This window comes from Rhodococcoides fascians A44A (assembly GCF_000760735.1).
GTDB classification, from domain to species: domain Bacteria; phylum Actinomycetota; class Actinomycetes; order Mycobacteriales; family Mycobacteriaceae; genus Rhodococcoides; species Rhodococcoides fascians_E.
This window is the reverse complement of sequence record NZ_JMEX01000008.1, coordinates 1,781,443-1,822,031: the sequence shown is the minus strand read 5'-3', so window position 1 is coordinate 1,822,031 and position 40,589 is coordinate 1,781,443. Positions and strand designations below refer to the sequence as shown.

37 protein-coding genes and 1 pseudogene are annotated in these 40,589 nt (G+C 65.3%); 20 read left to right on the top strand and 18 right to left on the bottom strand.

The annotated features are described in order from the left end of the window. Nucleotides 1-110: 110 nt before the first annotated feature. From BH95_RS20885 to rpsF, 5 genes are all read right to left on the bottom strand, one after another. Nucleotides 111-2,369, bottom strand: a complete 2,259-nt coding sequence (locus BH95_RS20885) for a SulP family inorganic anion transporter (RefSeq protein WP_033189499.1) — start codon at nucleotides 2,367-2,369, stop codon at nucleotides 111-113. 242 nt (nucleotides 2,370-2,611) lie between these two features. Continuing rightward, nucleotides 2,612-3,067, bottom strand: a complete 456-nt coding sequence (rplI, locus tag BH95_RS20880) for a 50S ribosomal protein L9 (RefSeq protein WP_019665162.1) — start codon at nucleotides 3,065-3,067, stop codon at nucleotides 2,612-2,614. 16 nt (nucleotides 3,068-3,083) lie between these two features. Next, a complete protein-coding gene (rpsR, locus tag BH95_RS20875) occupies nucleotides 3,084-3,326 on the bottom strand; it encodes a 30S ribosomal protein S18 (protein WP_019665161.1) in 243 nt (80 codons plus the stop codon). A gap of 43 nt (nucleotides 3,327-3,369) precedes the next feature. Next, entirely contained in the window at nucleotides 3,370-3,909 is a 540-nt protein-coding gene (locus BH95_RS20870) for a single-stranded DNA-binding protein (protein WP_019665160.1), read from the bottom strand. A 58-nt stretch (nucleotides 3,910-3,967) separates the two neighbouring features. Continuing rightward, nucleotides 3,968-4,255: a 30S ribosomal protein S6 gene (gene rpsF, locus BH95_RS20865; protein ID WP_026347802.1), complete on the bottom strand. Its 288-nt coding sequence runs from the start codon at nucleotides 4,253-4,255 to the stop codon at nucleotides 3,968-3,970. Nucleotides 4,256-4,484: 229 nt separating this feature from the next. Between rpsF and BH95_RS20860 the strand changes: the two genes are divergently transcribed. From BH95_RS20860 to BH95_RS20850, 3 genes are all read left to right on the top strand, one after another. Continuing rightward, nucleotides 4,485-5,840: a glycosyltransferase family 87 protein gene (locus tag BH95_RS20860; RefSeq protein WP_019665158.1), complete on the top strand. Its 1,356-nt coding sequence runs from the start codon at nucleotides 4,485-4,487 to the stop codon at nucleotides 5,838-5,840. Nucleotides 5,841-6,047: 207 nt separating this feature from the next. Continuing rightward, nucleotides 6,048-6,731 (top strand): response regulator transcription factor, encoded by a 684-nt coding sequence (locus BH95_RS20855; RefSeq protein ID WP_179278590.1) that lies wholly within the window; start codon nucleotides 6,048-6,050, stop codon nucleotides 6,729-6,731. Between the two features lie 170 nt (nucleotides 6,732-6,901). After that, complete coding sequence (locus tag BH95_RS20850; RefSeq protein WP_019665156.1) at nucleotides 6,902-7,300, top strand: response regulator transcription factor; 399 nt, start codon at nucleotides 6,902-6,904, stop codon at nucleotides 7,298-7,300. Nucleotides 7,301-7,326: 26 nt separating this feature from the next. Here the strand turns inward: BH95_RS20850 and BH95_RS20845 are convergent, their stop codons facing one another. Further along, the gene (locus tag BH95_RS20845) at nucleotides 7,327-11,100 is read right to left on the bottom strand and encodes an nSTAND1 domain-containing NTPase (protein WP_037183894.1); all 3,774 of its coding nucleotides are present in this window, start codon (nucleotides 11,098-11,100) and stop codon (nucleotides 7,327-7,329) included. A gap of 266 nt (nucleotides 11,101-11,366) precedes the next feature. Between BH95_RS20845 and BH95_RS20840 the strand changes: the two genes are divergently transcribed. Then, nucleotides 11,367-11,600, top strand: a complete 234-nt coding sequence (locus BH95_RS20840) for a LuxR C-terminal-related transcriptional regulator (RefSeq protein WP_020110433.1) — start codon at nucleotides 11,367-11,369, stop codon at nucleotides 11,598-11,600. A 3-nt stretch (nucleotides 11,601-11,603) separates the two neighbouring features. Here BH95_RS20840 and BH95_RS20835 read toward each other — a convergent pair whose 3' ends face one another. Both BH95_RS20835 and BH95_RS20830 read right to left on the bottom strand, forming a co-directional pair. Beyond that, a complete protein-coding gene (locus BH95_RS20835; protein WP_037183893.1) occupies nucleotides 11,604-12,701 on the bottom strand; it encodes a DUF475 domain-containing protein in 1,098 nt (365 codons plus the stop codon). Nucleotides 12,702-12,826: 125 nt separating this feature from the next. Next, a complete protein-coding gene (locus BH95_RS20830) occupies nucleotides 12,827-13,402 on the bottom strand; it encodes a TerD family protein (RefSeq protein WP_019665152.1) in 576 nt (191 codons plus the stop codon). A 248-nt stretch (nucleotides 13,403-13,650) separates the two neighbouring features. On the opposite strand from BH95_RS20830, the gene BH95_RS20825 reads away from it, so the two are divergent. The 9 genes from BH95_RS20825 to BH95_RS20785 all read left to right on the top strand — a co-directional run bounded on the left by BH95_RS20825 (nucleotide 13,651) and on the right by BH95_RS20785 (nucleotide 23,595). Beyond that, the gene (locus BH95_RS20825; protein ID WP_019665151.1) at nucleotides 13,651-14,754 is read left to right on the top strand and encodes a hypothetical protein; all 1,104 of its coding nucleotides are present in this window, start codon (nucleotides 13,651-13,653) and stop codon (nucleotides 14,752-14,754) included. A 30-nt stretch (nucleotides 14,755-14,784) separates the two neighbouring features. Further along, nucleotides 14,785-15,942, top strand: a complete 1,158-nt coding sequence (locus BH95_RS20820; RefSeq protein ID WP_037183892.1) for an HpcH/HpaI aldolase/citrate lyase family protein — start codon at nucleotides 14,785-14,787, stop codon at nucleotides 15,940-15,942. After that, the gene (locus BH95_RS20815) at nucleotides 15,939-18,266 is read left to right on the top strand and encodes a phosphoribosyltransferase (protein WP_052060124.1); all 2,328 of its coding nucleotides are present in this window, start codon (nucleotides 15,939-15,941) and stop codon (nucleotides 18,264-18,266) included. The genes BH95_RS20820 and BH95_RS20815 overlap by 4 nt, the downstream gene beginning before the upstream one ends. Next, nucleotides 18,263-19,075, top strand: coding sequence for a hypothetical protein (locus tag BH95_RS20810; protein WP_037160700.1), 813 nt, complete (start codon nucleotides 18,263-18,265; stop codon nucleotides 19,073-19,075). The genes BH95_RS20815 and BH95_RS20810 overlap by 4 nt, the downstream gene beginning before the upstream one ends. 107 nt (nucleotides 19,076-19,182) lie before the next feature. After that, nucleotides 19,183-20,637, top strand: a complete 1,455-nt coding sequence (locus BH95_RS20805) for a hypothetical protein (RefSeq protein ID WP_037160698.1) — start codon at nucleotides 19,183-19,185, stop codon at nucleotides 20,635-20,637. Beyond that, nucleotides 20,634-21,395, top strand: coding sequence for an ESX secretion-associated protein EspG (locus BH95_RS20800; protein ID WP_037160696.1), 762 nt, complete (start codon nucleotides 20,634-20,636; stop codon nucleotides 21,393-21,395). Before BH95_RS20805 ends, BH95_RS20800 begins: the two co-directional genes overlap by 4 nt. Before the next feature lie 114 nt (nucleotides 21,396-21,509). Next, a complete protein-coding gene (locus BH95_RS20795; RefSeq protein ID WP_020110440.1) occupies nucleotides 21,510-22,067 on the top strand; it encodes a hypothetical protein in 558 nt (185 codons plus the stop codon). Next, nucleotides 22,067-22,291: a helix-turn-helix domain-containing protein gene (locus tag BH95_RS20790; protein WP_019665144.1), complete on the top strand. Its 225-nt coding sequence runs from the start codon at nucleotides 22,067-22,069 to the stop codon at nucleotides 22,289-22,291. The genes BH95_RS20795 and BH95_RS20790 overlap by 1 nt, the downstream gene beginning before the upstream one ends. Nucleotides 22,292-22,359: 68 nt before the next feature. After that, complete coding sequence (locus BH95_RS20785; protein WP_170947517.1) at nucleotides 22,360-23,595, top strand: TerD family protein; 1,236 nt, start codon at nucleotides 22,360-22,362, stop codon at nucleotides 23,593-23,595. A 132-nt stretch (nucleotides 23,596-23,727) separates the two neighbouring features. Here the strand turns inward: BH95_RS20785 and BH95_RS20780 are convergent, their stop codons facing one another. The 3 genes from BH95_RS20780 to BH95_RS20770 form a co-directional block, all read right to left on the bottom strand. Further along, complete coding sequence (locus BH95_RS20780; protein ID WP_179277969.1) at nucleotides 23,728-25,326, bottom strand: glycosyltransferase family 87 protein; 1,599 nt, start codon at nucleotides 25,324-25,326, stop codon at nucleotides 23,728-23,730. 10 nt (nucleotides 25,327-25,336) lie between these two features. Next, the gene (locus BH95_RS20775; protein WP_371828336.1) at nucleotides 25,337-27,841 is read right to left on the bottom strand and encodes a transglycosylase domain-containing protein; all 2,505 of its coding nucleotides are present in this window, start codon (nucleotides 27,839-27,841) and stop codon (nucleotides 25,337-25,339) included. 191 nt (nucleotides 27,842-28,032) lie between these two features. Next, on the bottom strand, nucleotides 28,033-28,464 hold the full coding sequence (locus BH95_RS20770) for a DUF5318 domain-containing protein (protein WP_026347800.1): 432 nt from the start codon (nucleotides 28,462-28,464) through the stop codon (nucleotides 28,033-28,035). An 88-nt stretch (nucleotides 28,465-28,552) separates the two neighbouring features. Between BH95_RS20770 and BH95_RS20765 the strand changes: the two genes are divergently transcribed. From BH95_RS20765 to BH95_RS20750, 4 genes are all read left to right on the top strand, one after another. Continuing rightward, complete coding sequence (locus BH95_RS20765) at nucleotides 28,553-29,368, top strand: DUF1707 SHOCT-like domain-containing protein (RefSeq protein ID WP_080738070.1); 816 nt, start codon at nucleotides 28,553-28,555, stop codon at nucleotides 29,366-29,368. A gap of 7 nt (nucleotides 29,369-29,375) precedes the next feature. Beyond that, nucleotides 29,376-30,230 carry a DUF1707 domain-containing protein gene (locus BH95_RS20760; RefSeq protein ID WP_037183890.1) on the top strand — a complete coding sequence of 285 codons (855 nt, stop codon included), beginning with the start codon at nucleotides 29,376-29,378 and terminating at the stop codon, nucleotides 30,228-30,230. 157 nt (nucleotides 30,231-30,387) lie between these two features. Beyond that, a complete protein-coding gene (locus tag BH95_RS20755) occupies nucleotides 30,388-30,969 on the top strand; it encodes a PadR family transcriptional regulator (RefSeq protein ID WP_019665137.1) in 582 nt (193 codons plus the stop codon). Then, complete coding sequence (locus tag BH95_RS20750; RefSeq protein WP_019665136.1) at nucleotides 30,962-32,059, top strand: inositol-3-phosphate synthase; 1,098 nt, start codon at nucleotides 30,962-30,964, stop codon at nucleotides 32,057-32,059. Before BH95_RS20755 ends, BH95_RS20750 begins: the two co-directional genes overlap by 8 nt. A 189-nt stretch (nucleotides 32,060-32,248) precedes the next feature. Here BH95_RS20750 and BH95_RS20745 read toward each other — a convergent pair whose 3' ends face one another. Genes BH95_RS20745 through BH95_RS20735 form a run of 3 tightly spaced genes read right to left on the bottom strand, consistent with a single transcriptional unit; the run spans nucleotide 32,249 to nucleotide 35,074 of the window. Further along, entirely contained in the window at nucleotides 32,249-33,304 is a 1,056-nt protein-coding gene (locus tag BH95_RS20745) for a PDR/VanB family oxidoreductase (RefSeq protein WP_037183887.1), read from the bottom strand. Beyond that, nucleotides 33,301-34,179, bottom strand: a complete 879-nt coding sequence (locus tag BH95_RS20740) for a metal-dependent hydrolase (RefSeq protein WP_019665134.1) — start codon at nucleotides 34,177-34,179, stop codon at nucleotides 33,301-33,303. The genes BH95_RS20745 and BH95_RS20740 overlap by 4 nt, the downstream gene beginning before the upstream one ends. Next, entirely contained in the window at nucleotides 34,157-35,074 is a 918-nt protein-coding gene (locus BH95_RS20735; RefSeq protein ID WP_052060203.1) for an alpha/beta fold hydrolase, read from the bottom strand. Before BH95_RS20735 ends, BH95_RS20740 begins: the two co-directional genes overlap by 23 nt. A 152-nt stretch (nucleotides 35,075-35,226) precedes the next feature. On the opposite strand from BH95_RS20735, the gene BH95_RS20730 reads away from it, so the two are divergent. Then, nucleotides 35,227-35,913 carry a TetR/AcrR family transcriptional regulator gene (locus BH95_RS20730; RefSeq protein WP_019665132.1) on the top strand — a complete coding sequence of 229 codons (687 nt, stop codon included), beginning with the start codon at nucleotides 35,227-35,229 and terminating at the stop codon, nucleotides 35,911-35,913. A 73-nt stretch (nucleotides 35,914-35,986) separates the two neighbouring features. Here the strand turns inward: BH95_RS20730 and BH95_RS29115 are convergent, their stop codons facing one another. From BH95_RS29115 to BH95_RS20715, 4 genes are read right to left on the bottom strand one after another with little or no spacing between them, the layout of a single operon-like run. Beyond that, nucleotides 35,987-36,163: a hypothetical protein gene (locus tag BH95_RS29115; RefSeq protein ID WP_019665131.1), complete on the bottom strand. Its 177-nt coding sequence runs from the start codon at nucleotides 36,161-36,163 to the stop codon at nucleotides 35,987-35,989. Continuing rightward, entirely contained in the window at nucleotides 36,160-36,981 is an 822-nt protein-coding gene (locus BH95_RS20725; protein ID WP_019665130.1) for a carbohydrate ABC transporter permease, read from the bottom strand. Before BH95_RS20725 ends, BH95_RS29115 begins: the two co-directional genes overlap by 4 nt. Continuing rightward, nucleotides 36,978-38,060 (bottom strand): carbohydrate ABC transporter permease, encoded by a 1,083-nt coding sequence (locus BH95_RS20720; protein WP_208601192.1) that lies wholly within the window; start codon nucleotides 38,058-38,060, stop codon nucleotides 36,978-36,980. The genes BH95_RS20725 and BH95_RS20720 overlap by 4 nt, the downstream gene beginning before the upstream one ends. A gap of 30 nt (nucleotides 38,061-38,090) precedes the next feature. After that, complete coding sequence (locus tag BH95_RS20715) at nucleotides 38,091-39,362, bottom strand: ABC transporter substrate-binding protein (RefSeq protein WP_019665128.1); 1,272 nt, start codon at nucleotides 39,360-39,362, stop codon at nucleotides 38,091-38,093. A 196-nt stretch (nucleotides 39,363-39,558) separates the two neighbouring features. Between BH95_RS20715 and BH95_RS20710 the strand changes: the two genes are divergently transcribed. Both BH95_RS20710 and BH95_RS29650 read left to right on the top strand, forming a co-directional pair. Further along, complete coding sequence (locus BH95_RS20710) at nucleotides 39,559-40,377, top strand: DUF2786 domain-containing protein (protein ID WP_020110451.1); 819 nt, start codon at nucleotides 39,559-39,561, stop codon at nucleotides 40,375-40,377. A gap of 12 nt (nucleotides 40,378-40,389) precedes the next feature. Next, nucleotides 40,390-40,589 (top strand): annotated as a pseudogene (locus tag BH95_RS29650) (sensor histidine kinase); the annotation flags it as partial.

Here is a 40,589-nt window from a genome sequence, read left to right as displayed (position 1 = left end):
GCATCCGGACCCAATGTGGCGTTCGGTCACTCTGAGTGACCGGACGGTACATTCGGTCCGAAATGGGGGCGTAGGGCGTGAGACGCGCTGGAGGCCGAGGGCCGGGCGGGTCAGGCGGGCTGGATTTCGGCTGTGTCGAGGACGGTGATGTCCTTGGTGCTGATTTGGAGGACGCGGGCGGTGGGGATGTCGAAGAAGAGCCCTGTGACCCTCAGTTTCCCCTCTGCGGAGGCGCGGCCGACGACGCGGTGTCGGGTGAGGGTCTGTAGCTGTACTGCGACGTTGACCATGGCGAGCTGGTCGCCTTCGGAGAAGCCGAGTTCTGCGGCTGCGCGTCCGACGGGGTGCCCGCTGCGGTAGGCCTCGAGGCTTGCGAGGCCGTGTTCGAGCCATTCGACGACGCGTTCGTCGCCTGCTTTGTCCGGTCCGGCGAGGACAGCTTTCATCGCACCGCAGCCGGAGTGGCCGCAGACGACGACGGAGCTTGTGCCGAGGACGTCGACGCCGTAGGCGAGCGAGGCTTCCACCGAGGTGTCCTGACCCTGTGCGGGGATCATGTTGCCCATGTTCCGCACGGTGAAGAGGTCACCCGGTCCGCTGCTGGTGATGGTGTTGGGCATGACCCGCGAGTCGACGCAGCACAGGAAGAACGTGTCCGGGTCCTGAAATTCGGTGAGGCCCTGCAGGTGCGGCTTGATGGCCTCGGCGTGGGTCCGGTGGTACTCGGCGACGCCGGACAGGACCGGTCGCAGTGCGGGCGGGTTGTCGTCGACCGCACTGTCTTCCTTCAGCTGCCATGCCGACCACGGGGCCAGCGAGCCACGGACGCTTGCGAGTCCGCGCTTCGGCGGTGCTTCGGCTGCGGCTGCGAGCGAGGCGGATCCGTTCTCCTCGATCTGCACCGTGCCGCCACCGAGCTCGTGCTGACGTACCCATTCGTGCAGATGTTCGTGCACTGCGTGGTCCAGGAAGTCGACGGCAAGTTCCATGTTGACCTTGGAACCGCTTGGTACGGAGGACAACACGTGGGTCAGGCGAGGAAGCGACAGGAAGCTCAGCGAACCTTGCATGTGTACGCGCCAGGAACCGTCGACTGTCTCGTCGGCGTGCACGTGCGCCCACACGACGCGACGGAGAACCAGGAAGATGGCGAGCGCCAATCCGATCAGCACGCCCTCCAGCAGGTTCAGTGCAACCACGCCGAGAACGGTGACCGCGTACACCGCGATGTCACCCGTCTTGCGGGCAATCCTGATGTCTGCCAGCTTGATCAGCTGCACGCCGATCATGACCAGTAGACCGGCGAGTGCGGCGAACGGAACCAGCTCGACGACCGAGATGAAGAGAACGGAGAAGACCAGGATCCACAGACCGTGCAGGATCGCCGACGCACGCGACTTGGCACCGGCCTTGACGTTGGTGGAACTGCGCACGATCACACCGGTGACGGGGAGGCCACCTGCGGCACCGGAGACCATGTTGGCCGCACCCTGTCCGAGCAGTTCACGGTCGAAGTTGGTGCGCGGTCCGGTGTGCATCTTGTCCACCGCGACGGCGGACAGCAAGCTCTCCACGCTGGCGATCAACGCGATGGTCAGAACACCGGTGGCGACGCCTGCCCACTGGCCTTCGGGAAGCGCGGGGAGGCTCAGCGCCTCGATCAGGTTGCCTGGCAGATCGATTCGTTCGACGTTCAGATCGAGAACAACGGACAAGGCGGTTGCCGCGACGACGGCCACGAGTGCACCGGGCACCTTCGACACTGCACCCGGCAGCCTCGGCCACAGCAACATCAACGCGATGACGACGCCACCGACGAGGATCGACGGCCACTGGCCGTCGGCAACCGACGTGGGGATGGCCAGCAGATTCTCGACCGCGGAGCTCTCGGATTCACCACCGAGCAGAACGTGAATCTGTTGCAGCGCAATGGTTACACCGATTCCGGCAAGCATGGCATGCACAACCACCGGCGAGATGGCGAGCGCGTGCCGGGCAATTCGGCTCAGACCCAACAGGATCTGCACCGCACCTGCACCAACGGTGATGAGGCACGTTACGGCCCAACCGAATTGATTGACGAGCTCGGCCACCACCACGGTCAGACCTGCGGCCGGTCCACTGACCTGCAACGGCGATCCACCCAGTGCGCCGGCGAGAATGCCGCCGATCACGGCTGCGATCAGCCCGGCCATCACGGGCGCACCCGATGCAACTGCGATACCGATCGAAAGTGGCACCGCCACAAGGAATACGACCAGCGATGCCGGTACGTCGAACTTCAGAATGCTCCCGATCCGAGATGGAGACTCGGATCCTTTCGTTGATGACTCACTGTCCGATGAGTCTTTGTCGACTGTCGTGGTCACGGCAGGTCCTCCGGGCGTCTAGGCGTCTGGTCGGTCGTTTGCGTGTCGCGTACGCACATCTGTGTGCTTCTGTCGCCCCTCGTTAAAGGGTACGCAAACCTTGGGTCACGCGCCCGTGATGAGAGTCTCCTCACAATTGAAAACCGTTGCGGCAGTGTATTTTTTGTGACAAACCACGAAAAAAGCCCCACGAACCAAGGTTCGTGGGGCTTTTTCCAGCCGTATCGGGCCAGAAGCTTGAATCAGCTTCCGACGACCTCCAGCTTGAACTTCGCAGCCACATCGGGGTGCAGGTTCACGACGACGTCGTGCTTGCCCGTTGCCTTGATGTGAGCCTTGGGGAGATCGATGCTGCGCTTGTCGACGACCGGTCCGCCTGCTGCCTTGATGGCAGACGCGACGTCCGAAGCCGTCACGGAGCCGAACAGCTTGCCCGAGTCACCTGCGGTCTTGACCGACAGGGAAACCGACTCGAGTCCTTCGATGGCCTGCTTGAGCTCGTTGGCGTGCTCGAGGCCGCGAACGGCGCGAGCTTCCTGAGCGCGGCGGATGCCTTCGACCTGCTTCTGGGCTCCGCGGGTGGCCTGAATGGCCAGTCCACGGGGCAGCAGGAAGTTGCGGCCGTATCCGTCCTTGACCTCTACGGTGTCGCCGGGCGCACCGAGGTTGTCCACATCAGCGGTGAGGATCAGCTTCATGATGATCGCTCCTTTCTTATCGTGCCGTCGCGGCGTAAGGCAGCAGAGCTACCTCACGCGAGTTCTTCACGGCAACGGCCACGTCACGCTGATGCTGGACGCAGTTGCCGGTGACTCGACGCGCGCGGATCTTTCCGCGGTCGCTGACGTACTTACGCAGCAGCGTCGTGTCCTTGTAGTCGATCTGTGTGTTCTTTTCCTTGCAGAAGGAACACGCCTTCTTCTTGAGCACCTTGTCGCGCAATGGCGGTTTCGGCATGGTCTTTCTCCGTTACGTCTGGTTGTTCTCGATCACGAAGGATCTAGAACGGAGGCTCGTCGTCCCCACCGCGAGACCCACCGAAGGAGCCCGACGCCTGCGGGGCACTGCCCCAAGGGTCGTCTCCGCCGGAATTGGATCCCGAGTTGGAGTTCGAGCGTCCGCCGCCCGATCCACCCGAGGAACCACCGAAGCCGCCGCCTCCGCCACCTCCACCACGATTGGCCTTGTTGACCTTGGCGGTGGCGTAGCGAAGCGAGGGACCGATCTCGTCGACTTCGAGCTCGACGACAGTCCGCTTCTCACCTTCACGCGTTTCGTACGAACGCTGCCTGAGCCTGCCGGTCACGACGACGCGTGCCCCGCGGGTCAAGCTCTCGGCCACGTTCTCCGCAGCTTCACGCCAGATGTTGCAGCGCATGAAGAGTGCGTCTCCGTCTTTCCATTCGTTGGACTGACGGTCGAACGTGCGCGGTGTGGACGCAACAGTGAAGTTGGCCACGGCCGCACCGGCCGGGGTGAAACGAAGTTCTGGATCTGCCGTCAAGTTCCCGACGACGGTGATGACGGTCTCGCCTGCCATGGTTCCTCTTTCAGTAGTAAGTCTTTGTTGATGCCAGCCTAGAGGCGAGCAACGACAATTACTTGCCCTGTCGCAGGACCTTCGTGCGCAGAACGGACTCGTTGAGTCCGAGCTGGCGGTCGAGCTCGCTGACGGTGGCAGGCGCGGCGTTGATGTTCACAACGGCGTAGATGCCCTCGGCGTGCTTGGCGATCTCGTAGGCCAGACGACGCTTGCCCCAGACGTCGACCTTGTCGACGCTGCCGCCGTCCTTGCGAACGACGTTGAGGAACGTATCGAGCGACGGAGCGACAGTGCGCTCGTCCAGATTGGGGTCGAGAATGACCATCAATTCGTAATGACGCATAAGACCTCATCACCTCCTGTGGACTGAGTGAAAACGGCCGCGGACGATCCGCGGCAGGAGGGTCGTTGCGTCAGCAACCCTTGGAGGGTACACGGCCATGCCCTGACCTGCGAAATCAGACGACGGTTCCGACGACCGCCTCGGCTCGTCCTAGGCTTACCTCATGCATCCGGGTGGACGGTCGTCTCGTGGGCGTCGCCTGCCATCGGCTGCCGCGTCGACGTCGACGATGATCGTCCTGGTCGCGTCCTGTGCGCTGACGTTGATTCTCGGCTACCTCAACAAGGCCCGCTGTGCCGTGGCGCCGTTCTACGACAACGGCCGGAGCACGACGTTCGACTCCGTCAAGGACAGTTGGGTCTGCTACTCCGACATTCAGTTCCTGTGGCTCGGCCGCGACATCGACAACCACGTGTTCCCCTACCTTCACGGGGCGATCACCTCCAACGGGGTGTTGACGGGTGGAACGGTCGAGTACCCCGTGCTGAGCGGGGTGTTGATGTGGCTGGGTGCGGTACCGGCCCACACCGACGCCGAGTTCCTCCTCTACACGGCTCTGCTTCTCGCGCCGTTCGGGCTGATCACGGCCTGGATGCTGGGCCGATTGGCCGGCAAGTCCGCGTTGCTGTGGTCGGTGGGTCCACCGTTGGTCATGTACGCGTTCCACAACTGGGAACTGCCCGTGGTCGCGACGGCCGTCGGTGCAGTGTTCGTGATGAGCATGCGGATGTCGTTGCGGGTGAAGGCTGTTCTCGCGGCGATACTGCTGGGAGTGGGATTCTGTCTCAAGCTGTACCCGGGCGCCTTCGTCCTCCCACTCGCCGCGTACGTCGCGTACGGCGGCGCCACGGGCCGGGTGCCGGGAACCAAGTTGGACCTGCGCGGCGCGCTGTCCGTGCTCGCCGCCGCGGCAGGAACCGTCGTCGTCGTCAATCTTCCCTTCGCGGTCCTCGGATACGAGGGGTGGAAGGCGTCGTTCGCGTTCCAGAGTCTGCGGCAAGCCGACATCACCACGAACTCGATCTGGTACTGGGGTCTGCGGCAACTGTGGGTGACCGACGCGATGACGGCGGAAAGTCACGAGCAGGCCGAGACGGCGTTCCAGAACACCGTCGACATTCTGTCGCCCCTTCTGGTGTTCGCGGCGTTCGGTCTTGCACTGTGGATGGGTGTGCGTCGCGCGAGTACCGAGCACGTGTACCCGTGGGTGGCTGTCAGCGGATCCATGCTGTGCGGATTCCTGCTGCTGCACAAAGTCCATTCACCTCAGTACACGTTGTGGCTCATCCCGTTCTTCGTCCTGCTCCGAGTGCCGTGGGCTCTGGTCGCGGCCTACCTGGTGGCCGATCTGTCGATGGGCATCGGCGTCTTCCGGTACTTCGCCGCGCTCGCTCAGGGCACCGATGCGGGTACCGAGGAATTCTTCGTCGAATTCGGGGTCTGGGGTCGCGCAGTACTGCTGGTCGTCGCGTTCTTCGTGTTCGCGCGGGCCCGGCCCCGTTTCGATGCGTCCCGCCGCGACGGCGACGTCCCGGCGCCCGACGTTCCCGCCTCGTCGACGTCGTCGACATCCGCTGCTCCCTGACCGAGTCCTGACTTCTCCCCGTTCCACACCGCAGACGTAACGAACCGGTCGCGTTGTTCGACATTCGTCTCAGGCAGCCGAGTTCACCTCGGCTGAGACATCAGAGGTGGGGCAATGACAGTGGTTCCGGGGGCGACGACACCGCACATCGCGGCGGATGAACCGCATTCACCAGCAGCAGGGCAACCGCTGCCGGCGCAGACGTCGATGGGCGGCGACACCGTGCCCGACGCCGCGGCAGGTCGCCGACGGATCGGCCTGGTCGAGGACCACGAGTCCGTCGCGGTCGGTCTCCGCGCCATTCTGTCCGACGAAGCCGATCTCGAGCTCGTCGCCGTGACCACCACCGTCGACGAGCTCGTCGGACTCGGCCACCGGCTGGATCTCGTCGTACTCGATCTTCGGCTGGGTGACGGTTCGTCGCCGAGGTCCAACGTCGAGAGGCTGCACTCCGTCGGCGTGCAGGTCCTCGTCTACACCGGTGCCGAGAACCCGTTCCTCGTGCGTTCCGCCGCGAGGGCGGGCGTGCTCGGCGTGGTCCGCAAGTCGGAACCCGCCGCCGCGATCGTCTCGGCCATTCGCCGGGCAGCCGCAGGTGGTCAGGTGGTCACGACCGACTGGGCCGCGGCCATCGACGGTGATCCGCATCTTCCCGACGTCGGACTCAGCCCACGCCAACGCGAAGTCCTGGCGCTGTACGCATCCGGCGAAAAAGCTGCTCGCGTCGCTCGGCTGGCCGGGTTGTCCGAGCAGACGGTCAACGACTACCTCGTGCGTATCCGGAACAAGTACGCCGAGGCAGGCAGGCCAGCGCCGACCAAGACCGATCTCTACAAGCGGGCCGTGGAAGACGGCTGGCTGCCGATGCCGGAGCCACCCAACCAGAACTGACGGGCCACCGCGCCAGAACGTCATCTCGGTCACAGTGCACGCCGTGTACATGGTTGTCGTTTCAATGCCCCTAGTTTTCAGGGCAGACAAACCTGGCAGTCAACTGTGAAGATCATTTACGCGAATGGTTGTGCCAAGCCACAACCGCAGGAACCTCGGGGAGAATTCACATGACAGTCAGCATCGACGCCTCAGCCTTCGACGCTTCAGCCTTCGACGCCTCGGCCTCGGGTACGGGCAGCGGGCTCGGCAACGCAGCTCCGCGACGGACCATGTCTCTCGTCCCACCGCCCATCCAGCTGCCTCCGACCGGCGGATCGCGCGCAACCGGACCGTTTCTCCCTCGGCCCATGCTCACCCAGCGCGAGATCGAGGTGCTCACCGGCTGGATCAAGTGCGACTCCAAGGTCGAGGTCGCGAAGTCGCTGTTCCTGTCGCTGGGAACTGTCAACACTCATCTCACGCGTATTCGCGCGAAGTACGCCGCTGTCGGCCGTACCGCGTCCACCAAGGCGTCGCTCGTTGCCCGTGCCCTGCAGGACGGCCTGATCGACATCGCCGATCTCTGACGCCCACCATCTGCCTAGCTCACGAATCAGCACAGCTCGCGGAACGGCGATCCCGGGAGATACTGATCCCACTCCTCCCGGGTGATCGTCGATCCTCCACCGGCGCAGATCCTTTCGACCACGTCCTCGGGATCGGTCCGCCACACTCGTAGGTCCTTCTCCGGTCCACCGCCGATCACTGCGGCACCGCCTGCGGTCAACACGGCGTCGTTGACGCGGTTGCCGTAGGCGGTCAGCGTGGCGAACGTCCGCGGATCGAACGGGTCGGAGATGTCCCACATCCACATCGACTGACCGTCGACGCCTGCAACGAGTCTGGTGCCACTCGGATCGAACGCCACCGAATACACCGCCTCCCTCGGACCCACGATCTGGGCGACGTGGCGCGGCGTCGTCGGATCGGCGACGTCCCACAGTCGGAGCGTGTGGTCCGCACTGCCCGCGGCGAGCAGTCGCCCGTCGGGTGAGAACGCCGCTGCCTGCGCGTCGCCGGAGAAGCCCGCGACGGTCGACACCTTCACCGGGGCCGCCGGGTCGCTGACGTTCCACAGTTCGACCTCGTCGTTCAGCGTCGGAACGGCCAGCGTTCGTTCGTCCGGACTGAAGGCCATGACCTGCGGATTGTTGCCGACGTCGAAGCCGGACAGCCGCGTGGGCCGCGACGGATCGCGGACGTCCCAGAGTTCGACGTCGGGAGTGTTCTGCGGGGACACGGCCAGCAGATCACCGGTACGGCCGAAGACCAACACGCCTACGAGCGAGTCGACGGCGGCGTGCGGGGTTCCGAGCGCAATCGGATTCTGCGGCGCCCGGACGTCCCACAGTTGGAACGCTCCCGACGACGTGCCACCGGCGGCCAACGATCCGTCCCACGACAGCGCCGCCGCACCCGTCAGCGGGTCGGTTGTGGTCGGGGACAGCGGCCGCGCGGACGCGATCGGTCGGTCCGGATCTGTGACATCCCACAATCGAAGGCCGTCGCCGCGCGAACCGACGCCGGCGAGGACTCGTGTTCCGCTGCCGTCCGTCGGGTTGATGAAGACGGTGTCGGTCTGTCCTGGCATCACCGGTCCAGGCAGGGGCCAGACGCGGGTGACTCCGTCCTGCCCCGCCGTGATCAGAGCGGAATCGTCCGGTGCGTAGTCGACCGACATGACGACCGTCGACCCCGGCAATGTTTCACGTAGAACACCCGTCGCCGCATCCCACGTCTTGATCGAGTTGTCGGAACTGACGGCGGCGAGTTCCGATCCGGTGCCGTCGAATGCCACGTCGTTGACGTAACTGGTGAAGCCGGTCAGCGGTGCTCGAGTGGCGAGGCGACCACCGGGTTCGACGGCCCAACGCGCAACATCTCGACCTGTCGTTCCTGCAGCGATCGTGCGACCGTCCGGGGAGTACGTCACCGACAGGTAGTCGTAGGTACCGCCGTCCGACGGAATCTCGAAGGAGGTCGTGGTCAGCGCCGGCATCTCCCACACCTGCAACCCACGAGCCTTGCCCGCCGTGACCAGTGCCGATCCGTCGGGAGAAAACGCCACGGCATTCATCGGGACCGACGTCGCCGGAACGACGGCGAGAGTGGGCGCCGCCGGGTCGGCCACGTTCCACACCGAGACGGCGCCGCCGCCGGACACCAGCGCCAACGACGATCCGTCGGGCGCGAACGCCATCGCTTTCGCCGTCGTCGCGTCGTCGCCGACGGCCGACAGGAGCGCCGGCGAATCGACGTCGGCAATGTCCCACAGGCTTGTTCCCGACGCACCCGACACCGCCAGAGTCCGGCTCGTCGGCGCGAACGCGACGGTGAGCGCGCTGCCCGGTTCCCCGATGTCGACGGTCCCGCGGGCGCGAGCCGGTGCACCGAGCGACCACAACCGGACCGTGCCGTCGGCGCCCGCAGCCGCGAGAACCTCCCCGGTGGAATCGACTCGCGCGACGGTCTCGCCCGACACGCCGGGCAGCCGGACAGGAGCATGCACCGCGGAAGCGTCGAGCAGCGCCGATCTCGCTGCCGTCGCCGGATCGATCTCGTACGCAGCGAGGGCCAGATGAACCGACAGGCCTGGGTCGAGTGCGCGGAAACGCTCGGCCGAGCCCGCCAACTGACCCGCCAACGCGGCTTCGGCCTCGACGCGCCTGTCGTCCGCATCGCTGCTCGCCGAGAACGCGACCACCGCCGACACCACCGCCACGACCGTCAGCACCGCGAGCGCTGCGGTCAACACCTCGAGCACTCGCCGACGCCTGCGCTGCTGCGACTCGGTGTGAGCGACTCGCCTCTCGCTCGCGGCGAGGTAGTCACGTTCGACGACGTTGAGGTCACCCTCCCGGTCGCCCTCGGCGAGCGAATCGTGCAGGGCATCGAGGCGACTCGCGGGCAGAAGCACCGTCGAGTCGCGCCCACTGTGATCCCACAGCACGGCAGCGTCGGTGAGGCGGCGATGCACCAGATGCCACTGCCGGTCCCCGTCGATCCATCGGCGAAGCCGATCCCAGGCTGTCAGCAGCACCTCGTGTGTCACCGACACCGAGTCCTCTTCGACGGTGAGAAGACGCGCCGCCGCGAAACGCTCCACCACCACTTCGACGTCGGCGTCGGTGCCCTCCCCGCGGAGAAGTTCGCCGCGGTCCACGCGTCGACGCGTCAGGACGTCGTCCTCGATGTTGACCAATCGCACGAAGACCAGGGCCGCGGCGATCTGCTGGGCCGGGTCGAGCGACGAGTAGACGGCCTCGGCGGACTGGCCGACAGCCCCCGGTATCCCGCCGGTGGAGAAGTAGTCGTCGACGGTCATCGTCGGGCCCGTCGCCGTCGACCACGTCGCGAGCAGTGCGTGCGACAGCATCGGGAGTGCACCCTGATCGTGCGCGAACACCGTTCCCGACGGCTCCATCTCCGACAACAAGGTCCGAAGCAGTGCGTCGTCGACGCCGATTCCGGCCTTGCGTGCGGGTTCGACGATGGCGTCCCGCAGCTGGTCCGGACGAAGGCGACCGAGCACGATCGGATTGTCGACGAGGCCGGGCCTCAGGACGTCCTCGGCCACCGCGTTCTGATAGAAGTCGGCGCGCAGACCCATCACGACGACGGCACCCGCCACCACCTTCCGCTGCACCGCAGCCAGAACGGCGTGCCGCCGATCCGCGCCGGCGAGCGTCCACAACTCCTCGACCTGGTCGAGGACGACGACACTGCCGTCCGTTCGGTCCGTCGGATCGGAACTCGTGGTTGCCGCCGTCGACCAGGCTTCGATGCCGGACAGTCCGGTATGCACCCGAGCACCGTTCACCCCGGCGCCGCCGAGGGACGCCGCCAAACCCGCCCGCAGTACCGACGACTTACCCGATCCCGATGCCCCGAGGACGAAGACGACCCCGCCCCCGTCGTCGGCGACGCGACGTACTTTCTCGCGAAGCTCGGCGACGACGTCGGACCGTCCGAAGAACCATTCCGCGTCCGACGCCTCGAACGATTCGAGGCCCTTGTACGGCGCCCGGCTGCGGTCGGGGCGCTTGCCCGACGCGGGGCGCACCCGGACGATAGCGTCCCACCACAGGGCTCGTTCGTCCGCGTCGCCGACGCCGCACTCGCGCAGGACCCTGTCGAACATGTCGGCGCTGGCGTCCATCGGAAGGTGTTGGCCGGAGAACCATCCGCTGATGGTGCCGTGGAGGGCGCCGGACAACTTCACCAGTTCTCGATACGTCTTGCCCGAGTTCTCCCGCACCGAGCGCAGGCCCGCGGTCAGTTCGGCCTTTGTGGTGATGGTGCGGGGATCGGGCTGGACCGCTGTCATGGCGGAACTATAAGCGAACGGTCGGTTTCACGGTGGTCGAAGCAGGTCTCGGTGTATTGACCTGTACGGACCCCCTGGTTGGGCTGGCCAGACGGCCGTCACGGCTACAGGATCGGACCACGGCGGTCGGGCGTCATCGATGTTTTCAGTGATGGTTTTTCAAGTCCGGGATTCTTCTCGTCTGGGGGTACTTTTCCGTGTTCGTTGCACCGATGCGTACGCACGCACCGACGTCTGTTTCATCGATCGGAGAACGTAGTAAGCACGTGTATCGCAGACCACCGCTCAGCGCGCGGGAAGTGGAAGTGATGATCGCCTGGTTCGCGTCGGACTCGAAAACCGTCGCGGCTGCATCCGTCCACATTTCCGTGGGAACCATCAACACTCACCTGACCCGGATTCGTCAGAAATACTCCGCCGTGGGCAGGCCTGCACCGACGAAGGCCGCCCTGTTCGCGCGTGCGCTACAGGACGGCCATACGAAGCTCGACGATTGGTGAGGACTAGACGTGCATGTGCGTGTCGGTGCCTGCGGCTTCCAGCTTCCGGTTCCGTACCACTGAACTGATGAACGCCGCACCGATGAAGAACACACCGACCAATCCGGTGATGATCTCGTTGATGTGCACGCCGATGGACACCATCAGGATGATCGCCAGTGCACCGATCGCCCAATGCGCCCCGTGCTCGAGGTACACGTAGTCGCTGAGCGTCCCCTTGCGGACCAGGAACACCGTGATCGACCGAACGAACATCGCGCCGATGAAGCCGAGGCCCAGAGCGATGATGATCGGGTCCGCGGTGATGGCGAACGCGCCGATGACGCCGTCGAACGAGAACGACGCGTCGAGCACCTCGAGGTAGAGGAACAGGAAGAAGCCGGCCTTGCCGGTTGCCTTGGCAAGCTCGCTCGGTCCGCCCGAGCCCTCCTCGCCCTCTTCCTCGACGTGGAACAACTCGCCGAGGCCATTGACGGCGATGTAGGTGATCATGCCGAGTACACCGGCAACCATGACTGTGGAGATTTTCTCGTCCTCGGCGAGGAACTCGGCCGTGAGGACCAGGATGATGCTGGCGACGACGACTGCGAGTTGATCCAGCCGGCCGATCCGCGCGAGTGGCTTCTCCAACCAGCTCAGCCACGTGATCTCGCGATCCTCGAAGATGAAGCCGAGGAACAGCATCAGCAGGAACATGCCGCCGAACGCCGCGATCTGTGGGTGCGCGTCCGTCAGAAGCGTCTCGTAACTGGGACGACCGTCGTCGAAGTACGCGGCGTCGTTCGGCGGCGGGTTGAGTGCGAGATCGATTGCGGCGACGGGGCCGAGACCCGACGCAGCCCAGACGATGGCCAGGGGAAACAGCAGCCGCATACCGAAGACGGCGATGATGATGCCGATGGTGAGGAAGATCTTCTGCCAGAACTCGCTCATGCGGCGAAGAACGGTCGCGTTGATGACCGCGTTGTCGAAGGACAGCGACACCTCGAGAACGCCGAGGATCAGCACCAGGAACAGTGCCTGCCAACCGCCGTAGAGGAAGGCGACGATCACCGAAACGATGGTGACGCCTATGGACCAACCGAAGATGCGTAGAACCACGGGCGTGTGGCCTTTCTGTAGCCGGCGCAGGTATTGGGACGAACCGGGCTGTGTCTACACACGACAAACCCCGCCTCAATCATGAAGGAAGAGGCGGGGTAGTCCCAATCTTGACCTGGGCTTTACTACACGTTTACTCCGAAATCGCGGGCGATTCCGGCGAGGCCGGACGCGTAGCCCTGGCCCACTGCACGGAACTTCCACTCGGCGCCGTTGCGGTAGAGCTCACCGAAGACCATGGCCGTTTCCGTCGACGCGTCCTCGCTGAGGTCGTAGCGCGCCAACTCCGACTGATCGGCCTGGTTGATCACGCGGATGAACGCGTTGCGGACCTGACCGAACGACTGCGAGCGTGCGTCGGCGTCGTAGATCGACACGGGGAACGTGATCGTGTCGACGTTCGGCGGCACGGCGGCGAGGTCCACCTTGATCTGCTCGTCGTCGCCATCGCCTTCACCGGTGGTGTTGTCACCGGTGTGCTCGATGGAACCGTCGGGGGACTTCAGGTTGTTGAAGAACACGAAATGCTGATCGCTGAGGGCCTTCTTGTCGGCACCGAGCGCGATGGCGCTGGCGTCGAGGTCGAAGTCCGTTCCGGTCGTCGATCGGATGTCCCATCCGAGGCCGACCGTGACTGCGGTCAGGTTGGGAGCTGCCTTCGTGAGTGAGACATTGCCGCCCTTGCTGAGGCTGACGCCCATGACTTTCCTTTCGCCGTGAGTTCCCCTACCGAGGAACACCGTAGTGTCTCGCGTGCCCGATTGGTCACTTTCGTCTTCGGTTCACAACGCTAACGCGCACCACACACCGCGAAGTTCCCGTCAGTACTATCGGGCTGGTGACAAGTCGCCGACCTGGACTCTTCCGCCGCTCGGGCGAGTCGGATCCGCGTGCGCGCGAGGCCCACGCATCCCAGGCACAGAGCACGGCCGTCGCTGCCTTTCTCGATATGGACAAGCGCCAGTCCATCGCGTCGTCCGGCGTCGACGCCGTCCGGTCGATGTACCCCGATCGGGATCCGACCACCGCGTGGGCACCGGCCGAGAAGGCCTGCTTCGACGCAGGCGCGGCATACCTCGCGGCGATGGAACAGTACGACGGCATCGAGACCGGACCGGCCCAGGCTGCGTTCCAGAACGCCGCCCACCTGCTGGGCGAAGCAGCCAAAGCCGTCGACCGGTTCTACGCGGCCCATCGCGACGACCTCGAACAGGCACGATCCGCGCTCGCCGCGACACCGCGACTGGCTCAGGACGCCACAGCGCTCGCCGAGAAGGCTCAACTGGCCGTCGCGTCGGCCGATCCTGCATTCGTCGACTACCCCTCGATTCGCTCGGCGTGGCGCGGCGTCGACACCGCGGTCGCTGCCCTCGACGCCGCGATGAGCTCGAAGGACGCCCCGCGAGCCCGTACCGCCGCGGCGGCGGTGCGGGAAGCCGCCGAAGAACTGGAATCCGCGGTTGCCGCAGCACCGGGCCGCGTCGCCGAGGCCAGAGCCGCGCTGACGTCGGTGAAAACCAGAGTCGAAGCGGTACGCACCCGATTCGATCGTCTCGCCCCCGCCTTCTCCGCGTTGCTACGCGAGTTCAACGTCGCCAGTTCCGCGGATCTCTCGCACAACGAACAGCACAGCGCCCGGCACATCGAGCAGGCCGAGGAGGACCTGTCCGCGGCCCGCGCGTCGTTCTCCTCGTCCAACCCGGAGCAGGCGCTCGAGTACATCGCCCAGGCGCGTAGCCACCTGTCCGACGCCGAGGAACTGGTCGACGCCGTCACCGATCGCCTCGAACTGCTGCGCGAGGTGAAGCTCGACCCAACGGGCGAAGAACGCGCGGTGCGCTTCAAGTTACGAGATGCACAACAGCTCGCCGTCAATCGTTCCCTGGTTGCCGAATGGGGGTCGGTGTTGGATGCTCAGCTGGCTCGAATCGACCGTGCAACCGCAACGCTGACAGGAACACACCCCGACTACTGGTCCTACCTCCAGGACCTGAGAAGTATTTCCGGCTTCATCTCCGGGGTGATCGACCGAATGCGCGGCTCGGCTCGCTAGATCACCTGTCACTACCCGCGAAGGATCTCGGTGCAACATTTCAGACATCTCGACGGGGCAGTCCTGGATCGACTGTTCCTGCACGCGCCGGAAAAGATAGACACCGCGGGCGATCTCGGCCTCGTCGCCGTCGGTCTCGGGGCAACCCTCTACATGCCCGCGACCCGCGCGGACCTGACCGAAACGTTGATCAAGCGCAGTGCAGAAGGCGTGTGCTCGCTCGTGATCGATCTCGAGGACGCGGTCGCCGATCACAACCTCGAAGAGGCGATCGACAACGCAGTCGCGACCCTCGACGCCCTCGCCGCCGACGACGTCCACGGCTCGCTCGTGTTCGTCCGCGCACGAACCGCGCAGCAGATCGAACGCATCTGCACCTCGCTCCGCACCGACGCGTCGGCATTGGCGGGGTTCGTGATTCCCAAGTTCACCGCCGCACGAGGAGGTGCATTCCTCGACGAGGTCGCTCGCGGTTCCACCCGCCTCGGCCGACGCCTCTTCTCGATGCCGGTGTTGGAGTCACCTGAGGTGGTGTTCCGCGAAACTCGCGACACCGAGCTCGTCGCGATCCGCGCTCTGCTGCAGGATCATCGACAACAGATCCTCGCCGTGCGCATCGGGGCCACCGACATGTGCGGGATGTTCGGGATCCGTCGCGACCGAGACCTCACCATCTACGACGTGCGCGTCGTCGCCGACGTCATCAGCGCCATCGTCAACCACCTGGGCCGGAGCAACGAATCCGGGTTCGTCATCACCGGACCGGTGTGGGAATATTTCGCCGACCACGAACGCATGTTCCGGCCCATGCTTCGCCAGACACCGTTCGCCGAGCAGGAAGCCGTGCGCTTCCGCCACCAGCTCGTCAGCCATGACCTCGATGCGCTGCTTCGCGAGGTTGCCCTGGACCGCGCCAACGGAATTCAAGGAAAGACCGTCATCCATCCGTCGCACGTAGCGGCGGTGCACGCACTGTCGGCCGTCACCCACGAGGAGTACCACGACGCTCTCGACATCCTGGAATCCGACGCAGGCGGTGTGCGGGCGTCCGGATACGGAAACAAGATGAACGAGCTGGGCCCGCACCGCAATTGGGCGCACCAAACCCTGCTGCGCGCCCGCGCGTTCGGGGTGACCAACGAGGGCATCACCTTCGTCGAACTACTGAAAGAGCTAGCAGAACGATGACCGACCCGACCTCGGGAATACACCTGACCACCACGAGCACCTCGTCGGACTGGACCATCGAGGAGCTCGTCCGTCCGGGACTGCGGCGCAATCCCCGCCGCGCACATCTGCTGGTGTCGGAGGTACTCGGCAAACACATTCCGGTCGATCCATCCGTCGTGACCGGTGCTGCCGACGCCTTGGGAGACCTGGTTCTCGAAGCAGTGGGCGGATCCGACGTCGACGTCCTCGGTTTCGCGGAAACCGCAACGGGACTCGGCCACTGTGTCGCCGCACGTCTGAACGCACACTGCTACCTGCACTCGACGCGGCGAGACGTCCCGGGAACCGGTGTGTACGCCGAGTTCCAGGAAGGCCACTCCCACGCCACCGACCACCAACTGTTGCCCACCTCGCCTGGCGTTCTCGACCCCCAGCTGCCACTCGTTCTCGTCGACGACGAGATATCCACCGGTAGAACAGCACTCGACGCTGTTCGAGCTCTCCACGCCGTGACGCCACGCACCCGGTACGTCATCGCCTCGCTCGTGGACATGCGCACCGACGAGCATCTCGCGGAATCCGCCGCAGCGGCCGAGGAGTTGGGAGTCACGCTCGACTCGGTGAGCCTCGCCCAGGGCCGCGTCGCGCTGGCGGACAACCTGATCGAGTCCGTCGTCGCGTTGCCGGAACCGGCGTACAACCCCGTCGCCGACCACGCAGGCACCATCACTCGAGTCGACGCGCACTGGCCCGAGACCGTCCCGGACGGTGGCCGTCACGGTTTCCGTGCCGGTGACACCGCGTCGTTCGTCGCCGCGACCGCCGAGGTCGCCGACGCCGTCGCGTCGGCACTCGAGCCCGGGCGGCCCGTCGTCGTACTCGGGCACGAGGAACTGATGTACCTGCCGCTGAAAGTCGCAGCCGCACTGTCGGACCGTGGGCACCCGGCACTGTTCCAGACCACGACCCGGTCGCCGGCCTACGTACTCGACGAGCCGGGCTACCCCCTTCGCCGAGGGTTCGAGTTCCTCGCCCCGGAAGACGACGAGGCCCAGGCCCGCTACGTCTACAACGCGTCGGGACCGGAGAACGCGCAGATCGTGCTGATCGTCGACGCACCCGCGGACACCGACCGTCTCTTCGCGTCCGGCGGCGTCGCCGACGTCGTGGCCGCATCCGGTTCCGACGTCCTGGTCGTCGTCGTCAGCGGCGCGGATCCACAGCGACTCATCGTGTCTCGACGCGCGACACCTCTGACCGGACCGGACTTCGGGTCCTACGCACCGAACGAGGTGACGTGGCTGCTGAAGGACCTCTCCGACATCTCCCTGGAAGCGGACATCGCCGAACGCGAGCGGAGAATCCAGGAAGGTACGGCCCACTACGCCGAATCGTTGCCGGTCGAGTACCAACCCGACGCCGCATATCGCGAGTTGTTCGAAGAAGTTCTGCACGACAGCGCATCTCGATTGGCTCTTGCCGTCGGTACCGTCACCGAGCTCGTACTCGCCGAACGGGGACACGACATCGTTCTCGCGTCGCTCGCACGCGCGGGCACACCGGTCGGCATCCTGATGCGTCGCTGGGCTCACGAGATGCACGGCATCGAGATCCCGCACTACGCCGTGTCGATCGTGCGCGATCGCGGAATCGACTCCGTGGCACTGAAATACCTGGCCGACCACCACGACCCACGATCGGTCGTCTTCGTGGACGGCTGGACCGGCAAAGGCGCTATCGCACGTGAACTCTCGGCCGCACTGGCGGAATTCGACGGAGCCGACTTCGACGACGACCTCGCCGTCCTGGCCGACCCCGGCCACTGCGCGAGAACGTACGGCACCAGAGATGACTTCCTCATTGCGTCGGCCTGCCTCAACTCGACGGTGTCCGGCCTCGTCTCCCGCACCGTCCTCAACGCAGATCTCATCCGCGACGGTGACTTCCACGGAGCCAAGTACTACGCGGAACTCGCCGCCGACGACGTCTCCAACCACCTCCTCGACACCGTCTCCGTACGCTTCGCCGACGTACGCGACGCCGCCACCGCGGAGGCGTCGGCGATCGGGGAGTCGGATCGGACGCCGACGTGGACCGGGTGGGCGTCGGTGGAGAAGGTGCGCGAGGAGTTCGGCATCTCGCACGTCAACTTCGTCAAGCCCGGAGTGGGAGAGACCACCCGGGTCCTGCTGAGGCGCGTTCCCTGGCGGGTCCTGGTACGCGATGCGAAAGCTCCCGAGCACAAACACATTCGGATGCTCGCCGAGGCGAGGGGGGTTCCCGTCGTCGAAGTTCCCGATCTCGCGTACTCCTGCATGGGACTGATCAAGGACGTCACGTGAGCACTGCCCTGATCTCGGTGGACCTGGATCGCACGATGATCTATTCGTCGGCAGCTCTGGGCTTTCCGCTGGACGCGTCGGTCACCTGCGTCGAGATGTACGACGGCGGGCCGTTGTCCTACATGAGCGTGCGCTCGACGGAACTACTGCAGAAACTGGCCTCCGAGGCAGTCGTCGTCCCGACGACGACGAGGACCGTCGAGCAGTTCGACAGGATCGATCTGCCCGGCGCACCGTGGCGGTACGCCATCACCACCAACGGAGGCAACATCCTGGTCGACGGCGTGCCCGACGCCTCGTGGCGCGCCTCCTTCGACGACGTCGACCTACCGGCCGTCCAGCAGGAACTCGCGGCACGCGCCGACGGCGACTGGGTTCTCAAACGACGCACCGCCGACGACCTGTTCTGCTATCTCGTCGTGGAGCCCGACGCTGTGCCTGCCGGGTTCATGGACGACTGGTCGCAGTGGTGCGCCGCGCGTGGATGGAACGTGTCTCAACAGGGGCGCAAGATCTACTCGATGCCCGACGTGGTCAGCAAGAGCCGCGCAGTCGCCGAGGTACACGCCCGCGCCGTCGACGACGGATTCCTGAGGCCGGAGTCCATCGCCCTCGCCGCCGGTGACGGCGCACTCGACGCGGACATGTTGCTCGCCGCGGACCACGCCATTCGGCCCGCACACGGCGAACTCGAGGCACTGAACTTTCGTCCACCTGGCTTGACCGTCACCACCGCAACCGGCGGACGCGCGGGCGAGGAGATCCTCGACTGGTTTTTCGGGCGAATCGCGGAGCACCGGGAACCGTGAGCGTCTCCGGTGCGTCCAACTAGGCAAAGGGTTGCGTAGAAGCTGGTTGGACCACTACAGGGGGCAGTCATGGGGATGCACGCGAGCGGACCTGACCGGAGTGGGCGGTGAATCCGGAGCCGGCCACAGCGGAGGCGGTGGCAGCATCGGTGATCGGCCTCCCCGGCGGCATGGATCTCGCACTCAACGGTGGCTCCGACCGGGCGCGCGAGGCCGGGGCCGAGATCAGGGACAACGCCATGGCGCAGTTCGGGTACACCGCGGTGTACGAGGGCAGGCCCGTCGACGACGACCCGTTCGAGGTCATGTCGCACGAGGACATCTGGAGCAAAGCGCAGGCGCTTCAGGCCGAGCACATCGACGCCACGTCCGGCAACTGGCGAATCCTGGGCAACGACGCTGCAACCGACGCCGCCGCCTTCGCGTTGAAGGTGACCAACCAGGTCGGGACCAACTGGCAGGGCGCCGCGGCCGAGGCCGCCGGGCAGGGTGTCGATCGCTACGCGACCTCGGCAGGCGAATTGATGCTGGCCGCCGACGGTCTTTCGCAGAAGGTTCAAGCGACGTCGGCCGGGGTGAGCGCCACCCGCGCTGCTCTGCCCCCGCCCGTTCCGTACGGCACCGGCGAGAAGATCTTCGACGTCGGTTCCTGGCTCACCAGAACACTGCTGCCCGGTGACCTCAAGAGTTTCCAACACCTCCACGAAGAAGCGGAGGAGGCTGCTCGTACCGTGATGAAGAGTCAGTATGCGCCCGTCATTCGTGAAGCGGCCGTTCAGGTTCCGGTTCTTCCGCCCGCACTGAACCCGTTGAGCGGTTCCGAGGGGCTTACCTTTTCGTCCCCTGGCGCGTCTCGACCGGATTCCGGTGGTTCCGGGTGGGGCGGTATGTCCAGAGGCAGTGCCGGTCCCGGCAGCGCGGGGACGACTACGGCGAACCCAGGCGGCGACGCTGCCGCAACGCCGCAGGCTCCCTCCACCGAGGCATCGAGCTGGGCGCCCGCAGAATCCGCCGCATCGGCTGCGAGCCAGACCAATTCGAGCCCCTACGGTGCCGGGCAGGGAAGCGGCGGAGCACAGGGCACCGGCGCACCCTCCTCCACCAGCAGCGCAGCTGCGGGATCACCGGTCGGCGGAGCACTCGCGCCGGGCGGGTCCGGCGGGCGGCCGGGAGGTAGCGGCGCAGGCTCGCGGTTCGGTTCGGGGGGTTCCGGAGTTTCGGGCGGCTCCGGCGGCGTGCGCGGTGGCGGCGGTCTGGGTCCAGGCAGCCTGGGCGCAGGCGGTTTCGGCGGACCGGGAGGAGGTTCGTCGGTCGGCGGCCCGTCCGGGAGCGGACTGGGTGCGGCTGGAGGCGGCGGTGTCGCCGGGGCAGCCGGAGCGACGGCTGGACGTCCCGGCACCCCGGGAATGGGTATGGGCGGCATGGCCCCTGCGGCGGGCCGTGGAGGGGGAGGTGGCGACGACGATGTCCATCAGACACCCGGCTACCTGATCGACGCGGTGAACGGAGACGAACTGATCGGATCGCTTCCGCTCGTGGCACCCCCGGTGCTCGGAGAGTGACACTTCAGCATTGGACACTCGACGGTCTCGTGTTCAGGATGCTCCTCGAGCAATCCGGGCGAGACCGCCTGCCGTTCCCCGTTCAGCATCGTCCGATGGCCGACTCCGCTGCCGACTATCACCGCAGACGTCACGAGGCCACGACTGCCGCGCTCGAGATCCTGGACGAGGATCTTCGTTTCGCGATCCGGACGATCGTCGAGCCGGTTGTCCGAGTGGAACTCGTCGGGCACGTCAGGACCGGAGACACCGAGCACACGAAACTGCGCGCGCACGCGGCTGTGGGACACGACGTAGCCGTCGTTCTGACGCAGGCACCCGGCATCGACGACCGCTCCGGCGGCGACATCACTCTGGAGACGATGGAATCGTTCCGAGGTGTGCGTGCCGTCGTGGATGTGTTGCCGAACGTGGTGCGCGGCACCGGCCCGCGGATCGATGTGAGCCGGCCCGCCACCGAAGGCGACACGGAGAGATCACCTCTGCTGCAGAGTATGTCGCGCACGAGCAACGACGACCGCTACGAGCGTTTGTTCTCCCGTCCACCGTCCAGTGCAGGCGAGATCCTGGTGTGCGCCGGCCCGGCACCGGACAGCAGGCTGACCGAGGGAACGACCGGTGTGCAGTGGGTGGATTTCGCCGACGACGGGCGCTACATGATCCGGCACACGTCGATCATCAGCGTGATTCCGGTGACGGTGTCGGAGCTGGTAGCGGAGGTTCGGGGGCTCGTCGGGAAAGCCACGGCGGTTCGATGACCCGTTGACACCATAACGATTCTCGATACTATATCGATATTCGTTGTTATCGACTATCGATATGGAGTTGTCATGGGCTCGTCACTGGGATCGCGACGATCGAACCGGATAGTGATGGCAATCTATGCCCTGATCGCCGTCGGCTGGTCGGCGTGGAGGCTGTTCGAGTACGGGCTGTCGTCCTACGTTCGGGTCTCGGTCGAGCCCGTCGTCGACACTCCCGTCGTCGGCCTCTACGGCGGTGAGCTCCAGCCCGGCAACGTGGCCGAGTTGGCATTCGCCAAGTCCGACGTGCAACGCCTGATGGGAATGATCGATTTCTTCCGATACTCCGAGACAGTCGTCGGGCTGGTTCTGTTGCTGGTGGGGATGACATTCCTCTACCGATTCTGCGACCGAGTCATCGACGGCCGGGCCTTCGGGAAGGGTGCGACGGTCGACCTGACGGTGGTAGCCGGCGTCGTCGTGCTCTACCCGTTCCTCACCGGAATGCTGCGGCAGATGGGCACCAACTCCGTCCTGGGATCGCTCGAGCTGACCGATGTACTGGACACCGCGGCCAGCTTCGACGGGGTCTGGATCGCGATTGCGGTCGCCGCATTCCTCCAATTCGTCTACGCAGCAATCCAACAGGGCACGAGGCTCGTCGAGGACACCGAGGGATTGGTCTGATGGGTGAGCCCACCGAACACCTGATCACCTGCCATCTCGGGGAGATACTCGATGCCCGCGGAATGACCTTGGCCGAGCTCTCCCGTGTCGCAGGCGTCAGCGTCGTGAACCTGTCGGTGCTGAAGAACGACCGAGCCAAAGCAATTCGGTTCAGCACACTGACGGCGGTGTGCCTCGCGCTCGGGTGCACGCCCGGCGACCTGTTCAGCGTCCGGACGCAGTAGCCCCATCCGGACAAATCCACCCAGTACATTGGTGTGCAGCATCCGCATCCGACCGAAGGACTTCTTTCATGTCTGCTCCCGGCCAACCCTTGGCAAAGGGTCAGAACGGCCCGATCACAGCAGCCGATGTTCTCGTCTCTGTGCAACTGTCCGCACCCGCCGACCTGTCCGCCCTACTGGTGACAGCGGACGGAAAGGTGCGAACCGACGCAGACTTCGTCTTCTTCAACCAGCCGACCGGACCTGGCGTTCGGCTGGTCTCCGGCCAAGCCGGGCAACCGGCACAGCTCGCCGTGTCGCTCGCGCAGATACCGGCGGACATCGAGCAGATTCGCGCGGTCATCACGCTCGAGGATGCATCGTCCAACTTCGGCCGGTCCGCACCCCCGGCTGCGTACGTGAGCGACGGTCAGGGAAATCCCCTCTACCACTACACCATCGACGGCCTGAGCAGCGAGTCCATCGTCATCGCAGTCGAGATCTACCGTCGTTCCGGAGCATGGAAGGTCCGCGCCGTCGGGCAGGGGTATGCCGGCGGGTTCGCAGCCCTGGTGACCGACCACGGCGTATCCGTCGACGACGCGCCGGCTGCCCCCGCAGCACCGACACCGCCTCCCGCCGCAACACCACCACCCGCTCCGGCGGCCGCGCCCGTGCCGCCACCACCGGCCGCGCCGGCAGGTCCACCCGAGGTCAACCTCACGAAAGCACGCCCCGTCAGCCTCAGCAAAGGCCAGAAGGTCACGCTGAAGAAGGACGGCGGAGTCGCGCTGACCATCATCCGCATGGGACTCGGCTGGGACCCCGTCCAGGCACCGAAGAAGACCAGCTTCTTCGGCGGGGGCGGCAAAGGCGGCAACGTCGACCTCGACGCGTCGGCCATCATGTTCGCCGGGAACAACGTCGCCGACGTCGTCTACTACGGTCAACTCCGCGCCAAGGACGGATCCATCCTGCACCAGGGTGACAACCTCACCGGCGAAGGAGAAGGCGACGACGAGGTAGTGAACGTCGACCTCACCCGCGTACCCCCGCAGGTCACGGCCATCGTCTTCACCGTGACCTCCTACCGAGGGCAGACCTTCGAGCAGATCCAGAACGCCTTCTGCCGGCTCGTCGACGACACCAACAACGCCGAACTCGCACGCTTCACCCTGCAAGGCGGCATGCCGTTCACCGGCCTCGTCATGGCCAAGGTCTACCGCGACGGCGGCAACTGGAAACTCCAGGCCATCGGCGAAGGCATCAACGCCAAACACGCCGGCGAAGCCGTCCCTCAACTCGGGCCCTACATCCGGCCCTGACAACCTCGCCCCGCCGCCGCCCGCATCCCGCCGGAGCGAACGTGCCGTTCAGTCACTCCAAGTGACCGAACGAACCGTTCGGTCCCCGGGTGGCCGGGTTGCACCGGACGCCCGTCGGAGCGAACGTGCCGTTCAGTCACTCCAAGTGACCGAATGAACCGTTCGGTCCCCGGGTGGCTGGGTTGCAGGGGTACCGGTGGAAACGCGGTGGACGTCGCGGGTGTGGTCGAGGACGCCGCCGATGGGGTCGTCGGTGCCGTTGCGGCGGATGAGGTCTTCCTGGGGTCGGTAGATCTGCCGGACGACGAGTGCGCAGAGGCCGATGACGGCGATGTCGCGGAGAACGATTGCGGCGGTGAACCATTGCTCGGGCACGCCTTTGTTGCCGATGCCGAGGTAGTAGTACATCCGTGGGAACCAGATGAGGGCGTCGACGGCCATCCAGGCGAGGAGGAGTCGGCGGTGCGGTAGCGCGAGGACGGCGAGCGGTACGAGCCAGAGGGAGTACTGGGGGCTCCAGACTTTGTTGGTCAGGAGGAATCCCGCGACGACGAGAAAGCAGAGTTGCGCCAGCCTGGGGCGCATCGGGGCGTTGACTGCGATGTAGGCGATTGCGACGCAGACGATTGCGAAGAGTCCGAGGGTGACGGCGTTGAGTACCAATGGCTTGTCGCCGGGGTATAGGGTGCCGTCGAAGCCTCCCCAGCCCGTGAAGGACGTGATGACGTTGTAGATCGAGTCGGGGTCGGCGCCGCGGGCGGAGTTGAGGCGGAAGAACTCGTACCATCCGCTCGGATAGAGCAGTGCGATGGGAAGATTGACGGCGAGCCAGGCGGCGACGGCCGCACAGGTGGCTTGTCCCCATTCCCTCATCTTGCCGGCGCGCCAACACAGTACGAGGAGCGGTCCGAGCAGCAGGAGGGGATACAGCTTGGCGGCGCCGCCGAGCCCCAGCAGAACACCTGCGAGGATCGGTCTCTTACGGCCCCAGGCGAGGAGGGCGCCGGCGGCGAAAGCGGTTGCGAGAGCGTCGAAATTGGTGAAGCCGTGTACCACGACGAGTGGTGACGCGGCAACGAGGGCGGCGTCCCATATTCTGCGTCCGGCGGATATGGCGGTGGCCCACACCGTCACCAGCCAGGCGATCGCCAAGCCGATGACGACGACGTTGAAGTAGACGGCGACCGGGAGCGCTTGCGGCAACCAGGACACCGAACTCCATGCCTCGGCCACGACCATCGACCCGTACTGGTACAGCCCGGACAGCACCGGGTACTCCATGTAGCGGATCTGGGTTGTGCCGTCGGCAGCTACTTCCTCCCAGGACTTCTTGTACGGGAAGGCGCCTTCGTCGAGACGTTCGGCTCCGAACAACGGCACGGTGTCGGAGTAGCACATTGCCACGTACTGACGGCTGCCGCTCCAGTCGAGCCCGAGCTCGCCGTCGGGACCGTTGGGGGCCTGTTGAATACAGCCTGCCTTCGCGAACCAGCCGAACGCGAGAAACACGACGGCGAGCAGCAACAGAACCCGCAGCGGGGTGAAGAAGCGTTGCCTGCCGATCAGCGCGTGCCGACCGGCGGGGCCTCCGATGGCGGCCGTGAGTTCGGCCGCCATCGGGTCCGACGTGGCGGGTAGATCCCGGGCACTGTTCGAGCGAAGATCCGGCGCGAGCGGCCCCGGACTTGCAACCCTGCGTTCGACGGGGGTGCCGGGGTTGCTGTCGCTCACTCCGGACAGGTTACCGGCCCGGGGCCGGTTCGGGTTCCTGCGCTGGAGCCTCCGGTTCGGCAGGAGTCTCCGGCGTCGGAGCGGGCGCCAGTCCGGGTAGCGGGATGGTCACGCCGGGCAGGATTTCCACCTGCCGCGGGGTGATCACCACGGGCGGCGAGATCTCCGTCGGGATCGGCAGTGTGATGGGCGGAGGCTCGGACGTCGGCGCGACGGTCGTCGGCGCGGCCGGCGCCGAATACTGCGGCACGCCTGCCTGTCCCGCGATGGGCTCAGGCGTCGGGAACGTCTCGTTGGTCGTTCCTTCGAGGGTTCCGTCCATCGTGTCCTTCCAGATGTCCGACGGAATTCCGGAGCCGTAGATCGAGCCGCCGTAGCTGTTCTGCAGCGGCAGCCCCTGCTCGGTACCGACCCACACGGCGGTGGACAGCGACGGGGTGTAACCCACCATCCAGGCATCCTTGTTCTCGCCGGTGTCGCCGAGCTGCGCCGTACCCGTCTTCGCTGCGGACTGTCGTCCACCGGCGAGGTTGTGCCCGTTGGAGTATCCGGCAATGGGACGCATCGCGGCGGTGACGTTGTCCGCCACTGCAGCGGGGACGACCTGCTGGCCGGGCTCGGCGCCTCGATCGAGGAGGACGGTGCCGTCGGCCGTCACGACGCGTTGCACGAAATGCGGTGCGTGATAGACGCCCGATGCGGCGAGGGTGGCGTAGGCGGAAGCCATGTCGATGACGCGTGACTGGTACTGCCCGAGGACGATCCCGTTGTTGGGTCCGACGCCGTCGCCTTCGGTCAGCGTGGGTCCGACGCCTGGAATTTCCTCGGCGACACCCAGTTTGTGCGCCATGTCCGCGATGGACTGGGGGCCGTTGTCCATGGCGAGCTGCATGCGATAGAAGCTCGTGTTCAAGGATCGCTTGAGTGCCTCTGCGATGGTGCACGTTCCGCAGGACTCGCCCTCGACGTTGCCGATGGAGATGCCGTTGACCGTCAGCGGGGAGCTGTCGTACATCTGCGACAGCGGGATGCCTTGGTCGAGCGCCGCGGCGAGACCGAACACCTTGAAGGACGAGCCCGTCTGCAGACCGGACTGCGCGAAGTCGAATCCACGGCCGTCGGCGCCGCCGTAGTACGACTTGACCGCGCCGGTTCTGGGATCGATGGACACCGATGCAGTGCGCAGGTCGCCCGGCTCTCCTTCGAGATTGCTGTTCACCGCGTCGATGGCGGCCGCTTGCGCGGCCGGGTCGATCGTCGTGGTGATCTGCAGGCCTTCGGTGTTCAGGTCCTGCTCACTGACTCCCGCGGCGGACAGTTCGCGGAGAACCTGCGCCTTGATCAGTCCGTTGGGGCCGCTGTCGGTGTCGTCGTTCGATGCAGCCGAGCTGGGGATCCATGGCGGATAGACCATGGCTGCGCGCTGAGCCTGATCGATGTTGCCCTGGCTGACCATGCCGTCGAGCACGTAGTTCCACCGCGACTGGGCACCCTCGGGATTGAACTCGGGGTCCAAGCCGGAGGGCTGCTGAATCGTCGCGGCGAGGACGGCACCTTCTTCGATCGTCAGCTGGTCGACCGGCTTGCCGAAGTACGCCGTCGACGCTGCCGCGATGCCGTACGCACCGCGACCGAAGTAGATCGTGTTCAAGTACGCGGCCAGGATGTCGTCCTTGGACCACTGGCGAGCCATCTTCGAGGAGATGACGAGCTCACGCATCTTTCGAGTCAGAGTGCGCTCGGATCCGACGAGTGCGTTCTTCACGTACTGCTGAGTGATGGTCGAGCCACCGCCGGCGCTGTCGCGGCCCAGCACGTTGTCGCGCAACGCGCGACCGAAGCCGGTGATCGAGAAGCCGGGGTTGGAGTAGAAGTCACGATCCTCCGCCGACAGCACGGCGTTGCGCACGTGCAGCGGGATCTGGTCGATCGTGACGTCGGTCCGGTTCCCTTCAGGTGGGACGACCCGGCCCAGCTCGGTGGTGCCGTCGGAGGCGAGAATCGTCGCCACCTGATTGGTCTTGATGTCGCCGGGACGAGGGACGTCCTCGACGGTGTACGCCACCATGAAGGTGAGGATCGGAACGATCAGACCCAACGCGACCAGCACGTACAAGGTCCGTCGAACTGTGCGCCACTTGGACTTCTTCTTCGTTTTCGCGGCGGAACCTCTCTCGGGCGGTTCGGGCGGTTCGTTGCCCGAAGAGCGTGGAACACCGTCGTCCGGAGGTCCGGTCGGCGGAAGATTGGATGGTGGAACGGGAGGCGGCGGACCGGCGGCAGGGCGTCGGACATCCTGCCGGGCGTTCGGCAGCGGGGGACGACCGGGAGGCGGGTTCTGCAGAGGGCGCCCTTGGGCGTCACGTGCCGGGGGGCGTGGATTCGGCGGAATCGGCCGACCCTGGGCGTCACGACGCAGGGGCGGGGGCCCGGCCGGTGGGCCGAGAGGACGGCCTTGCGCGTCGCGCCTGACACCGGGGGGAGGTCCTGCCGGACGACGCCCGGGGGGTGGCATCGGGGGACGTGGGCCCGGCGGACGACCGGAGGTGCCGGGGGGCACGTTCGGTGGGCGCCTGGACGGGTCACGATCCCCGGAGCTACCGCCGGGGGTGTTGTCGTAGGGGGAACTCACGTACAGAACTCCAGTGGTCTTGGGCGGGCACTACTCACATGGAAGACCGGGGTCGGTCAGCGCATGCGATTGTGTCACTCGCTCGCTGTTCGACGGCCAGGTCCGCGAGAATTGGACCGGGACCGTCGCGGTTGCTTGGGCGCGGGCACGGCGCCGAGGACATAGGACTGCACGAGGTGGTTCCAGCTGCAGGACCTGCAGACCTCCACCACGTGGACGGAGAATTCCTCCTGCGTCGCGGCGAGGCGTACCAGCTCGTCCGCGGTGCGAGCGGACCCGGACAGTGGGCCCAGTTTCTCGCCGAACACCCAGGAGACGTGGGTGAGCTGTTCCTTCCTGCAGATCGGGCAGACGACGTCGCTGCCGCGGCCGTGGAACTTGGCGGCCCGGAGCAGATAGGGATCGGCGTCGCACACGGCGCTCACTCCGGTCCTGCCCGAGTACACCTCGGCAAGCAGCGACCGTCGCTGAAGGGCGTAGTCCACCACCTGTCGCTGAAGTCGCACGAGAACCAGAGTACGTGCGGCCGCCGACGGGTGGGCGCCGGTGTCACCGCATCTGGGCAATTCGGGGACCCGAAACTATGCTCCACCTGTGCCGACGCGACTTCCGCCCTCCACCCGGGCGAGGGATACCGACCGAACTCAGGCATGCGCCACTCTCGACGAGGCCCGGGCCGACGGTCAATTGTCCGAGGAGGAGCACGCGGCGCGTATCGACCTGGCGATGGAAGCGGAGACGCTGGCGGATCTGCACTCGCTCATCGAGGACCTGCAGAACGAGACCGACCTTGCTCCCATGGCCGACCCGATCGAGCTGGTACATCCGGTTCGCACGGCGAGGTCGTCGCGCCTGGGGTTCTTCGCGGTCGCGATTCCGCTGGTGGCAGCGGCCGTCGCGATCACGTTCGGTGTCAGGTCGTGCGCTGCGGAGGGCGACCCCGTCGCCACCTACGGTGAGATGGGCTACCAGAACCCCGCCATCGTGGCGGATATCGCAGCCGCTCTGCAGGCTCGGACGGGCACCACCGTCGTCGACAGTCTCGGTCTGTACGAGTCCTACGCGATCCTCAGGATGCCCGCGCCCGGGGCGCCGCAGAAGCAGGTCACCTACGACTTCCGCGACGGCGTGCTCGAATTCGACGAGGACTGGTCGACGTCCAGGCGGGCGGATCAGCAGCAGATCGATCTCGCGACGGTCGACCTACCGAAATTGGCTGCCGTCGTGGCCGGAGCTGCGGCGAGCCTGAATCTGTCGAGGATCGACAGCCTCAACATTCAGATGCGAGGTGAGTCCGACGGTCCCGAGGTGTTGATCAGCGCAGACAACACCGACGAGGAAAGCGGCACCATGTCGGTCGATCCGGCAGGCAACTTCTTGTACGTGACCCCGTTCCAGTTCGGGAAGTAGGACTCTCATGGCGGCGAAATACCGTTCCACCGCATTCCGCGCACGCGACATCGACCGCGCGCTCACCGCGTCGGCGCTCGACACGGCCTACGCCGACGGTCAGCTGTCCTTCGGCGAGCATCGTCTGCGCAGCGAACGGGCCCGCAACGCGGTGACCTTGGACGAACTGCACCGTCTGGTCAGCGATCTGCAACTCGACGTCGATCTCCCCGAACCCGTTGCCCGACGGTCCGCGCCGAAACCCCGCGTGTTTCTCGCTCTCGGATCCGTCGTGATCATCGCCGCCGGGTTGGCACTGTTCTTCGCGACCCGAGACTCCGAGGAGGAACCCGTTGTAGCGCAACAGGAGACGACGGTGTCACCAGCCTCGCAACCGTCGATGCCGCTGCCGGCGGACGTGATGCCGATCGTCGCGCAGCCGTTCGTCTTCGACACCGCCGCGGGCCTCGAGGACTTCCGCAATCGGTACATCGAACGTTTCGGAACGACCGAGGTCCTGGAGTTGAGCATTCAGGTCGACGACGACAACCGCGCGGATGTGTACCGGGTCTCGGCAGACGGACGTCGGGAACGCGTCTTCGTCGCAGGCGGTTTCGAGGTGTATCGCACCACCGACCTGCTGGATCCGTCCGAGATTCCGTTCGATTGGACGCTCGTCGACTCAGGCGTCGTGGCCGGTCTGATCGCCGGAGCACCGGCGGCCGTGGGGGTTCCCGATGCAGTTGCCGACTGGGTGACCATCGACACCGACGACGGCGTTCCGCAGATTGCAGTGACGGCGTACGACGCCGACCGTCGCGGCGGCCGGATCGTGGCGGATCTCGCGGGCAACATCGTGCGCGTCTCGCCGTACTCCGGCTGACCCCTTCACCTGCGTCGGCAGGAATCTGCGCTTTAGATTAATGTCCTTACATTATGACTTGTATAGATGTATGTACATATATCGAGCCGATACATTTTGTGTATATGCTCGGGAACCGCATCAGGTGCACGACTACACGTCGAGGGGAGAGGTAGGCATGCTCGAGCTGGCAATTCTCGGTCTGCTACTTCAATCCCCGATGCACGGATACGAGCTGCGTAAACGACTGACCGGACTCCTCGGAGCATTCAGAGCGTTCTCCTACGGTTCGCTCTACCCGGCCCTGCGCCGCCTACAGGCGGATGGGCTGATCGCCGAGAACGACGGTCCGGACACACTCGTGAAGCGGCGAGCACGTCGGGTCTACGAGCTCACACCCAAGGGCAAGCAGAGATTCGCCGAGCTCGTTGCGGACACGGGACCGCAGAACTACACGGACGACGGTTTCGGCGTGCATCTCGCCTTCTTCAGCCGGACGCCGGCGGAAGCGCGGCTGCGCATCCTCGAAGGCAGACGTCGTCAAGTCGAGGAGCGCAGAGAAGGGCTCCGCGAAGCGGTGGATCGAGCCAGCGGGACGCTCGACCGCTACACCCGTCAGTTACATCAGCTCGGACTCGAATCCAGCGAACGAGAAGTCCGCTGGCTCAACGAAGTGATCGCTGCCGAGCAGGCGGGCCCGACCGCCACGCCCAACCCGAAAAGCGTTACGAACAAAGAAGGAGAACCCGAACATGGGTGAGAACAACAACACTTCGGACGGCAACGCCATCCGGGTAGCCATCGTGGGTGTGGGCAACTGCGCCGCGTCGCTCGTCCAAGGCGTCGAGTACTACAAGGACGCCGACGAGAACGTCACCGTTCCCGGCCTCATGCACGTCAAGTTCGGCAAGTACCACGTCCGCGACGTGGAATTCGTCGCCGCGTTCGACGTCGACGCCAAGAAGGTCGGATTCGACCTCTCCGACGCGATCTTCTCGAGCGAGAACAACACCATCAAGATCGCCGACGTACCGCCGAAGGACGTTCAGGTTCTGCGCGGACCGACCCTCGACGGGCTCGGAAAGTACTACCGCGAGACCATCACCGAGGCCGACGGCGAAGCGGTGGACGTCGCCCAGGCCCTCCGCGACGCCAAGGTCGACGTGCTCGTGTCCTACCTCCCCGTGGGATCGGAAGAGGCAGACAAGTTCTACGCACAAGCCGCTATCGATGCCGGTGTCGCGTTCGTCAACGCTCTGCCCGTGTTCATCGCCAGCGACCCCGTCTGGGCCCAGAAGTTCGTCGACGCAGGCGTTCCCATCGTCGGCGACGACATCAAGAGCCAGGTCGGTGCCACCATCACGCACCGCGTCATGGCAAAGCTGTTCGAGGATCGCGGTGTTCAGCTCGACCGCACCATGCAGCTCAACGTCGGCGGCAACATGGACTTCCTCAACATGCTCGAGCGCAGCCGCCTCGAGTCGAAGAAGATCTCCAAGACCCAGGCCGTCACGTCGAACCTGCAGCGCGAATTCAACACGAAGGACGTCCACATCGGGCCGAGCGACCACGTCGGCTGGCTCGACGACCGCAAGTGGGCGTACGTCCGCCTCGAAGGCCGCGCCTTCGGTGACGTGCCGTTGAACCTCGAGTACAAGCTCGAAGTATGGGACTCGCCCAACTCGGCCGGTGTCATCATCGACGCCGTCCGCGCCGCCAAGATCGCCCTCGACCGCGGCATCGGTGGACCGGTCATCCCGGCTTCGGCCTACCTGATGAAGAGCCCTCCCAAGCAGCTCGCCGACGACGTCGCGCGCCAGCAGCTCGAAGCGTTCATCATCGACGCCTAGCCCTCACATGAGTGGAGCGGAGCCTGACGGTCACTCCGCAGGCTCCGCTCCCGGGTGGCCTGCGAGTCACTCCGCAGGCTCCACTCCCGGTGGCCTGCAGGTCACTCCGCAGGCTCCGCTCCCGGTGGCCTGAGGGTCACTCCGCAGGCTCCGCTCCCGGTGGCCTGCAGGTCACTCCGCAGGCTCCGCTCACAAGGCGAGGGTCACTTCGTCCCCGTCGGTGCGCTCGGTGCAGATCAGCATTCCGTCGGGCGCGTGCGTTGCAGGGACTCGGCAGGTACCGCAGAAGCCCTGACGACAGGAGTACGCGACGTCGGGGCGCAACGGCATGACCGCGTCCAGGATGGACCTGTCCGCCGGGACCGTCACCCGTTCGCCGGTACTGGCGAGGACCACCTCGAATTCGACGCCGTTCACAATCGGCGGTGCCGAGAACCTTTCGAAGTGAAATTCCGACTCCGGGTCGACTCCGCGTTGCAGTGTGCCGATCATCGGCATCGGTCCGCACGCGTAGATCGCCGCTCCCGGCTGCGATCCTTCCAGCAACATCTCCGACGTCGGGATTCCGTCGACATCGTCGGTTCGAAGCGTCACCGAGCCGCCGAACTCGTCGAGTTCACCCAGGAACGGCAACGACTCTCGGCTTCTGCCGGTGTAGACCATCGACCAGTCGAGTCCCAGTCGGTGCGCCAGCCTCATCATCGGGAGAATCGGTGTGATCCCGATCCCGCCTGCGACGAAATGCAGACTGTCTGCGGGTGATCCGAAACCGGGAACTGCGAAGGCGAACGCGTTTCGCGGACCTCGGACGGTCAATCTGCTGCCGACCTCCAGGTCGTGCATCTCGATCGATCCGCCGCCGCCGTCCGGAATGCGCCGCACTGCAATGCGATAGCGGGTGCTGTCCGCGGGATCCCCGCACAGAGAGTACTGACGCAGCCTCCCCGAGTGCATCTCGACGTCGATGTGCGCACCTGCGCGCCAGGACGGTAGCTCGCCGCCGTGCGCCGCCGACAGAACGAAGCTCACGACGTTCTCGTCGAACGCCTCGATGCGACGCTCGGAGACGACTACCTCGAGTCGCCGATCATCCGTCGCGCCCACGAATTCTTTGCGATGCAGTAGACGCATCGTGCCCATGTGCGCGTTCATGACCCGCTCCAGCACTCGGAGGAGCGGGTCCCGTTCGTGACGACCGTAGAGATCACCGGGCATCGTGGTCGGTACAGGTAGCTGGAGGTTCACGGCAGTGCCGATCGGGCAGCGGGGGACTTCGCCAGATAGGCGACGGCTTGGGCGGTGTCGCCCTCGTCCTCCGGGGTGTACGACGGTTTCAGGTACCGTGCAACGCCTTTCGTCATCTGGGCGAGCGACGGGAGCGATCCTCTGCGCATCGCACCCAACCATTGCAGCCACAGGACGAGGTAACCCCGGTCGGTCAGCGTCGGATCCTGGCGGACGATGAATCGCGTGCCGCGCAGCATCAGCACGATGAAGCCGATAAAGGCGATGAGCATCGAGAAGTTTCGCCGGAAGTACCCGACGCCGAAATACGTTGCGACGTCGTGGGCGACGTTGCGGTGCTCCACTTCCTCGGCACCGTGCCAGCGATAGAGATCCACCATCGCGGGGTCGCCGTCGAAGTCGTCCCATCTCGAGTTCAGCGCGTAGTCACCGAGAAAGGCCGTCAGGTGCTCGATCGCGCCGATCATCGCGATTCGTCCGACCAGCTGCTGCTTCTGGGCTCTCGCCGACAGAGCCGGCCGAGGCCCGAGCACCTTGCGCATCAAATATTCGGAGTGCGACGTGAACGGCCTCGGATCGACGCCGTGTGCGTCGAGGTAGTCGTACAACACCACATTGTGCGTCTCGGCATGCATGGCTTCCTGCCCGATGAAGCCGAGGACGTCCTCGCGCAGTTTCGCGTCGGCGATCAGGGGGAGGGCTTCGGTGTAGGTGGCGCAGAACCACCGCTCCCCCTCGGGGAGTAGCAGATTCAACGCGCTGAGACTGTGCGAGGCGATGGGCTCGTTCGGCATCCAATGCAACGGAGTATCCGACCAGTCGAAGGCGACGTTACGTGCCTGCAAGGACACTTCACCGGGGTCGTGTTCGTTCACGATCGATCCTTTCCACGAACTTCGTTGTTTCGGCGGCGACGAGAGCCGGGTTCTTCAAGGGGAGCCAGTGCCCAGAGCGCACATCGGTGCGGCTGACCCGTGACACCCACCGCTCGATGCCGTCGAACGATGCGGGTCTGATGGCAGGGTCCCGTCGCGTGACCAGCAAGTGGACCGGAACGTGTGTGTACCGCTCCGTCGGCCTCAGGACCTTCTGAAGGACGTTGGCGCGGTAGATGCGCAACCCGTCGACCATGTCGCGGTTCAGGGTCGGCGCGACATGGAGATTTCGCTTGTCCACGCGTTCGACGATGCGCAGCAGCAACGACCAGATCCAGCGCCTTCCGAACATGCGGAAGAAGGTCCGAGACAGCGGCCCCGACATGAAGAACAGCGTGTACGCACCCGAGACCAGCTGAGTGAGTCTCTGCCACAGCGCTTTCGGGCTCGTCGGCGTCGACTGCAGCCACATTCCCATATGGTCGAGGCTCGGGCCCGAGATCGAGGTGAACGACGCGATTCTGGTGTCGGCGCCCGGCTCGCAGATCGCCTCCCACACCTGAACCGATCCCCAGTCGTGAGCGAGAACGTGCACCGGTATCGACCCCGCCACTGCGTCGACGACCGCCATGAAATCCGCGGCCAACTGTTCGAGCGTCATCTCCGTGACGGTGCCGTCACCGAAGGACTCGCCGTGACCTCGCGTGTCGTACGTGACGACGTGGAACTTGTCGGTCAGCAACGGGACCACCGCGTCCCACAGGTGATGGGTGTCCGGCCAGCCGTGCACCAGCACCAGCACCGGGCCGTCGAAGTTGCCGAACTCCTGCACGTAGAGCCCCGCACCGTCGACACGCACGGTGCGTGTTCGGTCGCGCGCCTTCTCGATGGTCATGTCCACTCCCCGCTTGTTCCCGTCACTCCGCCCCGTACCGATAGTACGTTTAACGTTACCGCCGGTACGCCATTGCTGTGAACTCTCCACAATCTCCGCGGAGGTGTCAAGGCACGACCGCCTCCACCTGGGGCGACACCTAGAATGACCAGATGCCTACCTCGCGAGATCCCGAAGCCCGCAGAACCAGGGCACGTGAGGAGTTCGTCGACGCGACGTTCAGGGTCATCGACGCGCACGGGCCGAACCCGAGCATGAACGACATCGCGCGAGAGGCAGGTGCCACGAAGCCGAGGCTGTACCGGCAGTTCGCGGACAAGGCAGATCTGTACAGCGCCGTGGCACAGCGCATGGCCGACGAGGTCTACACGCTCGCCGTATCCGACTTCAACTTCCTGCTCGACGCACCGGTGTCCGCGCTACGACATGCGATCTCCGGTTACGCGGATGTGGTGGGGCGCCACCCCAACGTCTTCCGGTTCCTCGCCCAGTCCAGATCCACTCCCGAAGACCCTGCGATCGCTCCGCCCCTCGACATCGGGCGTGATATCGCGACACGCTTCGCCACCGTCGCGAAGACGATTCTCGATTCGGTCGACGCCGACACCTCGGGCATCGAATACGCGTGCCGCGCCGCCGTCGGGGCTCTCCTGGCCGCAACCGACCTCTGGCTGGACGACACGGAACTCGACGCAGGCGACTTCGTCGACCAACTCACGACCCTGGTCTGGGGACTGCTCGACGCATTCCTGCAGCGCAAGGAAATCGACCTCGACGGCGACGTGCCGATCTTCATGACCCTGGCAAAGCTCAAGGCAGGAGCGGAGCCGGCGGAGTGACCCGATCAGGCAGGAGCGCAGCCGGCGAAGTGACCCGATCAGGCAGGAGCGCAGCCGGCGGAGTGACCCGCCGTCAGGCTCGGATTTTGCGCACCACGTAGGTCAGGGCGGCGAGGAGGCCGATCAGAAGGACGGAGGGCCAGACGGGCGGGTCGCCGCCGAGGATGCCTGCGACTGCGGCGATGAAGGCCATCAGTGCGAAGAAGCCGAGGATGCCGGCGAGGATCTGCAGGTGATCCTGAGCGGTCATGATTTCACGCCGCCTGCGGTGAGTCCGGAGATGATGCGGCGCTGAAAGATCAGCACCATGACGACGAGTGGGATGGCGACGATGGTTCCCGCTGCCATGATCGCCGCATACGGCACGACGTGTGGGTCGTTGCCGGAGAAGCGTGCGATGGCCACGGTGACGGGTTCGGTTTTGTCGCTGGAGAGCTGGCTGGCGAGCAGGTACTCGTTGACTGCGGCGATGAACGCGAGGATTGCGGTGGTGAAGAGTGCCGGCGCGGCCAACGGAAGCATCACCAGGCGGAATGCCTGGAACCGTCCGGCGCCGTCGATGCGGGCGGCTTCTTCCAGTTCCCATGGCAGTTCGGCGAAGAATGCCGTCAGTGTGTAGATGGTCAGGGGCAGCACGAAGGAGATGTTGGGGATGATCATCGCCTGGTAGCTGCCGATCCATCCGATGTTCGTGAAGAACTGGAACAGCGGTGTCACCAGAGCGACGACGGGGAACATCGATGCTCCCAGGACGATGCCGACGACGATGTACTTGAATCGAAAGTCGATGCGGGACAGTGCGTATGCGCAGAAGATTCCGATCACCAGCGCGATGAACGTGGTGACGCCGCCGATGATCAGGCTGTTGGCGACTGCACGGAGGAAGTTGTTTCCGTTGCTCGTGGACAGAGCGTTGCTGAAGTTCTCCGTGGTCACGTGCGTCGGCCAGGGTGTGGTGTCGAACGTGTACCGCGGGTCGCGGAACGCAGTGACGGCCATCCAGTAGAACGGCGCGAGCCCCCATACGAGGATGATCACGACGCCGAGGTAGATACGGGCGGTCTTCATCGGATCGTGCCTTTTCTTTGGTTCTCCTGTGTGCCAACCGCGTTCGCGCCGAGGAATTTCACGAGCACGAAGGCGACGATGAAGATCATGACGAACGAGATGGTCGACAGGGACGCCGCTGCGTTGAACCCTTGCCGGATCTGCTCGACCACGAGAATCGAGATGGTCCGCGTCGCCGGGTTGCCCTCGGTGAGGATGGCGGGCAGGTCGTACATCCGGAGCGCGTCCATCGTGCGGAAGAGAATGGCCACCATCAGCGCGGGCTTGACGAGCGGAAGTGTGATCTTGGTGAACCGTTGCCACGCGGACGCCCCGTCGACGCGCGCTGCCTCGTACACATCGGACGGAATCATCTGCAGGCCTGCGAGAATCAGCAGTGCCATGAACGGTGTGGTCTTCCAGACGTCGGCGATGATGACCGCGAACCTTGCCGGCCACGCGTCTCCCGTCCACAGGATCTGTGTGCCGAGAAGCTTGTTGGCGATTCCGTCGTAGCTGAAGATGAAGTACCAGAGCTTGGCGGTCACCGCCGTCGGGATCGCCCACGGGATCAGAATGGCGGCACGCAGCAAGGCACGGCCGGCGAACGTCTTGCCCATGATGACGGCCATCGCGAATCCGATGACCACCTCGATGGACACCGTCACGACGGTGAAGAACGCCGTGTTGCCGACCGCACCCCAGAACTGCGAACCCAGGGTGCCAGGTGGGCACGGGACGAGCGTGCCCGACGCCGACGTGCACTGCTGCAGGATCCAGTGTGTGTAGTTGGAGAATCCGGCGCTACCGCCCTTGACGAACATTCCCGTCGCGGGATCGAGACCGGCGTCCTTCTGGAAGGACATGACGACGGCACGAATTACCGGATAGGCGATGACGATTGCGAGAATCACCAGAGTCGGGGCGATGAGCAACCAGGCGCGCCCGGCACTCAGCCCGAATCGCCTCTTCTTGTCGGTGCGCACATGCCGACCTGATGGAGTCACTCCGCTGGCTGCGCTCCCGCCGCGGCCGGAGGATGATCCCCCGGCCGCGTCGACGTTTACAGCCCCACTGGGTTCACCAGTAGGTAGAGCCATGAAATTCTCCTGAAATCGAAAGCCGAAGGCTTAGTTAGCGCCTGCGGACTCGATGCCGGCCTGGATGTCGGCGATAGCCTGGTCGACCTGCTTCTCACCCTTGATCGCGGCGGCGGTGTTGTCCTGGATGGCCTTCGACACTGCCGGGTAGAACGGCGTGACGGGACGCGGGACCGCGTTCTCGATCGATTCCTTCAGGGCCGGGAGGTACGGCATCTCGGCGATGAGGGCCGGGTCGTCGTACAGCGATGCAAGTACGGGAGGCAGTGCGCCCTCGGCGATGATGCGCTGAGCCTGCTCACCCTGGAGGAAGCGAAGGAAGTCGGCGGCCGTGGCCTTGTTCTGCGAGAACGCGCTGATCGCTGCGTTGTATCCGCCGAGGGTGGAGGTTCCGACGCCGGTGACGCCGGGAAGTGGCGCGACACCGTACTTTCCGGCGACTGCGGAGCCTTCCTTGGCTGCTGTGCCGTAGACGTACGGCCAGTTACGCAGGTAGAGCGCCTTGCCGTCCTCGAATGCCTGCTGGCTCTCGGGCTCCTTGAACGTGGTGTCCTGGGCGGGGATGACGTTGTTCTGGAACGCCGTCACGAGTGCCTGCAGGCCTGCCTTGGCTTCGGGGGAGTCGACGGTCGGGGTCTTGCCGTCCTCGGCGACGAACGATCCGCCGTGGGCGTTGATGATCTCCGACGCGTTGACCGTCAGGCCCTCGTAGGACGCGAACTGTCCTGCGTAGCAGTCGATGTTGTTCTCCACGGCGACGGTGCAGCTGGCCGTGAGCTCGTCCCAGGTGGTGGGGGCTGCGGGCACGAGGTCGGTGCGGTAGAACAGCAGACCGCCGTTGGTGTTCTTCGGGGCCGCGTACTGGGTGCCGTTGTACGTCGCGCTGTCCACCGTCGACGGGAGGATTCCGGCGTTGTCGAGGGCGAACTCGCCCTCGAGCGGCACGAGCCAGCCCTTCGCCGCGAACTCGGCCGTCCAGATGACGTCGAGAGCCATCACGTCGTAGTCGCTCTGCTCGGCCTGAAGGTGCTGGACCAGGTCGTCGTGTGCCTGGTCGGCGTCGTTGGACTGTTCCTTGAAGGTGACCTGCTCGTCCGGGTTGGCCGCGTTCCACTCTTCGATGATCTGACGGACGACACCGGTTTCGGTGGTGTCCTTGCCTTCGACGTAGGTGATGGGTCCGCGTCCGTCGGTGTTCTCGGATGCGGAATCACTGGATCCGCTGTCGCTGGAACATGCGGTGAGCGTCAGCAGCGAGGCTGCTGTTGCGAGCACCGCCACCTTCGAGATCAAAGACGCCATGAGTTCTCTCCACTTGCTTCGTACACGGTGGTGTGTGTGGGAGGCGGCACAGTGAATGTGCGAATGTGCTCCCCCCGACGCACATGTCGATAGGAACTTATACACATTTCGGTCGCCGCGGGCCATTACCGGCGTTGCTGAATCGGTCAACCCTCACGCGACGGGTCTGTCGGTGAGTGGTTGTAGCCTCGCCCAGGTGACTTCGGACAAGATGCTGACCAGAATCGGTGGGCTTCTCCGCCAGGCGGAGTCGACGGACAACCCGCACGAGGCGGAAGCGTTCATGGAGGCCGCACAGCGTCTCGCGACGTCGACGTCGATCGATCTGGCCGTGGCCCGCTCGCACAGCGCTTCGCGCGAGAAGCAGGCGACGCCGACGCAGCGCGTCGTCCCCATCGGAGAGGCAGGCAAACGCGGTCTGAAGACGTTCGTCCAGTTGTTCGTCTCGATCGCTGCGGCCAACGACGTGACGTGCGACGTCGCACGGTCGTCGACGCAGGTGTTCGCCTACGGTTTCGCGTCGGACATCGACACCACCGAGGCGCTGTATTCGAGCCTCCTCGTACAGATGGTGCGGGCGTCGGACGCCTACATCAAATCGGGCGAGTACAAGAACGAGACTGCGGTACGCACGGTGGTGGAAAAGATCGGTCGCCGACGCTACAAGCGCCAGGAGACGGTCGTCGTCGCTGCGGTCACGGCGCGGTTGAACTTTCAGACTGCCTTCGCCACGCGGGTGGGCAAGCGCCTCGCCGCGGTGAAGAAGGAGGCGGAATCGAAGGCAGTGTCCGAGGAGAAACCGGACGCGGGCACGGCTCTTGTCCTGCGGAACAAGGAGGTCGAGCTGAAGGATTACTACTCGTCGAACTCCACCGCGCGCGGCACCTGGCGGAGCCGAAGCGCGGGTGCGGGGTACTCGCACGGCGCCAGTCGCGCGGGGGACAGGGCGGGCCGCACTGCGCGGCTCGGGGGTGAAACCGAGATCGGCCGCGGTTCGAAGCAGCTCGGGCGGTAATCTGACCCCATCGTGACGTGGCGTAAGCAGACGGACAGCCGTGAATTCTCACCCGGCGAGCGCCTACGCATCCTGGTCGCCCGCTTCCTCGGGGTAGGTTTCGTCGGATATTTCTTCGTGTCGCTGTCCGGAATTGCGGAGGGCGCTGGCATTCTCGTGTCGTGGTGGACGCCGCTGGCCGTGGTGCTGATCTTCGGTCCCGGTGTCGGATT

What these genes read in the sequence shown, in the direction of transcription:
- BH95_RS20775 (WP_371828336.1), bottom strand. Translation starts at nt 27,841, where the DNA reads ATGCCACCCCCCGGGCGTCGTCCGGCAGGACCTCCCCCCGGTGTCAGG.
- BH95_RS20860 (WP_019665158.1), top strand. Translation starts at nt 4,485, where the DNA reads ATGATCGTCCTGGTCGCGTCCTGTGCGCTGACGTTGATTCTCGGCTAC.
- BH95_RS20735 (WP_052060203.1), bottom strand. Translation starts at nt 35,074, where the DNA reads ATGACCATCGAGAAGGCGCGCGACCGAACACGCACCGTGCGTGTCGAC.
- BH95_RS20825 (WP_019665151.1), top strand. Translation starts at nt 13,651, where the DNA reads ATGGACAAGCGCCAGTCCATCGCGTCGTCCGGCGTCGACGCCGTCCGG.
- BH95_RS20870 (WP_019665160.1), bottom strand. Translation starts at nt 3,909, where the DNA reads ATGGCAGGCGAGACCGTCATCACCGTCGTCGGGAACTTGACGGCAGAT.
- BH95_RS20720 (WP_208601192.1), bottom strand. Translation starts at nt 38,060, where the DNA reads ATGGCTCTACCTACTGGTGAACCCAGTGGGGCTGTAAACGTCGACGCG.
- BH95_RS20725 (WP_019665130.1), bottom strand. Translation starts at nt 36,981, where the DNA reads ATGAAGACCGCCCGTATCTACCTCGGCGTCGTGATCATCCTCGTATGG.
- BH95_RS20850 (WP_019665156.1), top strand. Translation starts at nt 6,902, where the DNA reads ATGACAGTCAGCATCGACGCCTCAGCCTTCGACGCTTCAGCCTTCGAC.
- BH95_RS20795 (WP_020110440.1), top strand. Translation starts at nt 21,510, where the DNA reads ATGGCAATCTATGCCCTGATCGCCGTCGGCTGGTCGGCGTGGAGGCTG.
- BH95_RS20730 (WP_019665132.1), top strand. Translation starts at nt 35,227, where the DNA reads ATGCCTACCTCGCGAGATCCCGAAGCCCGCAGAACCAGGGCACGTGAG.
- BH95_RS20755 (WP_019665137.1), top strand. Translation starts at nt 30,388, where the DNA reads ATGCTCGAGCTGGCAATTCTCGGTCTGCTACTTCAATCCCCGATGCAC.
- BH95_RS29115 (WP_019665131.1), bottom strand. Translation starts at nt 36,163, where the DNA reads ATGACCGCTCAGGATCACCTGCAGATCCTCGCCGGCATCCTCGGCTTC.
- BH95_RS20785 (WP_170947517.1), top strand. Translation starts at nt 22,360, where the DNA reads ATGTCTGCTCCCGGCCAACCCTTGGCAAAGGGTCAGAACGGCCCGATC.
- BH95_RS20815 (WP_052060124.1), top strand. Translation starts at nt 15,939, where the DNA reads ATGACCGACCCGACCTCGGGAATACACCTGACCACCACGAGCACCTCG.
- BH95_RS20715 (WP_019665128.1), bottom strand. Translation starts at nt 39,362, where the DNA reads ATGGCGTCTTTGATCTCGAAGGTGGCGGTGCTCGCAACAGCAGCCTCG.
- BH95_RS20855 (WP_179278590.1), top strand. Translation starts at nt 6,048, where the DNA reads ATGGGCGGCGACACCGTGCCCGACGCCGCGGCAGGTCGCCGACGGATC.
- BH95_RS20750 (WP_019665136.1), top strand. Translation starts at nt 30,962, where the DNA reads ATGGGTGAGAACAACAACACTTCGGACGGCAACGCCATCCGGGTAGCC.
- BH95_RS20790 (WP_019665144.1), top strand. Translation starts at nt 22,067, where the DNA reads ATGGGTGAGCCCACCGAACACCTGATCACCTGCCATCTCGGGGAGATA.
- rplI (WP_019665162.1), bottom strand. Translation starts at nt 3,067, where the DNA reads ATGAAGCTGATCCTCACCGCTGATGTGGACAACCTCGGTGCGCCCGGC.
- BH95_RS20830 (WP_019665152.1), bottom strand. Translation starts at nt 13,402, where the DNA reads ATGGGCGTCAGCCTCAGCAAGGGCGGCAATGTCTCACTCACGAAGGCA.
- BH95_RS20845 (WP_037183894.1), bottom strand. Translation starts at nt 11,100, where the DNA reads ATGACAGCGGTCCAGCCCGATCCCCGCACCATCACCACAAAGGCCGAA.
- rpsR (WP_019665161.1), bottom strand. Translation starts at nt 3,326, where the DNA reads ATGCCGAAACCGCCATTGCGCGACAAGGTGCTCAAGAAGAAGGCGTGT.
- BH95_RS20760 (WP_037183890.1), top strand. Translation starts at nt 29,376, where the DNA reads ATGGCGGCGAAATACCGTTCCACCGCATTCCGCGCACGCGACATCGAC.
- rpsF (WP_026347802.1), bottom strand. Translation starts at nt 4,255, where the DNA reads ATGCGTCATTACGAATTGATGGTCATTCTCGACCCCAATCTGGACGAG.